The following is a 56,331-nucleotide window of genomic DNA, read 5'->3' as shown; positions in this document are numbered from 1 at the left end:
CACCGTCGCCGATCTCGCCCAGTCAGGGGCGTTCGACCGTTACACGGCTCGGGCCAAGCAGACGCTCGAACGCGCCGAGGCTCACGCCCGTCGCCTGCGACAGTCCGCCGTCGGCGCGGATCACCTGCTGCTCGCCATCCTGGACGATCCCGACACTCTAGCCGTACGGGTCATCGCCGCTCAGGACGTGGATCCGTCCGCGATGCATGCCGACCTCGCCCGCAGCCTGACCACCGGTTCGGAAGTGACGGCGACGAGCCCCGCCGCGCCTGGGACCACGACGGCGAGCCTGGCCGGGCGCGGGACTTCGGCGGCGAGCTCCGCAGAGCCGACGGCGGCGCTTCCGATCGGGCCCGAGGCCCGGCGCGTGCTGACGGCCACGCTGGCCGAGACGGCCGAGTTGCGGCACAACTACGTCGGCACCGAGCACATGCTGCTGGGCCTGCTGCGCGACCGGTCCAGCACGTTCCTGCGCGATCACGGGATCGACCTGGAGCCGACGCGGGCGGCCGTACGCGCGGCCCTGGAGGCGTTCCTGCGCTCACGGGAGTCGTGACCAGCTAGGGTCATCGATAGGTCCGGCCTATGGGAGCGGAGCAGCACGTGGACGTCCGGCAGCTCGAATACTTCCTCGCCGTCGTCGATCACGGAGGGTTCAGCAAGGGCGCGCGGGCGCTGTTCATGGCTCAGCCCTCGCTCTCGCAGGCGATCAAGGCGCTGGAGAAGGATCTGGGCAGCCAGCTCTTCCACCGCGTCGGCCGGCGCGTGGTGCTCACCGACGCGGGGCGGGCGCTGATCGAGCCGGCCCACCAGGTCGTCCGCAGCATGGAGGTGGCCAGGGCCAGCGTGGCCGCCGTCCAGGGGATGGTGCGTGGCAGCGTCGCCATCGCCGCGATGCCGTCGCCGGCGGTGGAGCCGCTGAGCAGCATGATCGGCGACTTCCGCCGCCTGCACCCGGACGTGCGGGTCGTCGTCAGGGACGCGCCGGTGCCGCAGGCGGTGATCGAGTCGGTACGTACGGGCGTGACGGAATTGGGCCTGCTGTCGGCCTGGGAACTGCCCACGGTCTCCGACGTGCGCCTGCATCCGGTGGAGGAGCAGCGCTTCGTGCTCGTCGCCGCGCCCGGCGGCCCCTTCGAGCCCGCCCGTACGCTGCCCCGGGAAAGCCTGGCCGGCCAGCGCCTGATCGTCGGCGAGCACGGCACCGGCCTGCGCCGCCTGGTGGAGGAGATCCGCGCGTCCGGTGTGGAGGTGTCGATCGCGGTCGAGTCGGAGCACCGGGAGTCGTTCCTGCCGCTGGTGCTCAAGGGGGTGGGCGTCGGCGTGCTGGCCGAGGCGTGGCGGACGCTGGCGGAGCAGGCGGGCGCGCTGGTCTTCGACCTCGACCCGCCGGCCTCGCTGCACCTGGCCATGGTCAGCAGGCAGAGCTGGCTCACCCCGGCCGCCACCGCGTTCCTGGAGACGGCACGCGCTTATAGGCGCGGCCTATAGATCGGATCAGCGGCTCATCTTGGACGTTTCCATCGCCTGCCGCTTGAATCGAACCCATGACGACGCATGACATCGCCGTGATCCCCGGAGACGGCATCGGGCTCGAAGTCACCCCGGCGGCCCTGGAGGTGGCGCGGGCCGCGGGCCGGCGGCACGGATTCGAGCTCCGGCTCACCGAGTTCGACTGGTCGTGCGAGCGCTACCTGCGCGAGGGCACGATGATGCCCGCCGACGGCCTGGAGCGGCTGCGCGGCTTCGACGCCGTCTTCCTCGGCGCGGTCGGCTTCCCCGGCGTGCCCGATCACGTCTCTCTGTGGGGGCTGCTCATCCCGATCCGCCGTGCTTTCCAGCAGTACGTGAACCTCCGCCCGGTACGCCTGTTCGACGGCATCGAGGCCCCCGTACGCGCCACTGACATCGACTTCGTGGTCGTCAGGGAGAACACCGAGGGCGAGTACAGCGAGATCGGCGGCCGGATGAACCGCGGCTTCCCCGACGAGATGGCCGTTCAGGAGGCGGTGTTCACCAGGAAGGGGGTGACGCGGGTGCTCGACTACGCCTTCGGGCTCGCCGGTCGTCGTGGCGGCTACCTGACCTCCGCCACCAAGTCCAACGGCATCGTGCACACGCTCCCGTTCTGGGACGAGCTGGTCAAGGAGCGCGCGGCCGAGCACCCCGGCGTGCGCTGGGACCAGGAGCACATCGACGCGCTCTGCGCCAAGCTGGTGCTGGACCCGTCCCGGTTCGACGTGATCGTGGGCTCCAACCTGTTCGGCGACATCCTCAGCGACCTGGCGGCGGCGGTGACGGGCAGCATCGGCATCGCGCCGTCGGCCAACCTCAACCCGGAACGCGAGTTCCCGTCCATGTTCGAGCCCGTGCACGGCTCGGCTCCCGACATCGCCGGGCGGGGGGTGGCCAACCCGATCGGGGCCATCTGGTCGGCCGCCATGATGCTGGACCACCTGGGGCATGCCGAGGCGGCCGAGCAGATCGTGGCCGCCATCGCGACCGTGCTGGCCAAGGGTGACGTGCGGACGCGTGACCTGGGCGGGACGGCCGGCACGGACGAGTTCACCCAGGCCGTTCTGGCGCTGCTGGTATAGCTGGCACTACCACGGATCTCCCGGCTGCGGGATCGATGATCTTCCGGGAGTTTCCGTAAGTTTGACCGCATGATCCCCGTACGTACTCGCCGGTGGACCGGCGCCTCCGCCCTTGCCCTCGCCGTCCTCTACGGCCCGTCCATCGCCCCGGCGCAGGCCGACGCCGCTCCGGCCCCGCTCCAGGACGTGCTGGACGACCTGGTCGGCAAGGACAAGTTCCCCGCCGTGCAGGCCTCGGTCCAGGACCGTCACGGCAAGATGACCGATTACACGGCGGGCGACGACGTGCCGGCCGACGGGTACGTGCGCATCGGCAGCAACACCAAGACCTTCACCGCCGTGACCGTGCTGCAGTTGGTGGGCGAGGGCAAGATCAAGCTGGACGGGCCGGTCGAGACGTACCTGCCGGGCCTGCTGCGCGGCAAGGGCGTCGACGGGCGCCGCATCACCGTACGCCAGCTCCTCCAGCACACCAGCGGCCTGCCCGAGTACACCGACTTCCTGGCCAAGGGCGCCCTGCCCTACCAGCACACCTACTTCCAGCCGCGCGACCTGCTCGATCTGGCGCTGAAGAAGAAGGCCCAGTTCGAGCCGGGCGACAAATGGGTCTACACCAACACCAACTACATCGTGGCCGGCCTGCTCATCGAGAAGGTCACCGGCCGGCCCGCCATCGAGGAGATCACCAAGCGGACCATCGACCGGATCGGCCTGGCTCACACCTACTTCCCGAACGTCGGCGACCAGACCCTGCGCAGCCCGCACGCCAAGGGCTACCACCGCGACGACCCGGCCAAGCCGCGTACCGACGTCACCACGTTCGAGCCGTCCCAGGCGTGGACCGCCGGGCAGATGATCTCCACGCCCGGCGACCTCAACCGCTTCTTCTCCGCCCTGCTCGACGGCAAGCTCCTCAAGCCCGCGCAGCTCAAGCAGATGCGCACCACGGTCAAGGCCCCTGAGCTGGGCCCCGGCGGCCGATACGGCCTCGGCCTCAGCGCCGTCAAGCTGTCCTGCGGGGGCACGGCTTGGGGGCACGGGGGCGCCATCCCGGGCTACTACACGACGAACGCCGCCACCGACGACGGCCGCGCCGCCGCCATCGCCGTCACCCACCTCCCGGAGACCCAGGAGGCCCGCGACCACGTCGAATCCGCCCTCGACGCGGCCCTCTGCGCCAAGTCCTGAGCCGTCACCGGGCAGCCGACCGCTGCCCGGTGACCTGAGCCCTGCGCTGGTGACCGCGAAATCTCAGCGGCTCAAGGTGCGCCCTGATCGAGGTTCTGCGCGATGAGCTGGTTACGCGCCTCCTCGACCTGCCGCATGATGCGGTGGGCCCCGCACGTCTCGGCGGTGGCGTACGCCTCCTGGGCCAGCGCCACCGCGTCGTCCCGCCGGCCCTGCGAGGCGGCGATGTAGATCAGCCCTACCTGGTCGGCGGCGACACCGGCCAGCAACCCGATCTTCCGGCGCAGCCGTGCCGCCGCCTCCAGGCGTTCCCGGGCGGAGTCCAGCCGGCCTGCGGTATGGTCGGCGATCCCCAGGTGCCGCAGGGCCTCCGACTGGGTGTACGGGTCGCCCGCGGCCGTGGCCAGCTCGTACGCCTGCTCAAGGAGAGGGACGGCGCGGTCCAGGTCGCTGCGTACGACCTGGTGGAAGCACCCCTCCCAGAACACCGACTCCGCCTCGCCCGCCGCGTCGCCCAGCGTCCGGTACAGGCGGGTGGCCCGCTCGAACAGCTCCAGCTCACGCGGATCCTCGCGCCGGTCGTCGAAGAACCGCGCGTGCAGGATCCGTCCCCGGGCCACGGCGAGATCGGCTTCGACCTTGTCCAGATCCCGCTCCGCCGCTGCCAGCTCACCGACCTCGCCGGCGAAGACAGCGCGCTCGTAGGACAGCTTGGCCCTCTCGATCGGTCCTTCCACAGCTGCTCCGCTCACCTCGGCGACACCCCTCGTACGCGGTCCATGAGACCGTGCTCCGACGATCTCGACAAGCCTTCGGCCCCCGCAAGTCCAGGAAGCGCTCATGGCTCGCGGTGAACGATCGACTCATCGCCGCGACCCGGATAGGTCATGATGAGCAGTCGCTGGCCGGCCCGTTGCCGGCCCTTCTCGGACAGCCAGGCGTAGTGGACGCGCACCCGGTAGTGGCCCTCGCCGCGTGAGGCCAGGTCGGGGAGCGTGACGCCGGACAGGCCGTCGCCGAATACGAGGGTGCCGTCGCGGCTCTCGTACCCGGCCTCCACGACGTGATCCCAGCCCTTCGTCTCGACGGGCGGGCGGCGGTCGTAGGTCTCGGTGGTGACGCACATGCGTAATTCGGTGTTGACGAGGATGATGAGGCGGCCAGGTGCGGTGACCACCAGATCGCCCTCCTCGGCCCGCCACACGGGGTCGTCGTCCAGGTCGGCCTCCTCGTCGTACGCCTCCAGCGACAACTCCGTCCACACCGGCTTCTTCTCCCTGACGGCCCGCACCGGCTTGATCCTCGGCCGGTGGCGGGGAGCCTGGTCGCACATGGCCTGCTCCTCGGCCTCCCAGGCCGCTATCTCGGCCTCCTCCTCGGCCACCTCCGCATCGAACTCCGCCGCGACCTTCGGGCAGATGTCCTCCAGGAGGTACCTCTGCTCGCGCAGGTTGATGCCGTACGCCTGCTTGAAGGCCGCCTCCTCGCGGGCGTCGCCGCGGGTGTAGACAGCGCACATGCGGTGCCCGTACGCGATCAGCCGCTGGTCGGGCATGCTCGGGTGGAACGGCGGGGCGTCCAGCTTCCGTACGGCGCAGACGAAGGCCCGCTCGCCGGTCGCCTCCGGGTTGTTCTCGCATTCGTCTTTCGTGGTGGTCGGGCCGGGCGTGTGGTCCGACACGGGTACGAGGGCCAGCAGCGCGACCGTGGCCAGGCCCGCCAGGGCCAGCTGGTACGGCTTTCGGGGGCGGGGTCGTTCGCCGTACAGGAAGAGCAGGATGAGGGCGGAGCCGGTGAAGGCGGCGCTGTGCCAGAGCGGGGAGATGCCTGGCCCGGAGTCGAGTAGCGTATCCAGAAAAATACGGACAGTGATGTCCGGCGGCGCGGGCTGGCTCTCCCCGGTGACCGCAGTCACCACCCCGGCCACCGCCGCCAGCGATAACCCCCCGATGACCCCCTGCCGTAACCTCCCCCGACCTCCGCCCGCGCTTCTGCGCCGGAGTACGACAGCCAGCACCAGGGCCGCCCCTCCGCCACAGCCCGCGAGGAGGTCGATCAGCAGCCAGAGTTCTCGCGGGTACCAGCCCGTCCCCGAGAACCACGACGCGACCGCCCCTCGTGGTCCGATCCACAGGAACGCACCGTTCGTCCAGTTGGCCACGGCCGGGAGCAGCGGCAGGCCGACCGCCACCACTTCCCACGGCCGCAACCGGAAGGCACCCCTGGAACGCGGACGCGGAGCTCTGGGCCGGCACCCGACCTCGCTCGCGGACCGGCCGAGCCACACCACGGTGAAGACGTCCAGGAGCAGTCGGCTCGCCGCGTAGATGACGTAGGTCCGGCTGTCCGGGTAGGCGATCAGCGGCATGAGGAACGGCCCGGCAGCCATCACCGCTCCCGCCCGCAACGTCGTCCTTCCCCACCGGCCGTCCTTGGCCTGCGCCACCACGGTCAGGATCGTCGACACCACCCACGCCAGGCTGGCGCCCGGCGGAAGGACATCGAGCGTGACCCCGAACAGGTCCAGCGCCATCTCGACGAGCCCCAGGGTCGGCCAGCACAGCCCTGCCAACAGCGCGACCAGACGCAGCGTCCGGGAGACGGTGCCCATGACCCGGTAGAAGAGCACGACGACCGCGATGTGCGCGACGGCCTCAGGTGTGTCCTCGGGCCAGGGCAGTTGGTCGGTGAGCTCGATCGCCATCAGGACGTACAGCGCTGTCCGCAGCAGTAGCTGATCGCGGGTCTGGCGGGTTTCGCCGCTCCGGCCGCTGTCGCCGCTCCGGCCGCCCTGGTCACCGCCGGGGGCTGGGGCAGTGGTGACGGGCAGCGCGAGCTTGCTGGTCGTCCCGCCGCCGCGCCGCCCGGGCAGGATCTGCGCCAACCCCCAGGCCTGCGCCAACCCCACCCCGACCAGCATCACCAGCATCACGAGCAGATCCGCGTCGAATTCCTCGAGTTCGCCGGCACCTTCGGCGAACTGCCGGTAGACGAGCAGCCCAAGGAGCCGGGCGTCGCCGTACGCCACCGCCATCACACCCGCCGTGATGACCAGAACGGCGAAGACGGCGACGGCGATCCGAGAGAGGGCATGGCGAGGCACGGGAGGTTCCTGAGGCAGGGGAGGAGCAGAGGGGGAAGATCGAAACGCTCAAGATTAACGGAGCCGCCACCTCCAAGTCGATCATGAATCGGCCTGGCAGACAGCATCGAGTTGGTTATGTCTTCGGGTGGTGCTGCTTGAGCTGGTGATGGTTTATGACGTCAAGGGCGTCCGCTGGTGGGTGATCGGACGAGTGTCAGTGGGACCGCCTATTCTCTGGACTGACTGGTGATCAAGTGCGACCATCACTCCCGATTGAAGGGGCGCCCCATCATGACCAGTATCTTCACCGTGTCCGTGGACTCGGTCGAAGGCGCGACCCTCCGCGGGAGGGTGCACGTCATCAACCCCGACGTCCCATCAGTGCCGCAGAAGACCGTCTTTCCCCTGTCTCTCCTGGTGGACGCCTGGTGGAACCTGGACAACGGGTTCATGCACAACGAAGACGATGAGGAGGGCGGCGGAGAGCGATACCCCTTCACCGAGCAGCGGGGCCAAGCCATCACGGCAGGCATGCGGCTGAAAGACGAGTTCCGGAAGCTCTACGAACTCATCCTCGGTAAGGAGATAAGGGTCACCCCCGATGGGTACCTGCTCGCGGACGACGGCGAGACCATCCTCGAACCCAGGCGCAAAGCGGCAGAGGTTTACAAGCTGAGCGGGGGCAGCCGCTCCGGCTATTCCGTGTTCACTTCCGGCGACGCCGAGGAGTTCTCGCAACGCGCTGCCGACATCGTGACTTCCTATGACATCAGCCCCTATCGGAACGCCCCGCACCTGAGCGAGGCCGCAGCGCTGGAAGATCCGGAGAAGCTGGACGTATGGGATGGGTTGGAGCTGGAGGAGGACTACTCCTTCGCTGAGATCCCTTACGCAGAGATCGTGGTGACCGTCAGCGACGCGGGCTACCTGGAACACATGGTCGCCGGCATGCGTTGGGACACGACCATGACGGGGCATGTGTGCTGAGAACTCGTCACACGATTTCGCCCATGCGAAGGCGTCCCTTGGGGCTGATCTCACCATCCTCCAGGCGGGAACCGGCTTGGCCCGATAGGAGGGTGCGAGGTTGTGCGGTGGCTCGGCATGTTCTCGGGCCAGGTTGCGCCGCCCGGCGGGACGCCACCGGTGGTGTGGGGTCAGCCGGCTGGTTCCTCGCCTTCGACCAGAGGCAGGGGGCGGCGGGGGAGGAGGGTGAGGGTGCCGAGGAGCCAGTCGGCCAAGCGGTCGCGTTCGACGAGCAACAGGGGCTGGCGGGCGTTGAGTGCTTCCTCGCGGGCCTGCCGGGTGAGGTGGCCTGAGGTGACGAGGACCCCCGTATGGCCGGCGAAGGTGTTGGCGAGGGCGCCCAGGAAGTTGCGGACCTCGGGGGCTCCGACGGTCCCGCTGTAGCGCTTGCACTGGATGGCGTAGGGCTTGCCGCCGGGGGCGGTGGCGGTGATGTCGACGCCTCCGTCTCCCTTGCCTCCTCGTTGCTGGACGCGGCGGAAGCCGTCGGCGGTCATGCGTTCGGCTATCAGGTGCTCGAATTGAGGGCCGGTCATGAGGTCGACCTTGGCCAATTCGGTGTTGGCTGCCAGGAATTTCATGCGACGGGATTGGATGACCCTATACCGGAGGAAAAGGGCGCCGCAGAGGGCCACGATCGTCAGGAGGGCGATGGTGGTGGCCCAGCCCGGGTTTTCCGCGACGTATTTGACCACGGCGGTGATCGCGATGGCCGCGACGCCGATGCCGAGCAGCCACAACCCTTCGTTTCCGCCGGTCTTTCGCCGGCGTCTGCGGTGCCCTGATCTCCCCGATCGGCCTGAGCGTCCCGGTCGCCTCGCCATCAATCCCTCCCTGGGGGTCGGTCTCGCTGGCGATTATGAACGACGGCACCGACAGAAGCGGTGCCGAAGAGTACACGGGCGGTGGTATTTCAGTCCGGCTTTTTGTGAGTAAATTTCGGGTATTTCGGCGAAGGGGGAAATGGTGTAAATGGGGTTACGCAGTGACGTTGTCGGGCGACAGGAAGGCGTTCACCTGCTGCGCGAACTCCTCCGGGGTGACGATGCGCACCCCCAGGCTCTCCGCCTTCGTACGCTTGGAGCCGGCCTTCTCGCCGGCCACCAGCAACGACGTCTTGGCCGAGACGCTGGAGCTGGCCTTGCCGCCGGCTCGTTCGATCAGCTCGTTGACCTCGTTGCGGGAGAGCTGGGCCAAAGGGCCGGTCATGGTGCCGGTGACGACCACTGACATCGAGACCAGGGGGAGGTCGGCAGACGGCTCCTTGGGCTCGGCCGAGGGCGGGGTGGCGCCGGGCTCGGTCATGTTGACGCCGGCGCGGACCAGCTTGTCGATGAGGGGCGCGAGTTCGATCAGCTCGTCCACCACGACCGGGGCCTTCTCCGGGCCCATGCCCTCCACCTGCTGGATCGCCTCGGTGTCGGCGGCCCGGATGGCGTCCATGGTGGCGAAGTGGCGGGCGACGCGGCGGCTCATCGAGCGGCCGGTGCCGCGCACCCCGAGTGCTGCGAACACCCTGCTGAGCGGGCGCGACTTCGCCTGATCGATGGCCGCGATCAAATTGTCGCTGCTGGTCTCGCCCATACGTTCCAGCCCGAGCAACTGCTCCTTGGTGAGGAAGAACAGGTCGGCGAAGTCGGCGATCAGGCCGGTGTCGAGCATTTGCTGGATGCGGTTTTCCGCCAGGCCCTCGATGTCGAGGGTGTCGCGGCCGACCGCGTACGTGATGGACGCGATCGCCCGGCAGCCGCGCCCGCGCACGCACCGCCACCGCTCCTGGGAGGTGTCGATGGCGTCGCCGCAGGACGGGCAGACCTGCGGGATCGCGATCGGCTGCTCGTCGCCCGTGCGCAGGTGCACGACCGGCGCCTCGACGCGCGGGATCACGTCGCCCGCCTTGTAGACGGTCACGCTGTCGCCGAGCATCAGGCCGCGCCGGGCGATGTCGGCGACGTTGTGGAGGGTGGCGTAGGTGACGGTGCTGCCGTCGAGCTCGACCGGCTCCAGCACCGCGCGTGGCGCGATGATGCCGGTGCGGCCGGTGTTCCACTCCACGCGGAGCAGCTTGGTGATCTTCTCGGTGGCGGGCAGCTTGTAGGCGATGGCCCAGCGGGGCGCGCGGGAGCTGAAGCCGGCCTCGGCCTGGTCGGCGGCCAGGTCACACTTGATCACGATGCCGTCGATGCCGAACGGCAGCTGGGCCCGCAGGCCGGCGATCTCCCCGACGCGCTCCTGCACCCGTTCCAGCGTCTCGGCCGTGATGCCCGCGACCGGCGTGGCGGCGGTCGTCTGCACGCCCTGCGTGGCCACCCACTCCATGATCTGGCTGTGCGGCAGCTCGCGCAGGCGCGTGGCCAGCTCGGAGTCGTCGCCGGGCGACGGCACCACGCCGTAGCCGAAGAACGTCAGCTCGCACACGTAAGGCCGGTCCTGCGCGCGCAGCGTGCCGGCGGCGGCGCTGCGTGGATTGGCGAACGTCGTGCCGTCGTGTGCCGTCCGTTTGGCGCACGCCTCCTCGAACTGCGACGCGGTCATCATCACCTCGCCGCGCAGCTCCACCGTGACCGCGTCGGCCAGCCGGTCGGGGAGGCCGACGATGGTGCCGATGGCGTGGGAGACGTCCTCGCCGGCGGTGCCGTCGCCGCGCGTGACCAGTTGGGCCAGGCGGCCGTGCCGGTAGCGGGCCGAGATCGCCAGGCCGTCGAGCTTGGGCTCCACGCTCCACGCCGTGACGGGTCTGCCGAGCCGGCGCTCCAGCCCCGCCGCCCAGTCGGCGAGCTGCTCGGCGCCGAACACGTTGTCCAGGCTCAGCATGGGCACGGTGTGCGGCACGTCGCCCACCACCGCTCCGCCGGCCACCTTGCCGGTCGGCGACGACGGCAGCACCGACTCGGGGTGCTCGTCCTCGTACGCCTGGATGCCGCGGACCAGCCGGTCGTAGGCGTCGTCGTCGAGGGTCGAGGTGCCGTCCGCGTAGTAGGCGGCGGCCGAGTCGACGGCCAGCTGGACGGCCTCGGCGTAGGCCGTGTCGTCGGCCAGGGTGGTGATGGGGGGTGTCTCGGTCATGGGTCCATGATGTCGCCCGGCACCGACAAATCTGGCCCCCAGATTGCCCGTGGTTCATCTCCGGTGGTTCACGAAGGGAACTCCCCGGGTCGCCTCCCCGCCGCTCGCGGCCCATCCGGCTCGCTGGTCCTCGGGGGTACGTCTGAGCTGGGCGGACGCGGGTAGGGCGCGGGCATGGACAGGGATCGGGGAGAACGCGCGCCCGTCATCGTCGTCGGCGCGGGCATGGCAGGGCTGGCCTGCGCCGTACGGCTGCACGAGGCCGGCGTGCCGGTACGGGTGCTGGAGGCGTCCGACGGCGTCGGCGGCCGGGTGCGTACGGACGTCGTCGACGGATTCCGGCTCGACCGGGGATACCAGGTGTTCAACACCGCCTACCCCGAGGCCCGCCACGTGCTCGACATCGGCGCGCTCGACGTGCGGGCGTTCGCCTCGGGGATGATCGTGCAGGGAACCACGGCCAGGGCCAGGGTGATGCTGCCGTGGCGGCACCCCCGGCACGCGCTGAGCGGGCCGCTGTCCGGGGTCGGCACGTTGCGTGACACCGCCGTGCTCGGCGCGGTCACGGCACGCGACCTCGCCGCGCCGGCCTCCCGGCTGCGTGGCGGGCGCGAACGGCGTACCGACGAGGAGCTGCGCGCCTGGGGTATGTCGGAGAAGATGATCGACTGCCTGATGCGGCCCTTCCTCGCCGGCGTGCTGCTCGAACGCGATCTGGAGACCTCCAGCCGGGTCTTCCACCTGTTCTGGCGGTCGTTCGCGCGCGGCACCATCGGGCTGCCCGCGCTCGGCATGGGACAGATCCCGCGCCAGCTCGCCGACCGGCTGCCGCCGGGCACCATCACCTTGGGCGCCCGCGTGAGCGAGGTCACGGCCGACGGTGTCCGGCTCGCGGGCGACGCCGCGCATGACGGCGTACGGCACCCGGACGGTTCCGTGATCCACGGCCGGGCCGTGGTCGTGGCGACCGACCCCGAGGTGGCGGGGGAGCTGCTGAGTGAGATCGAGGTGCCGCCGATGCGGGCGGTGACCACCTTCTACCACGCCGCCCCGCGCTCACCCCTCGGCGAGCCGATCCAGATCATCGACGCGACCGGCGCCATCACCGACACCCTGGTCCTCACCGACGCGGCCCCCGAGTACTCCTCCGACGGGCGGGCGCTCGTGTCCACGTCGGTGCTGGGGCTGATCACCGACGAGGAGCCGGTCCGGCGGCGGCTGGGCGAGATCTACGGTGACACCTCCGGCTGGGAGCACGTGGCCACGTACCCGATCGCGGCGGCGCTGCCCGCGATGCCGCCGCCGTACCCGCTGCGCAGGCCCGTGCGGCTGCGCAGCGGGAGGTACGTATGCGGCGACCACCGCGACACCGGCTCGCACCAGGGCGCCCTGGTCTCCGGCCGCCGCGCCGCCGACGCCGGGCTCGCCGACCTCGCGCGGCGCCGTGCGGCCGATCGTCCCGCCCCCGAGCGGGCCGTTCGCTGAGCAGGCGGCGGTTCCCTCAGGGCGTTTCGCCGGGAGGCGAGGTCGTCTCGCGCAGGTAGGCGGCCACGCGTTCCTTGCCGCCGTACTCCGCCCAGCCGAGCGGGGTGGCGTCGTACCGGCTGTCCTTGATCGTGACGTCGGCGCCCAGTTCGACCAGGGTTCTGGCCGTTTCCACGTCGTCGTTCCAGGCGGCCGCGTGCAGCGGGGTGGCCCCGTGCGGGTGGTCGACGTCGAAGCCGAGGCCGGCCAGCAGGCGTACGGCGGCGGGTTTGCGCTGCTCGGCGGCGCGGTTGATCAGCTCGGGATGCCGGGCCAGCGCCCGCGCCCGCACGTCCGGGCCGAGCGCGGCCACCGCGCCGGCGTCGGCGCGCATGCAGGCGGCGGCGAACGCGTCCATCTCCTCCAGGACGGCGGAGGCGCCCGCCGCGGCGAGAAGTTCCGCCACCTCGGTGTGGCCGTTCAACAGCGCCAGCTCGTACGGAGTCCGCCCCCCGAACACCGGATGCCCGCCGATCCCGTCCACCTCGGCCCCGTGCGCGAGCAGCAGCCGGACCCGCCGCGCCCCGCCGCGCAGTGCCGCCGTGGCCAGTCCCTCCCGGAGCAACTGGCGTGGTGACTGCAGGACAGGCCCCAGCCGGGCGTACCACGGCCCGTCCCCGCCCCGCCCGAGCCCGAACTCCAGCAGCAGCCGCAGGTGCGTGGGGTCGTCGGTGAAGGAGCCGCCGAGGCCCAGGTTGTAGAGGGTCTGGCTGTCGTTGGGGTCGGCGCCGGCTTCCAGCAACAGCCTGGCCAGGGCGAGCGCTTCGGGATGCGGCGGCTGGTCCTGCTCTCCGCCGCCGAACGCGCCGGTCAGTGCGGTGAAGGGGGAGACCAGGCCGTCCCAGAGGAAGCCGGCGTTCGGGTCCGCGCCGTGGCCGAGCAGGACCTGGGCAGTCTCCACATAACGTCCCGAAGCGCCGGGCAGACGGGCGTAGGTCAGGTACAGCAGCGGCTCCCAGCCGAACGGCCCGCCCTGCGCCCGCGCCAGTCCCGGATCCGCGTCCAGCGTCGCGGCCAGGGCGTCGGCCGAGCCGGTGGCGGCCATGGTGAAGACGTTCGCGGTGGCGAGCTCCGGCTGCCGGGACAGCAGCTGCGCCGCCTCCCCGGTACGCCCCGGATGGTCGGCCCCGTACGTGAGGCAGGCCAGCCGCAGGAACTCCTCCGGCGGCTCCGCTCGCACAGGGACGCGGTGCGGTGAGCGGGTGTAGCGCTCGACGGTGCCGAGGTGCTCCTTCAACCGGGGCCAGCTCGCGAAGCCGTACATCCGGGCCGTGACGAGCTGCGCGTCCGCCAGCTTGAACGGCTGCGGCGGCCGGGGATGGAACTCGGCGACCAGCCCGCGCGCCTCGGGAGCGCCGGTCGACACCTGGCGCAGGAGTGTCTTGGCCTGCTTGCGGAGCCGTTCGAGGCTGGGGTTGTCGGGCAGTCGGTGGACGGGCACGATGGCCTCCTTTCCGTCTGGCCTGCCGTCCGCATGCTCAGGCCGGAAAAGAGGTCGGGCCGGGTCGTACCGAACCACATCAGGTGGGCTTGGCCCTTCCCGCGGACCGGGGGCGCCCTGAGAGCGCCTCCCTCACCATACGCCCCGTCAAAGAGTCCGCCGGCGCCTCCGGGAGAGTCTGCCCTTGATGAGTCGTACGTCCGTCGAGTCGCCCGCCAGATCGGCCACCCACCCGGCGACCGTCCGCAACGACGGCTCGACGACCTGGTCGCCCGACCACCACCAGCCCTTCTCCCGTGGCGGCTCGGCGGCCAGCCCCGCCGCCGCCAGCCCCGGCGGGTGCCCGGACCGCTCCCACAGCTCCTCCCACTGGCCGCGCCGCAGGCGCAGGTAGAGCAGATCCTTCAGCTCGGAGAGCACGCTGAGGTCGCGGATCGAGGTGGCCTCGGACAGGTCGAGCGCGTACAGGCGCGGGCACGACAGCAGCGGCGACAGGTCCACGGGACGGACGGTGCGCAGCGTCAGGAAGCGCAGCGTGGCGTGCTCGGCCAGCGGCGCCAGGTCGATCCGGTCCATGGCCAGGTCGAGCAGCTCCACGGGGGTGTCCTGGAGCGGCGCGAGGTCGGCGCCCGGGCAGTTCTCGACGTTCACCTGCCACAACATCGGCGCTCCGCGCACGGGGGCGAAGTCGGCCCAGGGGGCGTTGCGGATGGAGAGTTTCTGCACATGTTGGTGCAGGCCCCGCATGGAGGCGGCGTCGGTGCCGGCGATCGTGAGTTCGTCTGGTTTGTCGGACTCGTGCTCGTCCTGGCCGTCGATGTCGATCCGGATCCGCCGGCCCTGTCCCACCTCGTACGAGCCCGCCCGCAACGCCTTGACGTGCCGGCGCAGCAGGCCGGTCACCGAGTCGGCGACGTAGACGGGGCCGTCGTCGTGGTGCCTGCCCATGCGGATGACCTGGCCGGGACGCCCACCGGGGCCCGGCGCCAGGTCCACGGCCAGGTAGTCGCCGTGGGGGTCGGTGGCGAACGGGATCCAGTGCGGATGGTCCGAGGCGCGGCGGACCGCCAGCGGGGGGCCGCCGGTGCTGGTGACCAGCGGCCGGCGCAGATGGTGCCGCCAGGCGCGTCTCGCCGCCCACGTGCGGTTCTCCGGGCGGCTGATCTTCTCCAGGTGTTCCAGGCCGAACCAGTGGTGGCCGGCCAGCAGCCCCTCGCCGCCGTCGCCGTCCACGTGGGCGTAGAGGGCCTGGAGGTCCTCGGGGAGCGGGACCTGCAGCCTGGCCTCCAGCCACCGGCGATGGTGCTCGGGCAACGCCGGTGGGGGCGCGTAGGTGTCCTTGCCGCGCAGCGCGCGGTCGCGTCCGCGCAGGTACGCGCCGAGCAGGGCGACGGCCTCCTGCGGGTTGCCCGCCGGGGTGGCCATCGACGGGCCCGGCTGGTACGTGCCGGGGTCGGGCGGCAGGGCGCCGGGGCGCAGCACGTACAGGAAACCGCGGTCGTCCTCGCGCACCAGCGACTCGCTGACCACCGCCTCGAACCGGCCCCTGGCTTCGACGGTCAGCTCGATCGAGAGATGGTCGCCGCCCGCTCCGTAGTGGGTGTGGACGGCGCACAACTGCGGATGCAGGTCGATGCCGTCGCCGTCTCCCGCCGGGTCGAACCGGAACCCGTGGTGCCCCGACCCGCCGTCGCCGGTGGCGTATCCCCGCACCTCGGCACGCCGCCAACCCGCAGGTGCCGCATCGGTGATCTTCTCAGCCATGGCACGGAGAACATCGTCAATCACTCGGCACACCTCATCATCGGACAATGAGCCTTTCTAACACGCTCCGGGGAGGTCCCGAGCCGGTTGCCGGAGGCCCGTCTCCGCCGCAGGAGAAACGGCAGCTGACAGTGCCCGGCAGTGGCTGACAGCGATCCGGCAGAGCGGCCTGACACCGTTTCTTTCCATGAACGAACCCACCACGGGCGTCATCGTCGCCGGCGCCGGTCCCACCGGCCTCACCCTCGCCGTGGACCTGGCCCGCCGCGGCGTCTCCTGCCGCGTCGTCGAGCGGGCCGAGCGGCCCGCCGGCGGCTCCAAGGGCAAGGGCCTGCAGCCGCGGACGCAGGAGGTCTTCGACGACCTCGGCGTGATCGGCCGCGTTCTGGGCGTCGCGACGCCGTACCCGCCGGTGCGGGTCAGGCTGGGGCGGGTGCCCGTGTGGCAGACCCGCATGCACAGGCCCGCCAGGGCGACGGACGCGGTCCCGTACCCGACCGTGCTGATGCATCCGCAGTGGCGTACGGAGGCGGTGCTGCGCGAACGCCTGGCGGAGCTGGGCGGGAAGGTGGAGTACGGCACCGCGCTGACCGGCCTGGACCAGGACGCCCACGGGGTGCGCGCCACGCTGGGCACGGGGGAGACGGTCAGGGCGCGCTACGTGGTCGCGGCGGACGGCGGCAAGAGCCCGGTACGCAAGTCGCTCGGCATCGGCTTCACCGGCGAGACCCGCGAGGAGGAACGCGCCGCCCTGGCCGACGTGCGCGTGGAAGGGCTCGGCCGCGACCACATCCACGCCTGGGCGCGGCCGGGCAAGGGCTTCGTGGCCCTCTATCCGATGGCCGGCACCGATGCCTTCCAGCTCCTCGCCCCGCTCAAACCAGGGGTGGAGCCCGAGGACACGCTGGCCTGGTACCAGCGGCTGTTCGCCGAGCGGTCGATGCTGCGCGGGGTCCGGCTGACCGAGCTGCTGTGGTCGTCCCTCTACCGGGTGAACATCCGCCTCGCCGACCACTACCGCTCCGGCCGCGTCTTCCTGGCGGGCGACGCGGCCCACGTGCACTCGCCGGCGGGCGGGCAGGGGCTCAACACCGGGGTGCAGGACGCGTACAACCTGGGGTGGAAGCTGGCCAGGGTGCTGGCGGGGGCGCCGGAGGGGCTGCTGGACACGTACGAGGAGGAGCGGCGGCCCGTCGCCGCCGGGATGCTCGGCCTCAGCACCGACCTGCACGACAGGAAGTCGGTCAAGCGGGACGAGGAGACCTACCAGTTGTCCCTCTCCTACCGGGGCGGCTCCCTGGCCCGGCATGGCGGCGACCGCGTCCCCGACGGCGGGGTGCGGCTGGCGGACGGGACGCAGGCGCGGATGTTCGACCTGCTCAGGGGCCCGCACTTCACGCTGCTGGCGGCCGAGCCGTGGAGCGGGGGCGGGCCTGAGGTGCGGGCGTACCGGGTGGCGGAGCCGTACGGAGGAGAGCGGTACACGCTGATCCGGCCCGACGGATATATCGGGATCTCGACTTCTTCAGCCGATGATCTCGCTGGTTACCTGGCCATGGTCGTATGACGCCGACCCCGGTTGAGCTGCGGGGAAGCGGTTCTCATGAAGTTCTCAGGCGAAGTTTGTAGCACTTTCAACATAAATTTATGACTATGGGGCGATGGGGCACGCGCCGCAGGAAACCGGTGCGGCCGAGGCTCTGGCGGATCGGGGAGCCGTGGCCGGGAGAGCCCGGCGCTTCGCCGTCGGGGGCGCCGCACTCGCCGCGCTCGTCGTCGTGGCGGTGCTGGCGTACTGGCTGGGCGGCCGTGGCGGGCAGGTCGAAGGGGCCGGGCCCAGGCCGAGCCCCACACCGACGCCCACCACCACCCTCACGGTGCCGGACGTCTTCAAGCTGGTCGGGCCGTCGGTGGTGGTCATCCAGGCCGGCCAGTCGCTCGGGACCGGGGTGATCGCGGCCGACGACGGCACGATCCTGACCGCGCACCACGTCATCGACGGCGCCAAGGACGTGAACCTGACGTTCGCCGACGGCACCAAGGCCAAGGCCGCGGTCTCGTCCTCGAACCCCAAGCTCGACGTCGCCACCCTCAAGCCCGCCAAGCTCCCGGAGATCGTCGTCCCCGCGACGCTCGGCGGCGGCGTGAGCGTGGGCGCGCCCGTCGTCGCGATCGGCAACCCGCTCGGCCTCACCTACAGCGTCTCCACCGGCGTCGTCTCCGGACTCAACCGCACCGCCGACCGGAGCAAGGAGGACGGCGACCTGAAGGGGCTCATCCAGTTCGACGCCTCCGTCAACCCGGGCAGCTCAGGCGGGCCGCTCCTGGACGCCCGCGGCCTGGTCGTCGGCATCGTCGTCTCGATCGCCGACCCAGGAGGCGACGAGGCGTTCGCCGGCATCGCGTTCGCCGTGCCGATCGGCCTGGCCCTGGGCGGGGGCACCGACGGCGACGGCCCGCCGGGCGACGGGCCGCTGATTTGACCGACGAGAGGGAACACCGCATGGCCTCGACCAACCCGTCAGACCACCCGCTCGAACAAGTGCTGTTCGAGGTCAAGCGCACCATCGTCGGACAGGACGTGCTGCTTGAGCGCATGGCCGTCGCCCTGATCGCGGACGGCCACCTGCTGGTCGAGGGCGTGCCGGGCCTGGCCAAGACGCTCGCGGTCAGGTCGCTGGCCGCCGCGATGGCCGGCAGCTTCCAGCGGGTCCAGTTCACCCCCGACCTGGTGCCCGCAGACCTCGTCGGCACCCGGGTCTACCACCAGCACTCCGGGGAGTTCAGGACCGAGTTGGGCCCGGTGTTCGCGAACCTGCTGCTGGCCGACGAGATCAACCGCGCCCCCGCCAAGGTGCAGAGCGCCCTGCTGGAGGTGATGCAGGAGCACCAGGTGACGATCGGCCGCGAGACGTTCAAGGTGCCCGAGCCGTTCCTGGTCATGGCGACGGAGAACCCGATCGAGTCGGAGGGCACCTATCCGCTGCCCGAGGCGCAGGTCGACCGGTTCATGATGAAGGTGATCGTCGACTATCCGGCGCCGGCCGAGGAGCAGGCGATCGTGGCCAGGGCGCTGCGCCCGCCCGAGCCGCCGCAGCCGATGGTGACGCCCGAGGGCCTGATCGCGATGCGGGCGCGCGCCCAGCAGGTCTATGTTGACCCGGCCATCGTCGACTACGCGGTACGGCTGGTCGGCGTGACCCGGTCCCCCGCGACGGCCGGGCTCGGCGACCTGGAGCGGTACGTCACCTATGGGGCGAGTCCCCGGGCCTCCATCGCGCTCGTCACGGGGGCCCGCGCGCTGGCGTTCCTGCGCGGGCGTGACTACGTGCTGCCGCACGACCTGGCCGAGCTCGCTCTCGACGTGCTGCGGCACCGCCTGGTGCTCTCGTACGAGGCCCTGGCCGACGACGTCGATCCCGACACGATCATCACCAGGGTGCTCGGGGCCGTCAGGGCGCCCGACGTCGTCCTGCAGAACCGCTGAGCCGCCATGGCAACCGCCCCAGAGAAACTGCTGCTCCGCCTGGAGTGGAAGGTCGTCCGCAGGCTCGACGGCCGGCTCCAGGGGGCCCACAGGACGACGTACCGGGGCTCGGGGATCGACTTCACCGGGCTGCGGCCTTACACGGAAGGCGACGACGCCCGCCACATCGACTGGAACGTGACCGCCCGGCTGGACGAGCCGCACCTGCGCGTGTTCACCGAGGACCGCGAGCTGACGGTGTGGCTGGTGCTCGACCGCTCGGCCTCCATGGGGGCGGGCCGGCCGGGGCGCGGCAAGCACGACGTGCTCGCCGAGCTCGCGCTCGTCCTGACCCGGCTGTTCGGGCGGGGCGGCAACCGCGTCGGAGCCGTGCTGTTCGACACGGGGATGTTGCGCGTCGTCCCGCCCGGCACCTCCCGGCGGCACGCGCTGCGGATCGCCGCCGAGCTCCAGAGGACGTCGGGGACGCGCGGCGGCAGCACCACCGACCTGGCGGAGATGATCGACGCGGCCGGACGGCTCGCGCGCCGCCGCGCGCTCGTCGTCGTGCTGTCGGACTTCATCGGCGAGGGCGACTGGGAGCGCTCCCTGCGGCGGCTGGCCCGCCGGCACGAGGTGGTCGCGCTGCGCATCGTGGACACCGCCGACGACGTGCTGCCCGAGGCCGGGCTGATCGTGGTCGAGGACGCGGAGACGGGCGAGCAGCTTGTCGTCGACTCCGCCGCCCCGCTGCTCACCGGCCGCTTCCGCGCCGCCGTGGACGAGCGCGACGCCCGGCTCACGGCGGGCATGCGCCGGGCCGGGGTGCCGGTCCACCGCATCGACACCGACCGCGACCTCGGCGAAGCCCTGGTCGAGGTCGTCGCCAAGACCGGGAAGCGGGCGACATGACGGGGCCGATCACTGGGCCGATCATTACCGACCCGAACGGGCTCTCGGGGGAGGCTCCATGACCTGGTCCGCTCCGCTGCTGCTGGCCGTCGGGCTGCTGGTCACGGCGGCGCTCGCCTACGCGGCCGCAGTCTCCGCCCGCCGCAGGAAGGCCGCGCTCGCCGCGGCCGGCCTCGCCGTGCCGGGCGGACGCCGGGCGTACCTGGGAGTCGGCCTGACCATCGCCGGCGTCGCCGTGCTCGCCATCGCCACCGCCGGGCCGGCGGCCATGGTGCCGGTCCCGCGGGCCGCGGGCACCGTCATCCTGGCCATCGACGTCTCCAACAGCATGAGCGCCGACGACGTCGCGCCCACCCGGCTGGCGGGCGCGCAGCGGGCGGCCCGCGCGTTCGTGGCGGCACAGCCGGACAGCGTGGACATCGGGGTCGTCGCGTTCGAACGGGGGGCGCTCACCACCGCCAGGCCCGACGCCGACCACTCCGTGGCGCTGAAGGCCATCGACCGGCTGAAGGTCACCGGCGGAACCTCGCTGGGAGCGGCCATCACCGCCTCGCTGACGGCGATCACCGGCAAGCAGGCGGCCCTCGGCCGTGACGGCGCACCGCCGCCCGACCTCGGCTACTGGCCGTCGGCCACCATCGTGATCTTCTCCGACGGCCAGAACCAGGGCAACGACGTCGAGCAGGTCGCGGCCCTGGCCCAGCAGGCGGGCGTGCACATCCACACCGTCGGCGTCGGCACCACGGCCGGTGCGGCGGTCAAGGTGGACGGCTACAACCTGCAGACCTCACTGGACGAGGACACCCTCACGCTGATCGCGCAGACCACCGGCGGCGAATACCACCCCGCCACCGACACCGCGCGGCTCGACGGGGTCGCCGGCACCATCGACCTGCGGCTCACCGTCTCCGACGAGCCGCTGCCCCTCGCCGGCGGGCTGATCGGGCTCGCCCTCGTACTGCTCACCGCAGGAGCGGCGCTCACCGTGCTCCGATCAGGACGGGTGATCTGAAATGACGTTCTCATGGCCGTGGGCGCTGCTGTCCATCCTGATCCTCCCGCTGATCCTGGGCATCCGCTGGTGGGCGCTGCGCCGCCGGCGGCGGGCCGCCGTCCGCGTCACCTCGATCGCCCTCGTCCGCAGCGCGCTGCCCGGCCGGACGCGGTGGATCCGCAAGATCCCGCCCGCCCTGTTCGTCACCGGGCTCGCCCTGCTCGCGGTCGGGGCCGCGCGGCCGCAGGCGTCGGTCCCGGTGCCGCAGACGGCGGCGACGATCCTGCTCGCGCTCGACACCTCGGGCTCCATGTGCTCGACGGACGTGGACCCCAACCGCCTGACCGCAGCCAAGAAGGCCGCCGCCGACTTCATCGAGTCGCTGGAGGGCGGGCCGCGCATCGGCCTGGTCACGTTCGCGGGCAGCGCCGGCCTGCTCGTCCCGCCGACCGATGACACCGACGCGCTGACCGAGGCGCTGGAGAACCTCACCGTCGCCCGTGGCACCGCGATCGGCCAGGCCATGCTGACCTCGCTCGACGCCATCGCGGAGGTGGACCCGTCGGTCGCCCCCACCGGCGCGGACCCCGGCACCGGAGCCGGTGAGGGCCACGCCGCCGCCGCGATCATCGTCCTCACCGACGGCGCCAACACCCAGGGCGTGGACCCGCAGACCGCCGCCCAGGAGGCGGCCCTGCGCCGGGTCCGCGTCTATCCCATCGGCTTCGGCACCACGACTCCGGCCCCCATGGTCTGCGAGAACTCCCAGTTCGACGGCCGCGGCTTCGGCGGGTGGGGCGGCGGCTGGGGCGGTGGCGGCGGCTTCGACCGGGGCGGACGCAACATCCGCATGATCGACGAGCCCGCGCTCAAGCAGATCGCCCAGACCACCGGCGGCGCCTACCACCGCGCCGAGAACGCCGACCAGCTCAAGACCGCGCTCGAAGCCCTGCCGGGCAGCTTCAGCGTCATCAGGCAGCGGGTCGACACCGCTGCCGCCTTCGCGGCCGGCGGCGCGATCTTCATCGTCACCGCCCTGTCGCTCTCCCTCTGGTGGAACCGCCCCCGTACGGCGTCCCGATAAGCGGCGCTCAGTCGCCGGAGACCAGGCGGGCCGGGAAGCCGCCGGTCGCGATCGGGCCCCAGCGGTCGATGTGCAGCCGGATCAGGGACTTGTCCTGGCGGCGCATGGCCTCGCGGTACTCGTCCCAGTCGGGGTGCTCGCCGGCGATGCAGCGGTAGTAGTCCACCAGCGGTTCGAGCGCCTCGGGCATGTCCAGAACCTCCGCGCGACCGTCCACCTGCACGTACGGCCCGTTCCAGTCGTCTGACAGGACGCAGATCGACGCGCGGTCGTCACGGCGGGCGTTCACGGCCTTGGCGCGGTCGGGATAGGTCGAGACGACGATCCTGCCCTCCTGGTCGACGCCGCAGGAGACCGGCGAGAGCTGCGGCCGGCCGTCCGCGCGCGTGGTGGACAGCAGGCCGTGGTGGCGCGGGCGGAGGAAGTCGAGCAGTTCGGGCAGTTCGACGCGGCGGGCGGTCGCGATGCTGGGAGCCATGACACTTGCCTTTCCTTAAGGACGTGGCTCAGATCCTTCCACTCCTGACGCGAGGAACACCCGATCCGAAACGGGGACGTAACAGGCGTCCTACATGCTCGGTATCACCCTCCGCCCCCGTTAGGAGAATCATGAGCGTGTCGCGGACGTACGGACGACGGAACTTCCTGCGGGCGGCGGCGGCCCTGACCAGCGCGGGCGGCGCGATCCTGGCCGGCGCTCATCGTGCCGCCGCCAGTCCGACGCTGCCGAAGGAGATCCTGCAGCCCCGCAAGGGGCCGATCCACGGCAGGCACTACCTCCCGTCCACGACCGAGCAGGTCACGTGGGGGTACGTGCCCGCGCTGGGCAGCGAGCCGGTGCTGCGGATCAGGTCCGGCGACACGGTCACCGTCGACACGGTCTCGCACGAGGGCATCCTGGAGGACCAGGGCCGCGACCCCGTCGCCTACTTCGCCCGGCACGGCGTGCCCCGGTCGGACGTGCTCCAGGACGCCATCGCCATCGCCCGCGACTACGACCGCACGCCCAGGGACTTCGACCTCGACGGCCCCCACGTCGTGACGGGCCCGATCCACGTGGCCGGTGCGCGGCCCGGTGACGTGCTCAAGGTCGAGATGCTCTCGATGCTGCCCCGCGTCCCGTACGGAGTGGTGTCCAGCCGCCACGGCAAGGGCGCGCTGGCCCGGCAGGCGAACGGCGGCGCCCCCGACGGCATCACGCTGGAGGAGGTCATGCCGCCCGTGGCCACCGACGGCCGCCCCACAGGAGATCCGCTCAGGTACGGCAACGTCTCGGTGTTCACCCCGGTCCGGCGCGGACGCAAGGGCGTGGCCAGCGGCGTGCTCAAGCGCGGCAGGAAGGCGGAGGTGACGTTCCCGCTGAACCCGTTCATGGGGGTGATGGGCGTCGCGTTCGCCGAGGCGGGCCGGCCGACCGACCCGCTGCTCAACAGCATCCCGCCCACTTTGGGCGGCGGCAACATCGACATCGCCCACCTCGGCGCGGGCGCCACCTTCTACCTGCCGGTCTTCGCCGAGGGCGCGCTCTTCTACACCGGCGACCCCCACCACGCGATGGGCGGCGGTGAGGTGGCGCTGACGGCGATGGAGGGCTCGCTGCGGGCCACGTTCCGCCTGACGGTGTGCAAGAAGGGCTCGGGGGACGCCCCCTCCGTCGCCTTCCGCTACCCCTTCGGCGAGACGGAGGACGCCTGGCTGCCGATCGGCCTGTCCGATCCGGACGGCTCCAGGAACGGCCAGGTGAACGACCTGGACGTGGCCATGCGCCGCGCCGTCGTCAACGCCCTCGACTTCCTGGAGCACGACCAGGGGATGGACCGCGCCGTCGCCTACGCCTACCTGTCGGCCGCGACCGACTTCGAGATCTCCCAGGTGGTTGATCGGACCACCGGCGTGCACGGGCTCATCCGCAAGGAGCACTTCTGAGCAGGGTCTACGCGATGTGGCGGCGATCACATTCGGTGTGTGGATTCGTCCACAGATGATCCGTTGCCGTCTCCGTAATGTCTTTCTTGCCGGAGCACCCCGGCGGAACGAAAGACAGGGGAGGAACCCGAAATGCGTAAGGCTCTTGCGATCGCGGCACTGGTCGGTTCGGCTCTGACGGGTCTGGCGGTGAGCCCGGCCGCGGCTCGGGCCAGCACCACGAGCGCCGCTACGGTGGCCACGGTGAGCTGGGGGAAGTTCTTCTCCAGTGATCACAAGGCGTACACGTTCGGCAAGACGTGGAAGTCGCACGGCAAGGTGTTCACGAAGTGGTACGGGGTGGACAAGGTCGGGGGTAAGAAGGGCTGGGTCTGGTTCGAGGTGTACCAGGGTGGTCACTGGAAGAAGTTCAACAAGTCCTGGGACGGTGAGGTCGTCGGCGCGTGGAGCGGCAAGGGCATCAAGAAGGTCTACACCTTCACCTGCTGGGCCGGGAAGTTCGACAACTGCGGCAAGAAGTACCGCATCTACTGAAGAGCGGTCAGGCCGATGCCGACCAGCACGAGTCCGGCCGCGCAGGCCACCGTCCGCAGCGTGTTGAACGCGGTCCAGCGCGGCGAGTACTCCTTCCACGACATGGTCCCGGCGTCGATGGCGTTGTTCATCGGCACGTTGATCACCATCGTGACCAGGAACGAGCCGACGAAGTTGACCGCCGCCGCGGCGAAGAACCAGACGGACGACGCGACGAACCCGGCCACCAGCGCTGCCACCGGCGAGCCGAGGAACACGAGATACAGCCACGGGTTGAGGATCTTCCGGTTGATGCCGCGCATCGCCTCCTCGGCCCTGGCGGGGGCGAGGGTGTTCAGGCCGGGCATGACGGACATGGAGAAGGTGTAGAAGAGGCCGGTCAGGGCGCCGTGCAGCACGAGGGTGATGAGCGCGAGTGCGAGCATGGTCATATCGTGACCGCGCCGGCCGGGACGGTCCATGGTCGTCCCGCTCAACCCCATACGTGAGCGTCCACACGGCACCCCGAGAGTCCTGGGGGGACCGCTACCTACGTCAGCGGGTGCCGTCGATGAAGGCGCTCCGGTGCTCCTCCGCCCATGAGGCGAAGGTGCGCGCGGGCCGTCCGGTCAGCTCCTCCACCACCGGCGTCAGCCCGGCCGGCCGCCCGTCGCGGCTCTCCCAGTAGTCGAGCAGCGCGTCGCCGACCGGACCGTCCACGTACGGGCCCGCCTGCGCCTTCCACTCCTGCCTGCTGACCCGCTTGATCACGATCTCGCGCCCGATCGCGCGGGACAGCGCCGCGATCTGGTCGGCGAACGTGAGCGACTGCGCCCGGTCGACCGGCGTTCCCGCCTTGATCGGCCGGGCCCAGGCGAGGGCGTTGCCGCAGAAGGCGCCGGGCCGCGGCAGCGTGGCGCGCACCGGTGCGGCGGTCAGGGCCCGCTCCGCCTCGACGTGGGATCTGGCCGGCGGGCCGGCGCCGCGGGCGCCGAGCTGGTAGGTGTGCAGGCCGCCCGCGGCCCCGATGCCGTCGCTGCCGCCAGGGGTCCAGGGATCTCGCACATGGTCACGTTCTCCCGGCCTACCGCCGTTGGCAAGGCGCGCGTACGTCACATCCCCGGAGTAGTCTCGCGTCGTGGCGCGTTTCCTGTGCTCCGCCTGCCGGCGCCCGATCACCGCGCCCGTCAGGAAGATCCCGCTGCCGCCGTGGAAGGAGCCCCCTGAGGGGGCGACCGAGTGGTACGAGCGGATCAAGGAGCCGCGGATGCCGCGCGGCACGTACGCGGCCAACCACCGTCCGGGCGAGTTCTCCGGCGAACCGCCCGGCCTGGTCATCCATCCCGGCGACGCCATGGGCACGCGGCTGCACCCCGACGCCTCCCGGATCACCGGCTGCTGCGGGATCAACACGCAGGGCGGGCTGCCCAACCTCGTCTGTGAAGGTTGCGGCGCCGAGCTGGCCGTGCACCAGGCCGACTGTTACACGGAGAACCAGGTGACGCTGGTGGCGGAGGCCGTGATCCTGTCCTACGCCGACGACTGAGCCGCGTGGAAAGCGATTGCCAGACTGGGGCCGACTTGTTGGAAAGCGGTTGCTGACTGGGACGAAAGGGATCATGTAAGGTGAGCCGGGCAGCCCCCCACCGGCCTGGAGTCACGCCGTGCCGCACATGTCCCGCCGCCAGGTTCTCTCCCTTCTCCCCGCCGCCGGCCTGCTCGCCGCGGCCACCCCCACCCCCGCCTCCGCGCGCGCCGCCGCGGCCGTCGACCATCCACGCGTGCTCGCCAACACCGTGGCGATGCTCGCGGGCACCACCGAGGTCAACGCCCGTCCCGAGCTCGCCGGCAAACTCGCCTCGATCCTCGCCACCGCCAGGCAGCGCCTGGCCGCCATGGACCAGGCGGGCGACGGCGAGCTGTTCGCGGGCCTGCGGCTCGGCACCGACGACGTGCAACTGCGTCAGGCCTTCCAGTACCTGTACGAGATCGCGCTCGCCACCCGCACCCCCGGCAGCGCACTCGAGGGCGACGAGGCGGCGCGGCGACGGGCCGCCGACGGCCTGGTGTGGCTGCACGAGCGCTACTTCGGCGACCAGTCCGCCGGCTACTACGGCAACTGGCACAACTGGGAGATCGCCATCCCCACCCACGTGAGCAGGACCCTCGCCCTGCTCGGCGACCAGGTGCCAGAAGGTCTGACGGCCACCTACCTCGCCACGATGGACGCCTACCTGCGCAACGGCAAGAACGGCGACGTCGACCTCGACTCCCGCTTCCACACCGGCGCCAACCTGGCCGACATCACCGCCAACCGGATCCTCCAGGGCGCGCTCACCGGCGACGACGCCAGGGTCGGCAAGGCCATCTCCGACCAGGCCACCGTCTTCGCCACGATCGACCCGTACGACCTCCAGCACGGCGTCACCGACGGCTACTACCGCGACGGCTCCTTCATCCAGCACCACCGCGTCGCCTACACAGGCTCGTACGGCCGCGCCCTGCTCAGCCGCGTGGTGCAGACGCTCAAGATGCTCGAAGGCGTGGGCGGCGGCGCCTCGGCCGACCTGCCCGCGGTGGTCTACCGCTGGGTCGCCGACGGCTTCGCCCCGCTGATCTTCGAGGGCTGGATGATGGAGATCGTCAAGGGCCGGGCGGTCGTGCGCCCCGCCACCGGCTACACCGACGTCGGCGTGATCGCCGAGGCCGTCGCCGACCTGACCGAGCACGTGGACGCCGCCGGCGCGCTGGCGCTGAAGAAGTACCTGAAGTTCCTGCCGGCCGCCGACCAGGCCGCCTTCGTCTCTCCCGGCAGCATCGCCCGTTACGCGGCGATCCGCGCCGACTCCTCCGTCCCGGCCGCCGACCTCAACCCGGCCGAGCGCAGCGTGGCGTTCAACGCCATGGACAGGACCGTGCACCGCCGCCCCGGCTACGCCTTCGCGCTGGCGCGCAGCTCCGACCGGATCAGCAAGTACGAGTACATGAGCGGCGAGAACCTCATGCCCTGGTTCCAGGGCGACGGGGCCTACTACCTCTACCTCTCGGGCGAGGACCAGCGCGAGGTCTTCGGCGTCGACTACTACACGACCGTCTCGCCGTACCGGCTGGCCGGGGTGACCGCGCCGGTCGAGGAGCGGCGGACGGTCCCCGAGTCGTACGGCGGCCGCCTCTGGTACGAGAACCCGGGACATCCGCTCAACTTCACCTCCTCGTCGGAGTCCCAGAACACCTACGTCTACTTCCCCGTCTCGGGCAACTCCTTCTCCGGCGGCGCCACGCTCGGCGCGTACGGCGTGAGCGGCATGATCCAGACCGACGACGCCGCCTACACCGCCAAGCAGGCGGGCATCCTGCCGGAAGACTTCGTCGTCTACCGCAACGCCCGCGCCACCAAGTCGTGGTTCCTGCTCGACGACGAGATCGTGGTGCTGGCGGCCGACGTCTCAGGACAGGGCGGGCGCGACGCTGTCACCACCGTGGACAGCCGCATCGCCGCCCCCGGCGACGCGGTCACGGTCACCGGCGAGTCGTGGACCGGCCGGGACTGGCGGCCGGGCGACAGCGCGCCGCCCCGCTGGCTCCGTTACGCCAACGGCACCCGCGGCACCGCCATCGGCTACGCCTTCCTCAGCCGGCAGCCGGTCAGCGCCGGGCTGGAGACGGTGACCCGCAGCCGCAGGGTCGTCCGCACGGCCAACCCCGACACCAGCGTGACCAAGAACGTCTTCACCGCCTCGATCACGCATCCCGCCAAGGGCGGCCTCACCTCGCTCGCGTACGCCCTGGTGCCGAACGCCGACGGGGCCCGCCTGCGTGCCTACACCCGGGGGCCGCTGACCGTCCTTGCCAACGACCGGCACGTGCAGGCGATCCGGCACGAAGGGCTCGGCATCGTCGCCGCCAACGTCTTCACCGGCGGCCCCCGCCACGTCGAACGCCTGCTCGTCGACGGCCCCGCCTCGGTGATCGTCCGGTCCGATTCGCGCAGGTCAGGCGGGCGTACGACCGTCGCCGTGTCCGACCCGACGATGAAGCGCGACCGCGTCACGGTGATGCTGCTGGGCGAGTCGCTCAGGCTCGACGGCGCGGACGAGGGGGTGACGGCGAAGCGGGTGCCCGGCGGCACCTTGGTTCAGGTGACGACCCACCACGCCTACGGCCGCACCTTCACCGCGAACCTGCGCTGACGTATCTGGAAAAGTGGTCATTTGGTGAGCACTTATCCGCGTGAAGATGGAGCCATGCACATCCTCCCCGACGCCGCCGCCTGGCGATCCTGGCTGGCCGACCACCACGACTCGGAGACGGAGGCGTGGGTGGTGCTGGCGAAGAAGGGCACGACGGAGCCGACCAGCCTCGGCTACGAGCAGGCGCTGGAAGAGGCGCTCTGCTTCGGCTGGATCGACGGCCTGACCCGCGGGCGCGACGCCGCCACGTACCTCCAGCGCTACACCCCGCGCCGCCGGCGCAGCGCCTGGTCGAGGTCGAACGTCGAACGGGTGGCCCGGCTGCGGCAGGAGGGCCGCATGGCTCCGGCCGGCCTGGCCGAGGTCGAGCGCGCCCTGGCGGACGGCCGCTGGAACACCGCCTGACCTCGGCCGCCGGAGCGTCGCCGGGGTGCCGTCAGAGCCCGGCCGCCGGAGTGCCACCCGGTGCGCGCCCGGGGAGCCTGGTTGCCGATCATTGGTGATCGGCAGGGCGAACCCTGATCAAATCCTGCGGCGACCTTGCCCCGTAGGACGGCTCGTGGCCGGGTGTCGCGGGCCAAGCTTGCCGTGACAGGTTCCGGCCTCGGGCAAGACAGGCAGGTTCTCATGGTTGGACGATCCGCCGCCGCCCTCGCGCTGATCGGCTTCCTGGCGTGGCCCGCTCCGGCGCACGCGGTGACATTGGAGCAGCGGCTCGCCGCGCTGTCCGCGTTCACCCAGCCCACCGCGTCCAGCGCCGCGGCCTGGTACGGCGCCTGGGCGGACCCGGGCTCGTGGACCGACTACGGCTTCGACTGGTCCACCGACCTGTGCTCACGCAGCCCCGACCGGCCGCTCGGGTACGACTTCCGGATGCCGTGCGCGCGCCACGACTTCGGCTACCGCAACTACAAGGCCGTCAAGCACTTCCCGGCCAACAAGGCCCACGTGGACGAGGCGTTCCTGTACGACATGAACCAGGTGTGCGCCGGCTACGGGGGCGCGCGCAAGCTCGCCTGCGACCGGCTCGCCTGGTCCTACTACCAGGCGGTCCACCGCCTGGGCGGCTACGACCTCAACGTCAACCCCGCCGACGAGGACCCCGCCGAGGAGCTGGCCGCCGAGCCCGCCGGCTGAGCCCGCCGCCTGAGCCCGCGCTGTCAGCCCCGCCACCTGCGGTGGGGAAGTTTGGTGCTCCAGTTGCCCCCACTGGAGCGATGCCAGGTTAATGGCCGATCGTCCGGTTTGTATAGGTTTCGCATCGCGTTCCTTTCGCCCGCACGTCCTCACGCCCACCGTTGACTTTATGTAGTCAATCGATTACTACTCGTGGAGTCAATGTTCGCGGCAGGAAGGATCCACCCCGTGCGACGTGCTCTCACCGGCCTCGCCCTCGCTTGTTGCGCCCTCGCCCCGGCGCTCCCGGCCCACGCCGCCGTCCCGGCCGGTAACGCGCCCTCCTGCGTGGTCGTCTGGCAGACCACCGGCACCATCACCAAGACCGGATACGCGCGCAACAACTGCGGCCGGACCCTCCGCCTGAAGATCATCTGGGCCCACGGCACCGACGGCGAGTGCCGTACCGTCGGCTCGGGCGGCACCATCTGGTCCAAGGTCGCCCGCGGCGTCAGGACGTTCGACGGCGCCAGCAGCTGCTGACCTGCTTCTTCCGGCTCCCCGCCTCCCGGCGGGGGCCGGCTCAGGAGCGGCTTCTCCTGGTACGGAGCCGCGCGGCGCCGACCTCGGGCAGGGGGTGCGGGAAACGGCCGGCGGAGAGCCAGGCGGCCCCCGAGGTGTCGGCGCGCACGCCGACGTTCTTCAGCCGGTCCACGAACTGCCTGCGCGACTTCGCCGAGCCGTCGAAGAGCACGTGATCGACGCCCGCGAGGTCGCTCGGCCACCTGAGCGTCCCGAAGTCGACGAACAGCGTACGGTCGCGGTTGAGCGCCCACGCGTACCCGGCCTCGAACAGCACGTTGGGCCGCGGCTGGCCGGACAGCCGCTCCGGCACCTCCGCGAGCGCCGGATGCAGCGCGGCGACGTCGTCGGGCGAGAAGAACACGACGGTCGCGTACGACATGCGAAACCCGGCCTCCAGGATGTCCGTGGCGTGCTGCCCCTCCCGGCGCGCCCGCAGCCGGGCCGCGTCCCAGTCGACCACCTCGACGCCCAGGGAGCCGAGGAAGGCTTTCATCGCCTCGACGGCTTCGTGCCAGCGTCCGTGCGCGAGGAACACCTTACGGCGATTTCGCCACCTCACGGATCAGTGACCTTTCCGCGGAGACTGCGCGGGAAAGGTGAATTCGCTCAGACTCGGGGCGCCGCGATCGCCCGTTCGCGGCTCGCTGGCCGACAGCACCTCTATCCAGTCCGGCGCCGTCTGGGAAAGCGCGTTGTTGCGTTCCTCCAGAATTTCCACCGTCTTTCCGATCGCCTCTTCGAGATCCCTCTCATCGAGAATGGGCATGGCGTTGTGCGACTTGGACTCGATGACGTTGAGCAGGATCTCCATCTCCAGGGAATCGGTGCCGGAGATGCGCTGCAGGACGTCTCGCAACTGTTTGGCTCTCATCTTCTTCATGCGCGGTGCCTTCCTCCACCGGCCGGCCGCAGCGGCTGCAGCAGCTCACGCAGACCTCCCCTGGCCTTCTGCAGGTGACTGCGCACGGTCGACGGGCTGATCCGCAGCTCCGTGGCGATGCTCTTGACGTCGTGGTCCAGGATGTAGTGGCGGATCGCCACCTCCGCCTGGCGCGGCGGCAGCCGGTCCAGCGCCCAGCGGACCATCGCGGCGCCGATCACCTGTTCGTCCGGGGGTTCGTGGGCGAGTCGCGCTCCGGGGGCCTCGTCCTCCCTGGTCAGGTCGGTGGCACGTTCCCTGGTCAGCTTGCTCGTCTGCAGCCGCCGCCAGACGTTGATCGCGATCCTGATCACGTACGCCGTGGGCTGTTCGGCGCCGCAGACCTTCTGCCAGTGGCGGAGGACGAGCACCATCGTCTCCTGGGAGATGTCGGCGGCCAGGTTGTCGTCCTGCGTGCGCAGCCGCATGATCGCCAGCAAGGCCGGATAGGTCTCCTTGAAGAATTCGGAGAAGTCGTCCAGCAGGCAACTCATATGGGCGCCGGGTGAATCCGACGCGCCCCAGGTCTGCGGCAGGTCGAGCTCGTCGGACCGGCGCGGGCCGCCGGTGTTCCCGGGAGGGATGGCCAGCAGGACGGGCGCCACGTCGTCGCTCGTCGCATCGTCGCTTGTTTCCGCCAAATCACTCGCTCCTAGCGTGATTGCGTGCGGGGCGCTACCCCTCCGCGGTCAGGTGGCCTCAGGACGACCTCGTCCCGATACCCCATTGAGTCGGCGGCGACCCCGGAATGTCTACGTGGAGTAACGCATCGACGATGGTTCGCTCATCGATGTGGTGCATTCACGTATCAGCTGCAATACACGCAACAAAAGCGCTTTTCGCCCTTTAAAAGGGGCGTTGCTGCGTTACTGGCGAATTTTGGCGGGGTGGGCTCAGTGCGCGCGGTACCAGTCGAGCGTGGCGGCCACGCCCGCCGCGTGCGGGGTGACCTCGACCGGGCCGAACGCCGCGCGGAAGGCCGAGTCGTCGGCGACGAACGGGCGGTCGCGCTGGTACCACGTCTCGCCGAGCGCGCGCACGGTCGGGTTGACCAGGCCGAGCAGGCGCTGCGTGCCACGCCCGAGCCCGGCGATCTTGGGGGTGCCGCCGGCCACGGCCCAGACCAGGTCGAGGAAGGCGCGGCCGGTGACGGGCTCGGCGGCGGGCAGGTGCCAGGCGCGGCCGTCGGCGCCGTCGTTCTCGCCGAGGGTGACCAGGGCGGCGGCGATGTCGGGCAGGTAGGCGACGGTGTGGGGCTGGTCGAGGTCGCCGACCCAGCGGGCGGTCTTGCCGGCCAGCGCGGCGGCGAAGATCGTCGGGCCGATGGTGGTGTTGGTGCCCCCGGGGCCGTAGTAGTCGGAGGCGCGGCCCAGGGTGGCGCGGACGCGGCTGGCGCGGTGGGCGTCGAGGATCAGCGCGTCCACCTCGGCGCGGGCCCGGCCCTGGGGGTTGGTGGCGGCGTGGGGCAGGTCCTCCGTCATGGGTCCTGTGACGGGTCCGTAGACGTAGAGGTTGTCGGCCATGACCAGCTTGGCGCCCGCGGCCTCGACCCCGGCGAGCACCGTACGGGTGAAGGCGGGGAACTCCTCGGCCCAGCGCTCGTACTTCGGCTGCGCGCACTGGTAGACGACGGCGGCGTCCTGGCAGGCGGCGACCGCGCCCTCGGCGGTGGCGATATCGGCGGCGAAGGCGGTCATCAGGGGCTCACTGGAGGTGGCACCGGACTCGCCGGCGGCGGTTTCACCAGCGGTGCCACTCGCGCGCGGCTGGCCGGCCCCCGAGGTGGCGTGGCGGCTGACGGCGCGGACGCGGTGGCCGCGGGCGGTGAGCGCGGCGACGACGGCCGAGCCGATCGCGCCGGTCGCGCCCAGAACCACGTGCAGATCTGACATGTCGGATGCCTCCTTGTCGACCACCCTAGTGATCCGCAAGACTCCGTGATCGACAGCCCCGCACCGACAGATCCCCATTTTTCAAAAGATGGGCCACTCTCGTCCTATATATGGGCATATGTCGCTTTCGTTGCTTCCCACCCGGGCACACGAGGTAAAGGACGACGCCTCCACGAGGCGGAACCGGATAAGGGGGACTCTCCGATGACCTACCATCACGCACCCCGGATGACCGGCTGGGTCGGCTGGGTCTGGTTCGGCGGCGCCATGATGATCATGGCCGGACTGTTCAACGTCATCACCGGCCTGGCCGCCGTCTTCGCCGAACGCGTCTACGTGCAGACGGCCGCCCGCCTGCTCATCTTCGACGTCACCACCTGGGGCTGGGTACATTTCGTCCTGGGCGTGCTCGTCCTGGCCACCGGCGTCGCCGTCATGGTCGGCCAGAACTGGGCCAGGGTCGTCGGCGTCGTGCTGGTGATGCTGAACGCCCTCACCCAACTGACCTGGATCGCGGTGAACCCCTGGTGGTCACTCGCCGTCATCGCGATCGACGTGCTCGTCCTGTACGCGCTCATCGTCCACGGACGTGAGGCCAGGCTCGACTGAGCTCAGCGCAGGTCCTTGGCGTAGCAGTAGACCAGCGGTTCGCCCACGTACTTGCCGTAGGGCGCGGTCGCCCGGTAGCCCGCGCTCTCGTAGAGGGCGATGGCCTCCGGCTGAAGGTGGCCGGTGGCCAGCCGCAGCCGGTCGTAGCCCATCTCGGCCGCCAGGCCCTCCAGCGCCTTCAGCAGCGACCGGGCGATGCCGCGCCCCCTGTGGCCGGGGGTGACGTACATGCGCTTGAGCTCGCCGGTCGTGCCCTCGGCCGGCTGGACGGCGCCGCACCCGGCGGCGAGGTCGTCGACCTCCGCCACCAGGAACCTCGCGTCGGCGTGCACGGCCGAGCGGCCTTCTGGCCCGTACTTGGCGACCAGCTCGCCGAAGGCCGCGTCGATCAGGGCGGCGAGACCGGCGTCCGTGAGGGGGCGTTCCACGATCCGCATGCGGGCGAGCCTAACGCCCCCTCGGATGACGCTCGTGACAGGGGCGCCTGGTCAGGCGGGGTCAGGGCCGTACGCGGCCGCGATCTCCTTCGAGCCGGTCCACTTGCTGTAGGTGGGTGCCTTCGGCCAGCCGTCGGGGTAGTCCTGCCACTCCTCCTGCCGCCCGTACGGCAGCAGGTCGATCAGCCCGAACGTGTAGCTGAGCTGCTCGGTGCCGCGGCCGTTGGTGTGCCAGGTGCGGTAGACGGCGTCGCCGTCGCGCAGGAACACGTTGACCGCGAAGCCCCCTCCGGGCGGCGCACCGACGTCGGAGCCGAACGGGCTGTTCGCGGTGGAGTACCAGGTCATCTTGTTGCCGACCCGCCGCTTGTAGGCGAGCGCCTCGTCGATCGGGCCCTGGGTGACGATGACGAAGCGGGCGTCGTAGTCGTCGAGGAACTCCAGCCGGGTGAACTGCGAGGTGAACCCGGTGCAGCCCGGGCACTGCCACTCCTTGCCCTCGAACCACATGTGGTTGTAGACGATCAGCTGCGGCTTGCCCGCGAAGACGTCCGCGAGCCGGACCGGCCCCTCCTCGCCGTCGAGGACGTAGTCGGGCATCCGCACCATGGGCAGGCGGCGGCGCTGGGCGGCGATGGCGTCGAGCTCGCGGGTCGCCGCCTTCTCCCTGACCCGCAGCTCGTCGAGCTGCTTCTGCCAGGTCTCGGCGTCGACGATGGGCGGTAGCGCGTTGGTGCTCATGAGTTGTCACTCCTCGTACGTGTTGTCGTCCGGACGAAGAGGTAGACCGGACGGGGCCGCGAAACTCATCGGTGCACCCGGCGGGATCACTCCCGGTGGCCTCGCCCTTCCCCGCCGGGCCGCCCGAACAGCCTGTCGAGGCTGCGCCGCTCCCGTTTCGTGGGACGGCCCGCGCCCCTGGCGCGTACGGCCACCGTCACGACCTCCTCGCGCGGTGGAGGCGGCGGGCTCTTGTCCACGTAACACTCGGCGGCCACGGCGGCGCCGACCCGCTTGGTGATGATCCGGGAGACGACCACGACGCGTTCGCGCCCGTCGTGCCGCAGCCTGATCTCGTCACCCACCCGGACGGCGTGCGCGGGCTTGACCCGCACCCCGTTGACCCGGACGTGACCGCCCCGGCAGGCGTCGGACGCGACGGAACGGGTCTTCGTCAGCCGGACCGACCAGATCCAGCTGTCCACCCGCGCGCTCACCTGCTCCTCTGCCACCCCGCCACTGTACTGACCGGCGTCGCGCGCCGTCGATCGCCGGCAGGCCCGGCCGGATCCGCGCACGGCGTAACCCGGCCGGAATAGCGCCGCCCCGCGCGGGGGATGGGTCCCGTCATGGTCCCCCTGAGGCGGGCGTTCCGCGCCCCCATGCTCACCGTGGTCTTCGTCCTGCTCGTCACCGCCTTCATCGCGCCGCCGGCGGGCGCGGAGCCCCGTAAACGCCCCAAAACGGTGTCGGAGGCCCACGCCAAACGCATGCTCGGCCAGCTCAAGGTGGCCAGGGCCCTGTCCATCCGGGGTTACCACCGCAAGAAGTTCCGTCCGCACTGGCCGCGCCGCAAGGGCGCGTGCAGCACCCGCGAGCTGGTCCTGGCCCGCGACGGCCGCCGCGTCCGCAAGAACGCGGCCTGCCACCCGGTCAAGGGGATCTGGTACAGCCCGTACGACGGCCGGCGGCTGAAGAGCGAGCGGCTGGTGGACGTCGATCACGTGGTGCCGCTCGCGTACGCCTGGCGTTCCGGGGCGAAACGCTGGAGCCAGGCCAAACGGCGCGCCTTCGCGAACGACCTCACCCGCGCCGAGCTGCTGACCGTCAGCCACTCGGCCAACATCGCCAAGGGCGGCCAGGGCCCGCAGAGCTGGCGCCCGGCCCGCCGCGCCTACTGGTGCCGATACGCGACCTCCTGGATCAGCGTGAAACACCACTACCGGCTCTTCGTGACCAGGAACGAGCGCCGCGCGCTGCTCAACATGCTCCGCACCTGTTGAGGGAGCTAAAGTCCCGGGCTCGGGGCGGGCTCGACGACGTGGATCTCGCCGGGGCGCAGGTCCTGGTTCACCCGCGCCACGTAGCCGGCGAATTCGAGGATGGAGATGATCGCGGTGTTCATCGTCCGCTGGGCGTTCTTCAGCTCGGCCACGACGGGGTCGCTGGTGAGGCGGGCGATGTCCACCTGGACGAAATGATGGGTCAGGACGGGGTTGACCCGCCATTTCAGGTACAGCTCCGGCGGAAGACGCTGGTCGTCCGCGATCTCCACGTAGACGCCGGAGGTGAGCGAGGAGTCGAAGGTGCCCGCGATCGGCAGACCGGCCCTGGTCAGGGTGGACTTGACCTTCTCAGCGAAGATCTGGTGCTCGATCAAGGTCGTCCTCCGGATGGCCGCCGCGAGACCGGGTCACTCTAGCAAGCGGGGGGCCGGCGTCTCGTGGACGTCGGCCCCGCAGCTGACGGGCGTTTCTAGGGAAGATCGAAGTGTTTGCGGAGCAGTCAAGGTACCTGTGAAAAATGGCCGGATCCGGACACACCCCCCGGACGATCACGCTCGCGCCCGCTCACGCCTGCGCAGAACCAGGGCCAGCACCAGCATCGCGAGGAAGACCGGGACCATCACGGCGCCGTAGATCTTGTAGATGAGCAGCGGATCGTCCCCGGCGAGCCCCGCCCAGTCCCACACGCCGTGCAGCACGATCGCGACGGCCAGGCCCCCGGCGACGAGCCCCGTACGCGCGCCCCTGCCGGGCCGGTGGGCGGCAGCGGCGACGCCGAGGCCGAACAGGGCGACCATGAGCGGGTGGAAGAACGGCACCAGCACCGCGCGCAGGATGAGGCTGGCGCCGAGCAGGGCGACGGCGTTCACGTCGGACGTGTCGGACCCGGTGAAGGTGGTGACGGCGCGGCCGAAGTAGAGCACGTTCTCCGTGAAGGAGAAGCCCGCGCCGACGAGACCGGCGTACACGATGCCGTCGAGCAGGCCGGTGGGCAGGGCGGCGAACTGGTCGCGGCGGCGCGCCAGCAGCCACACCAGGAACAGCCCCTTGAAGACCTCCTCGGTGACCGGGGTGATCACCAGCGGCCGGAACCAGGCGCCGAACTCGGTGCCCACGGTGGTGTCGACCAGGGCCTGCAGCCCCTGTTGCGACCAGAGCGAGCAGAAGGCGGCGATCGAGGCGCCCCACACGAACGCCGAGACGGTCAGGTGGCGCGGGCGTCCATGCTGTCGGCGGCCGAGCCAGAGGAACGCGCCCGCCACCGCGCACGTGACGAGTGCCGACAACGGCAGGCCGACTGCCACCCCGTCCAGGCCGATCTGCGTGCCCACCCAGAAGATGGAGCTGAGCCAGGTGGCACCCGCCACGACCGGCCAGAGCACCCATGCCCGGCCGCGCGCCGGGCTCGTCGATGTTCGCATCGCGATTCCTCGTCTCCTTCCGGTGCCCGCGGGGGTGCGGGCCGCCGGTTGAAGGAGACACCGTGCCGTTACGGCATACTCAAATCGACCGGCCACGGACAGGGCCCGGCCTGCGGTGGAGCGCGTGGTGGTGCAGGTCCGGCACGAGGTCGGGCGCGCGGTGAGGGGGCCGGGATGGGGTGGAGCACGCGGGAGGTCGCGCGGCTCGCCGGGACGACCCTGCGCACCGTCCGGCACTACCACGAGATCGGCCTGCTCGACGAGCCGGAACGGTTGCCGAACGGCTACAAGGTCTACCGCACCGAGCATCTGGTCCGGCTGCTGCAGATCCGCCGCCTGACCGGGCTCGGCTTCTCGCTCGCCGCGATCGGGGCGATGCAGGACGGTTCCGACGACCTCGACGAGACCCTGAGCGCCGTGGACGCCGAACTGGCCGCCACGATCGCCCGGCTGGAGGAGGCCAGGCGGGAGATCGCGAAACTGCGGCACCGGCCGGTGCCCACCGACCTGCCCTTCGCCATCTCGGCCGCGGCCACCGACGCGCGGCTCTCGCCCGCCGACCGGTCGCTGTTCGCGGTGATCTCCCACGTCGTCGGGGAGGACAACACGGAGCACTGGCAGGCGCTGCTGCGCGACTACGAGCGGGACGAGGTGGCCGACGAGTTCGACGCGCTCCCGCCGGACGCCGACGAGGAGACGCGCGAACGGCTCGCCCGGCACCTCACCCCGCGGATGATCGCGCTGAGCGAGCAGCATCCGGGGCCGCCGCGCACCATCGACCAGGCGGATCAGGGGCGGCAGGCGGCGGCCGAGGCGCTGTTCGACGCGATCCGCGACCTGTACAACCCGGCTCAGATCGACGTGCTCATCCGCATCTGGAAGGAGCACGGCTGACCCAGGTCCGGCCACGCCCGGCCACGCGGTCGATGTCGGCGGTCGGGCGGTTCGGGTGGTTCGGGCGGCTCGGGTGGATCAGGCGGTTTCGGGGGTGAAGGGGCCTTTGCCGGTGAAGGCGAGGCGGGCGAAGTTCGCGCCGATGCGGCGGTGGCCGGCGGGGTCGGGGTGGACCTCGTCGGGCAGCGGGAACTCGGCGTAGTCGCTCTCGCCGTAGAGGTCGCGGCCGTCGAGGTAGTGCAGGTTCGGGTCGTCGGCCGCCCGCTGCTCGACGATGCGCGCGAGCTCGTCGCGGATGACGTTCAGGGTCAGCCGCCCGGCGGCGCGCTCGGCCGGATCGCCCGTGGCCTTGAACCGCAGGGTCGTGCCGTCGTAGTCGGGCGCCAGCGGACCGGGGGTGTCCTCCTGCACCGGGCACAGGATGGGTGACACGACCAGAAGCGGAGTGTCCGGATGCCCCTCGCGGACGGTGTCGAGGAAGCCGTGCACCGCCGGGGTGAAGGCACGCAGGCGCATCACGTCGCCGTTGACGATGTTGATGCCGAGCTTGAGGCTGATCAGGTCGGCGGAGGAGTCCCTGATCGCGCGGGCGGTGAAGGGGTCGAGCAGCGCGCTGCCGCCGAACCCCAGGTTGACCAGCTCCACCCCGCCCAGTGCGGCGGCCAGCGCCGGCCAGATCGCGGTGGGATGGGTGGCGTTCGAGCCGTGGCTGATGGAGCTGCCGTGATGCAGCCACACCCGGCGCCCGTTGTCGCGGGCCGGCTCGATCGGGGCGTCGGTGCGCAGGGCGATCAGCTCGGTGATCTCGGTGTGCGGGAGCCAGATCTCGACGTCCTTGTCACCGGCCGGCAGCCCGGTGAACCGCGCGGTTCCAGGCGGGCCCTCGGTCAGCTCGACGGCCTGGGTGAACATGTCGGTGATCGTTTGGAGCCTGCCGCCGCTCACCGTGGCCTGGGCCGCGAGCTCGCCGTCGACCAGCAGGTCGTAGACGCCGTCCGCCGGGGCGGGGAAGCCGCGGTAGGCCCGCTTGGTGGGCAGGGTGTCCAGCTCGACGGTGGTGGCCGCGGTGCGGAAGACCAGCCGCACGCCGGAGGGCTGGGCCTGCGCCATGGCCGTCTGCTCGTCGGGGATCTGCCTGCGCGCCCGTGCGGGCAGCCGGTGCGGCAGCAGGCCGTGCGCGGTCGGCTCCACGTCGAGCTGGCCGCGCAGGAGGTCGGTGGTGACGGGGGTGGTGGTCCAGCCGGGTTCGGTGCTCATCGCCTCAACCTGTCGTTCGGTGCGTCTTTCCTAACAAGTTTAGGCAATTAGGTCTAGTACTTAGGAAGCCCGGTCGTCGTAGCCTTCCTTCCTGAGCGCGCGGCGGTAGGAGGCGTCCATGATCCGCCGGATCAGCCCGGAGAACACGGCCAGCACGCGGACCGGCCGGCGCAGTGCCGGCTTCGCCGCGCCGAGTTGCCTGGTCGTCAGCGCCATCAGCTCCGACCGGGTGGCGGAGTCGGCGCGTACGGTGTCGTCCCAGAGGTCCGCGGCGGCGACCGCGTGGCTGGGCGTCACCTCGGCCCGCTCGACCGTGACGACGAGCGCGGCCTGCGGAACGGCGCTGCCCAGCGCCATCCCGGCCAGCAGTTCGGGGTCGTCGGTGACCAGCGCGGTGCCGCTCACGTGCAGGACATCGGTCCGGCCGGGAACGAGCATCGCCGCGGCGAACCCGTCATCGGCCAGCAGGTTGTGGAAGGTGTCCGCGCGCTTGTTGCCGCGCCGGTCCGGGATGGCCAGCGTGTGCCCGTCGATCACCCGGACGAAGCCGGGCAGATCGCCGCGCGGGCTCGTGTCGCCGCCGCCGTCGCCGTCCCACGAGGACACGACGGCGAACGGTGAGGCCGCCAGGAACCCGGCGATACCCGTACCGGACAGCGGTCCTTCGGCGACGTCGGCGTGAGCCGGGGGTTCTGCGGCGACGGACGGGTTCCACAGCCGGGAGCGGAGTATCGCTCGTGCGCAATGGACGTAGACCTGGCTGACGGCGACGACGATGCGGCCGTCGGAGCGTTCCGCGACCGAGCCGTTGACCCGGAGTGTCTCGCTGACACCGGGCAGCAGGAAGACGAAGGAGACCGGTCCGGACGCGTCGGCGTCGCAGGCGAAGGCGAACCGCGTCGGCGACTCGACCACGGCGAAGCCGGGCGCACCGCCGACCACCGTCGAACGGGGCCGCCCGTCGGCGTCGCGGTAGCCGAAGCCCGCCAGCGACGCGAGGTCGAGCATGCGCCGGGCGGCGTCGTCCAGCTCCGCCAGCTCCTTCATCAGCACGAGCGGCGCCGGGCGTCCGATGATCGTTTCGAGCTGGGACGCGGTCCTGATCCTGTGGCGCGGGGCGGCGCTCGCCCGCGGGCCGGATCCGCTCGGCGAGGGCGACGGGGACGACGGCGCGGGCGACGTCGGGGATGAGGGCGAGGGCGAGGGTCGGGCTGCTGTGCGCATGGTCTTGATGCCTCTCGAAGCGCGGAATCGGGACAGGGGAGAGCCCGGATCCGCGCCGGCTCACGTTCGCGCGGACCCGTACGGGTGCGTTCTCACTCGTGCGGCGCGCCCGCGGGCAGGCCGGGAGTGTCGAGCAGGGTCTTGAGCGCCTGGACGTGCCCGGCGTAGGAGCGCCGCCCCTCGGCGGTCAGGCTCACCCAGGTCTTCACCCGGCCCCGCCCGGTCGGTTTGGAGACCGTGACATAACCGGCGTCCTGCAGCACCTTCACGTGTTTGCTCAGTACGGAGTCGGCCACGCCGAGCACCTCCCGCAGCGCGGCGAACTCGGCGACGGAGGAGGCGGCGAGCAGCGCGCAGATGCGCAACCGGTTCGGCGCGTGGATCACCTCGTCGAACCCGGCGTTCATGCGCCCGCCCGTGCCGCCGCGTCGAACCGCCCGCTCATGCGCCCGCCCGCAACTGGGCCCGCAGGGCGACGTCGAACCGCCGCCCCAGGGAGGTGACGGCCGCGAACGCCACCACGGCCAGGCACCACACAGGCCACCGCAGGCCGGTGAAGGAGCCGACGCCGAAGGCGGCGACGAGCCCCAGGATCGTCACCAGGCCGGCCGCGCCGATCCACCGCCCGGCGGGGCCCGCGTCGAAGCCGGACACCCAGAAACCGGTCCGGCGGCGATAGGCGGCGACGATCGCGGCGCAACCGGCGAGGAGCAGCACTACGCCGCCGAGCCTGACCGCGGTGCCGCCGAGCCCGACGGCGAGAACGCAGCAGGCCAGCAGCAGCCCGAAGCTCGGGTAATACCACCAGGGAGGGGTCAGCCGGTCGGCCAGGGCCGCGCGCACTTCGGCGATGGCGGTGAGGCCGTCATGACTTTCCATATTGGAAAGTCAATCACTTTCCGTCTTGGAAAGTCAATGGCTGGGAAGGTCGCCGGCTCCTTCGTCGCGCGACGAGCCCAGCCCGCGACGGGCGCAGACCGGCTGCCGCTGGGCATACCGGCGATATACCGCCCCTGCCTAGGCTCCCGTGCTGATGACAACGGAGATCGGGTACCTCGGGCCCTGGCAGGTCACGCTGGGCGGGCAACGGGTGGGGCTGGTGGGCCGCCGCCGCGTCGCCGTACTGACGCGGCTGGCGATCGACGCCGGCCGTCCCGTCACCATGCAGCAGCTCGTCACCGACGTCTGGGGACAGACCTCGACCGCCACGGCCGGCAAGCAGCTGCACATCGTGGTGTCGAAGCTGCGCGACACGCTCACCCCCGCGACCATCGCGACCGTGCCCGGCGGTTACCTGCTGAACCTGCCCCGAGACCAGGTCGACGCGCACCACTTCACCCGGCTGGCCGCCCAGGCGCGGTCGGCCCGTGACCGGCGCGAGCCGGCTGCGGCGGACGAGCTGTTCCGGCGGGCGCTGGCCCTGTGGCGGGGGACCGCCCTGGCCGAACTGGCCGACCCGTGGGCGCGGATCGAGGCCAAGCGCCTGGAGGAGGAGCGCATGGCCGCCTTCGAGGACCACATCGACCTGCGGCTGGCCAGGGGAGACCAGCACGGGGTGGTGACCGATCTGACCCCGTACGTCCTGGCTCATCCGCTGCGGGAGGGGCCGCGCGCCCAGCTGATGCTCGCGCTCTACCGGGCGGACCGGCCGTCCGAGGCGCTCGCGGTGTACCAGGAGGGGCACGCCGCCATGGTGGAGGAGCTCGGCCTCGAACCGGGCGCGCGGCTGCGCCGGCTGCGGCAGGCCGTACTCGACGAGGATCCCGTGCTCGAACTCGGCACACCTGAGCAGGCCGCCACGCTCGTCCCCGCCGAGCTGCCCGCCGGCATCCACGCGTTCACCGCCCGGCACGAGGAAGCGGAGTGGTTGCGGAAGACGCTGCTGAGCACGGGCGTGGCGGTCGTGGACGGGCCCGGCGGCGTGGGCAAGTCGGCGCTCGCCGTGCACGTCGCGCACGCGCTGGCCGGGCGGTTCTGCGACGGCGTCGTCTACGTCGACCTCAACGGCGCCACCCCAGGGGTTCAGCCGCTCTCCGTGCTCGACGCCCTGGGGCACCTGCTGCGGTCACTGGGGCTGGACGGCTCCGCCGTACCGGCCGATCTGGAGGGGGCGATCGCCCGCTACCGATCGCTCGCCGCGACGAGCAACCTGCTCGTCATCCTCGACAACGCGCTCGACGCCGGCCAGGTGCGGCCGCTCATCCCGGCGGGCGCCGACTGCCGGGCCCTGGTCACCTCCCGAGACGCCCTGAGCACCCTCGACCGGGCCGGTCACCTGCACCTGGCCGGGCTCGGCGACCGCGACGCCGTCGCGCTGCTGGCCAGGATCGCGGGACGGGAGCCCGTCGAACGCGAGCCGGAGGCCGCCGCCGAGATCGCCGAGCTGTGCGGCGGCTTCCCCCTGGCCATCAGGATCGCCGGCGCCCGGCTGGCGGCGTGGCCGGGCCGGCGGCTGGCCGACCTCGCCGGCCGCCTCGCCGACGCCACCCACCGCCTGGACACCCTGCAGTACGCCGACCTGGCCGTACGCGCCAGCATCGCGGTGAGCCACCAGCACCTGCGCGAGGAGAACGGCGGCCACGACGCCGCGCGCGTACTCCCGCTCCTGGGCCTGCTCGACACGCCCACCCACACCCCCGCCGCCACGGCCGCCCTGGCCGGCTGGCCGGAGGCACGCGCGGAGGCGGCGCTCGAACGGCTGCGCGGCGTCCGGCTCCTGGAGCCCGCGGGGCCCGGCCGGTACCGGTTCCACGACCTCATCCGTCTGTACGCCCGGGAACAGGCCGCCGCCGAACTGCCCGGCCAGGACGGCGCCGCCGCACTCCGCCGCGCGCTGCACCACTACCTGGCCTCGGCCAACACCGCCACGCGGCGGGTGCACTCCCAGGTCCAGGACCCCTACTACGCGGCGGAGCAGCCAGGCGTCGCCCTGACCGGCGTGCGCGAGGTCGAGGAGTGGACCGAAGCCGAGCGCGACAACCTGCTCGCCGTGGCGCACCAGGCGGCCGACTCCGCCGACCCGCACACCGCGATCGGGATGGCGCTGGCGCTGCACTGGCCGTTCAACTACCGCGGCTGGGTCACCCACCTGGCCGACGTGCACCTGAACGCGATCACGGTGGCGGCGCGGTGCGGCGACTGGGCCGGCCAGGCGCAGGCGGCGAGCTTCCTCGGCTGGGTCTATCGCGACCGGGGACATCACGAGCAGGCCGTCGAGCAGTTGAAGGAGGCCGTCGTGTACTGGGGGAAGGCCGGTCTGCCGCACCGGAGGATCGGCGCCTTCAACAACCTCGGCATCATCCACACCCTGCTGGGGCAGCTCGACCTCGCCCGGATCAACTTCGCCCGCGCCATGGAGATCGCCGAGGAGACGGACGACGCCTACGCGCGCGGCTCCATCCACAACAACGGCGTGCACCTGCTCTACCGGCAGGGTCGCTTCGACGAGGCCATCGCCCAGGCGAAGATCGCCGTCGTGGAGTGGAGCGGCAGTCTGTACGTGGAGGGCGCCTCCCACGAGACGCTGGCCCGCGCCTACCTGCACGCGGGCCGCCTCGTCGAGGCGGCCGACACCTTCCAGGTCGCGCTGACCCTCCTCCGCGAAGCCGGATACCGCATCGGCCATGCCGTGGCCGCCTGGTGGTGCGGCCTGACCCTGCACGAACTGGGCCGGGCCGCCGAGGCGCGCCGGGTCTGGCACGACTGCTTCACGACCCTGCTGGAGGCCCGCCTCCTGACCCGCGCGGAGGTGGACGACCTGCTCGATCAGCCCGTCCCCGAGATGCCCGGACCGATCGGGAACATGCTCTGATCTGCCCGCGCGTCAGCGGCCCGGGTGTACGTACTGGTTGTAGCGAGTCGTGGTGTTGACGCAGTGAAAGTCAGAGTTCTTGTTGTAGACACACAGCTCCAGGGTGACCGCCGAGATGGCCCGGGAGCGGGAGAGGGTCACGTTTCCGAAGTTGGTGCCTTTGTCGGCGCAGCCGTTGGTGTCCTTCCTCCAGGCGCCCGTGTGCCAGCTTCCGGTGGTGTATTTCCATACGATTCGGGCCTTCACCGGAAGATTGTCGCCGGGGCAGAGGTCGCGCACCGTGAAGTTCCGGAAGACGACCTTCGTGCGGCTGACGAAGTCGACGGTCGCCCGGGCGTACCCGTTGCCGCCGCTCGGGCGTTGCGTGCGGCCGGAGGTCACTCCGTCCCTCGCCTGCGCCGGGCTTGCCACCAGCAGCCCACTCAACATCGCGATCGCCAGCGCGGCGCCCAGAGTGCGGGTCTTCAACGGTCCTCCAGTGAGAGACGGCCTGGTTGGCCATGAACCCTAGGGACGACCCGACCGGTGATCAACCTGCGTTCGAACGGTGAGACGTTCAGTGAGGCGACGCCGGCCAGGAAGTCCGCCCGGCCCGTCTCCTGGTCCGTGCACCGCCCTTTGTCCTTGGGGCCCCGGCCTGGGCGTGCGGCGTTCTGGACGGCGACGCCGAGGACGCAGTTCACCAGGGCGCCGGCCGCGTCGAAGCGGGCCCGCTCGGGGACGGCGAGCGCGTGCGGCAGCCTGCCGACGCTCTCGTAGAAGTCGAGCAGCGCGGGCCGCCACGGTTGCCGGAACGGCTCGGCGCCGACCCACGGATGCCGCGGCTCGGTGCCGACGGCCACATGGCCGCAGGTGAACAGACCTCGGCCTGAGCCGCCGCAGCATGCGTCGCGACCCCAGCCTGAGTCGCGGGCCTCACCCGGCCGGCGGCTGCGGCCCGGTCAGTGCGGATCCGTAGTTCTCCACCGCCAGGTACGGGTTCAGGTGCGGGTGGCGGCTGCCCACGGAGACGTCCCGCCAGTACCGCTGCAGCGGGTTCGCCGTGTTGAAGCCGCTCGCACCGTGCAGGTCGAGCATCAGGTCGAGCGCGGCGCGGCAGTCCCGCCCGGCGCCGGCGAGCTCCATGCGCAGGCGGGGGAAGTCGGCGTCGGACATTCCCGCGTCCGCCGTGCGGGCCCCCGCGAGCATGGTGCTCTCCGCACGGTTGACCAGGTGGGTCGCCTCCGCCAGCCAGTGCCGGGCGCCGGGAGATTCGCTCATCCTGGTGTACGCGGTCATGAACGGCTTGCGGTCCGAGGCGAACATCGCGTCGACCGTGTCGAGCGCGCCCCGCGCGGCCCCCACGACCGGGCCGAGCACCGTCATGGTGTAGAAGATCAGCTCGCCGCTCCCGAACGGGCCCGTCGAGGCCACCCGCTCGGCCGGCACCAGCACGTTCTCGGCGACCAGGGTGTGGCTGCCGGTGCCGCGCATGCCGGCCACGTGCCAGTCCCGCTCGATGACCAGGTCGGCCACCGGCAGGACGGCGAAGGAGAAGCGGCCGTCCACCATGAGGGCGAGCACGGTCCACGTCGCGTCCTCGCATCCGGAGACGTTCGGCCAGCGGCCGTTGACGCGTACCCCCTCGGGCGCCCGCTCGCCCCTGGCGGCGGGGACGCCGCTGCCGCAGAACAGCGCGTCCGGATCGGCGAAGATGCCGCGCCGCACCGCGTCGGGGAAGCACCCGGCGATGATGTTCTTCGACGTCGCACACGTGCCGGCGACCCAGGCCGTGGACGGGCAGGCCCGGCCCAGCTCGCTCAGGCGGCGGGCCACGGCCTCCGAGCCGGCCCAGGCGCCCCCGTGCTCCTGTGGCGTCCGCAGCCGGAGAACGCCGAGAGCGCGTACCGCGTCCAGGCTCTCCGCGGCGGGACGGTCGTCCTGCTCCGTCTTCCCGGCATGGGCGCGCAGGATGTCGCTGGTCTCACTCTGCGAGAAGTCATCGATCACGGCATCGATCCCACCACCGGCCCCGTGAGCGGAGCCATGCGTGAACCGTGCCGGGTCATACTCGTTTGTGCGGCTAGCATCGACAGGGTGGACCTGCTCAGCGAGGTGATTCGCACCGTACGCGTCGGCTGCGCGACCGGCCGCGTGATCAGGCAGTCGGGCCCCACGGGGGTCCGCTTCCCCGCCTTCGACGGCAGCGGGATCCACATCCTGCTGCGCGGCTCCTGCTGGCTGATCACCGAGGACGAGGAGCCGGTCGCGCTGCGGCCCGGCGATGTCGTGCTCACCTCCTCCGGCGCCGCCCACGGGCTGAGCCGTGTCCCGCATCCGCTCGCCGACCTGCCGCTCGTCGACATGAGGCCGATCCCGCCCGCGCCCGGGCCGTTCGACTTCGAGTTCCTGTGCGGCTGCTACCAGCTCCAGCACGGCCACGCGCCGCAATACCTCCGCGTGCTGCCCGACCTCATCGCGGTGTCACCCGACTACACCGCCCACCCCGAACTGCGGGTGCTGGTCGACCTCCTCAAAGCGGACAGATCGGGCGGTGCCCAGATGGGTGCGGGGGCGACCCTGCCCGCGCTGCTGGACCTCATCCTGGTCCACGTCCTGCGCCAGTGGCACGAGCAGCACGGCACCGACGGCTGGCCCGGCAGCCGCGACCCGGCCATCGCCGCCGCCCTGCGGGAGATCCACGAGCGCCCGGAGCAGCCGTGGACGGTCGATCGCCTCAGCGGGGTCGCCGGCCTGCCCAGAACGGCCTTCACCAGGCGTTTCACCGCGGTGGTCGGCCGGCCGCCGATGAGCTATCTGATCGGCTGGCGGCTGAGCCGCGGCGCCCGGCTCCTGCGCGAGACCGACGCGCCGCTGTCGGCGATCGCGCGGCAGGTCGGCTACGCGAACGAGTTCGCCTTCTCGGGCGCCTTCAGCCGCGAGTACGGCATCTCACCAGGCCGTTTCCGCGCCGGCCCCGGAGCCGACCCGGCGCCCGCCCACGGCCGCGACGCCGTGTCCGGCAGCCGCTGACGCCCAGGTCGCGGGTGTGTGGCGGCGATCACATTCGGTGTGTGGATTCGTCCACAGATGATCCGTTGCCGTCTCCGTACTGTCTTTCTTGCCGGAGCACCCCGGCGGAACGAAAGACAGGGGAGGAACCCGAAATGCGTAAGGCTCTTGCGATCGCGGCACTGGTCGGTTCGGCTCTGACGGGTCTGGCGGTGAGCCCGGCCGCGGCTCGGGCCAGCACCACGAGCGCCGCTACGGTGGCCACGGTGAGCTGGGGGAAGTTCTTCTCCAGTGATCACAAGGCGTACACGTTCGGCAAGACGTGGAAGTCGCACGGCAAGGTGTTCACGAAGTGGTACGGGGTGGACAAGGTCGGGGGTAAGAAGGGCTGGGTCTGGTTCGAGGTGTACCAGGGTGGTCACTGGAAGAAGTTCAACAAGTCCTGGGACGGTGAGGTCGTCGGCGCGTGGAGCGGCAAGGGGATCAAGAAGGTCTACACCTTCACCTGCTGGGCCGGGAAGTTCGACAACTGCGGCAAGAAGTACCGCATCTACTGATCAGCCCGTACGAGGCCGCCTGGCCAGTGCCAGCACACTCAACCCGAACATCAGCACGCCCAGGGGAAGATGCACCGCCGGCACGTGCGCGATGCCGAGCGCGACCTGGGCGGAGGCGAGGACGAGGAATCCGGCCGCGTACCAGACCGGCCGGAGCGGGCCGCCGCCCGGCTTCCACGCCAGCACCGCGGCGAGCACGTACAGCAGCGACGACCCCCACATCACGCGAGCTCCGGCGCTGTGCAGCGTCTCCCCGTAGGGCGTGGTCAGCAGCAGCCCGGCGGAGACCGCCTGCAGGAAGATGGTCAGAGTCTGCAGCGCGATCGCGATCCGCAGGAAAGAGAAGCGACGTTGTGCCGTCGTGCGGGTGGCCATGTCAGGGTCCCCCTGTTCCGCCCCGTGGGGTCGTCGGTGGATAGGGTCTCACCAGGTTGACGACGTGGGCCCGCGAAAGGTAAGGCGACGGCATGGGGACGGCTGGGACCGGCGCCGACGAGACGGTCGATGAGCGGCGTCACCTGATCAACGTCGCCTACCGGCTGCTCGGTTCGGCCGCCGAGGCCGAGGACGCCGTACAGGAGGCGTACACCCGCTGGTACGCGCTGCCGCCGGCCCGGCGGCAGGAGATCGTGTCCCCCGGCGCCTGGCTGACGACGGTGACCAGCCGCATCTGCCTGGACGTGCTCGGCTCGGCGCGGGCCCGGCGGGAACGCTATGTCGGCGCGTGGCTGCCCGAGCCGCTGCCCGACCCGGCCGAGCGGGATCACGGGGGCGATCCCGCCGAACAACTGGTCGTGAACGAATCGGTGTCGATGGCCTTCCTCGTCGTCCTGGAGTCGATGACGCCCGCGGAACGGGTGGCGTTCGTCCTGCACGACGTGTTCCGCTACCCCTTCGCCGAGATCGCCGGCATCCTCGGCCGCACTCCCGCCTCCTGCAAGCAACTGGCGTCCTCCGCCCGCAGGCGGGTGGGCGTCGCCCGGACCCCGGTGCCGCCGGCCACGCGGGCCGAGACGGTGCGGCGGGTGAAGCGGGCGTGGGAGGCGAAAGACATCGCGGCCCTGATCGACCTCCTCGACCCGGCCGCCGTGCTGACCGCCGACGGCGGCGGCCTGGCCGGCACGGTTTTGCACCCGGTCGAAGGGGGCGCGCGCGTCGCTCGGTACCTGCTCGCCATCGCCGAGCGGAGTCCAGGGATCGAGCTGCTGGAGCGGTCGGTCAACGGCGTTCCGGGCCTGGTGGCCGAGGTCGCGGGCGTTGTCACGACCGTGGCCTCGTTCGAGGTCGCAGGCGGCCGTGTCACCCGCATCTGGGCGGTCCGCAACCCTGAGAAGCTGGGGGCGTGGACGGGGTGAGGTTGAGCGGAGTGGTGACGTGCAGGTTCCAGTCGAGGCCGGTCCGCGCGGAGTTGTGATCGATCCAGGCGATCGCGGGGTGCCCGTCGGAGTTGAGGGTCATGGCCAGCCGTTCGCCGAAGCCGTTCTCGTTCTTCGACACGGCGATCCGCTCGCAGCGGGCGCCGGTGCAGACCGCGAGCATGAGCCGGCGGTGCTCGCTGCTCTCGTACGCCACCAGCGGCCACCCCGAGTAGTCCAGGACCAGCGCCGGGGCCGCGTCGTACTCGTCGCCGGCGCCCAGCACGCGCGCGTCGGCCCGGGCGCAGTCGGGGGTGCGGCAGTCGAGCAGCTTGTTCACCTGGTCACGCGGGTCCCGATAGGCGATGACGGGACGGCCGTCGGGGCGTACCGCCAGGGCCAGACCGGACGTCCAGGGCAGAGTGTCGAGGCCCGGCGGCCCGGGCGGCACGGGGCTGGTGGTGATCGGACGGTGGCAGGCGGCGTCCTGGCAGGAGATCACCTGGATGTGGCCGGTGGCGGGGGCGAACCGGGCGGCCACCGGCCGGTCGTCCGGGCCGACGGCGACGGCCAGGTTGGCGAACGTCGGCCGGTACAAGGTCCGCTCCAGCCGCGCGACCTGCCTGCGCTCAGGGCGCGCGCAGCTCGGGTCCGCGCAGAGGACGAACGCGAGCACGTCGTGTTCCGGCCGGTCACCCTCCGCCGGATCCGCCTCGGCGTGTGCCACGACCGGGCCGCCGCCGCGCCGCACGGCCAGCGCCAGCCCGACCGTGTCCGGCCGTGAGGAGCGGGTCGTCGCGACGGCTCCGCTGCTCCGTACGCATCCGGTCGCCTCGCACGTGAGCAGTTCCAGCCGGGAGGAGGCCCAGGTGGTCAGCAGGAGACGCCCGTCGGGCAGGCGGGCGCTGGCCGCGCCGGGCTCCCAACGGGTGCCGGAGCCGCGTGGCTCGGCCCACTCGAAACTCGCCGTCGCGCACGAGGGGTCGGCGCAGGCCAGCAGGCCGGCGTCGTCGTCGGCGCCGTCCATCACGGCGATCAGGCGCGGGCCGCGTCCGGTGTGCAGGGCGCGCAGATCGAACGGACGCACCACCGGGCGCCGCTCCTGGGCGGGGACGGGGAACTTCTGCGGCGCCCACGACTCCGTCACGTTCGTCTCGGTGATCTCGGGCCAGCCGAACGGGTTGACCAGGACGACCCCGCAGAACAGCAGCCCCGGCAGCAGCGCCACCGGCACGAGGCCGCCCCTGACCGGGCCCGGCGGAGACCCCTCGGGCAGGCCGTGCGCCAGGTCCGAGTCGTCCACCTCGGTACGCCAGGCCATGCAGTGCAGGAACTGGCGCGCGACCACGGCGGCCTGGAAAGGCGTGACGGCCAGCGCCAGTACGGTTCCGGCCAGACCCCAGCCAAGGGTCGCGAACAGGCCGGGCAGCAGGCCGAGCCCGGCAGCCACCGGCCACGCCGCCGCGCCGGGAACGAGCACCACGCCGAGGGCCAGCGTCGCCGCGGTCGGCAGGAACCGCAGCCTGGTCAGCCGGTACGCGCGCCGGATCGAACCCAGCCCGCCGCAGCCGTGCAGCAACACGGCGGGCACGGCCAGCAGCCCAGGCAGCGCCGCGAAAACGGCCGCCACCAGCAGCACGTCACCCAGCCACCGTTGATCGGCCAGCACCGGCAGCACGCCGCCCATCCGGCGCCGATCGGTCACCACCCGCACACCCGCCCGCGCGGCCCAGATCGCCCCGAACGCCATCGCGGCCACCAGGAGCAGCACGAGCAGAGACGGCAGCCGCCGCACCACCGCCCGCAGCGCCTCCACCGGCGGCACCGGCCGGTCCACCAGGTGACCCGCGGCGATGAGCACGGTGGCGGGGAACACCACGAGCTGACCCGCCACCGCGACCACCGCCACGACGACGATCCAGATCGTCAGCGCGGTATCGGAGTCTCCGATCAGCTGGAGCCGCTGATCGACCACCGCCGCCGCGTCGCCGGCCGTCGCCGTCAGCGCCGTCAGAGTCAGCGTGGCGAGCGGCACGTGTACGAGCACGCCGGGCACAGCGAGCCGCATCAGGCACCGCGCGGCGTCCAGGTAACTCAGAAACGGCACGGGGGAGGCGCGGAGCCGTTCGACGTGCTGCATCGAGGTCACAGGTGAAACGGTGACAGGACGCGTCGTCGGCTTTCTCGCGACTTGCCGGAAATGGTCTAGCCGACGTGATCGCCGCGAGCACGACCGTGGTCGGCGCTCGGCCGCGACCGGCGTTCGTGGCCTACCTCAACGTGAGGGGCGCGGTCACGACCAGGGACCACTCGTCGCCGGCCGGCAGATCGTCCTCGCCGGCGAAGTCGACCCAGCTCAGCACCGGACGGCCGCGGCCGTCCAAGGCCATGGCCAGGCCATGGTCACCGCCCTGCCGGATCCGCGCGACCGGGGTCCGCGCGCAGCGCGTTCCCGCGCAGGTGGCGATGACGACCTGGGCCCGGCCGACGTCCTGGTAGGCCACGTACGCGCGCCCGTCCCGGCTCAGCGCCAGCGCCGGCATCGAGTGGCGTTCGCCCGGCTCGGTCAGGGTCGCCGTGCCGGCCCGCGCGCACGCGTGGTCGAGGCAGTCGAGCAGCTTGATCGCGCTGTCCGTCACGTCCCGGTAGACGATCAGCGGGCGGCCGTCGGCCCGGATCGCCATGGCGGCGCGAGCCCGGCGATCCCGATCGAAGTAAGGCGACTCGTCCTTGACGGGCCGTTCGGTCCGGGTCTTGGCGCAGGCGGGGTCGTCGCAGGAGATCACGACCATCGAGCCGGTGTGGCGATCGACGCCGAGGACGACGGGCCGGTCGTCAGGTCCCACCCCAGCGACGAGCTCGCGCATGATCTCCGTCTCCTCGTTGCCGGGCAGCCGGGCCACCTCCTCGGTACGCCGCCGCGCGCAGGACGGATCATCGCATGTCGTGATCGAGAGCACTTCGGTGAAGCCGTCGTCCTCTTTCCAGAGGGGGATGGCACGGAGCTGGGCGAGCGCCAGGCCGCCGCCGGGCCGTGCCGCCAGGGCGAGCACCCTGCTCTTGGTGGCCTCCGTCGCCTCCGCGAGCGGCTCGCTCCCGGCCGCCGTGACGCACGCCTTGGCATCGCAGAGCCGCAGCCCGAGCCGGGCGGTCCAGTTCTCGTCCCACACCGATACGTACATCTCGTCGATCGCCCAGCTCGTCACGGCGATGCGGCCGTCCGCCAGCCGGGCGCCGGTCGCCGGGTACTCGCCGGCCGCGGCCTCCGGCTCCGCCCAGGTGAGCCGGCCCCGGGTGCAGGCGCTGTCCGCGCAGGTCAGCAGCTTCGCCTGAGCGGAGTCGTCCATGAGCATGACCATGCGCCCGTCCTGGCCCGCGTAGAGGGCACGCAGGTCCGGCCAGTCGATCGAAGGTTTCGAGCGCGTGCCCTCCGTGACCGTCTCGACGCCGGGATCGCCCGCTCTGCTGACGTTCATGATGGTCTCGGAGACCTCCAGCAGGCCCCGCGGATTGACCAGTACGGCGCCGCCGTACAGCAGGCCGGGCAGGAGCAGCCCCGCGAGGAGCGGCACCGGCCTGATCGGGCGCGGCGCACTCGCCGGCAGGCCGTCGATGACCGCGTCGAACCCGGCGATCGAGTCTTTGGCGGCCAGGCGGTGCAGGAACAGGCGCGCGATCACCATCGCCTGGAACGGCACGAGGACGAGCGCCACGACGGTGACCGCTCCGGCCCGCAGTAGCGGCGTCCCGGACGTCACCCCGTTCACCACCTGCGTGATCAGCGCGGGGAAGAGCACGACGCCGAACGCCAGAGTGAACGCGCTCCCCCAGGTGGCGCCCCTCGCCAGCCGGTACGCCCGGCTCAGCGGCCCCACCGGCCGGTCCGTCCCGACGAACGGGTCCACCGGTCCCATCGGCCAGTTCGTCCGGCCGAGCGAACCCACCGGGTCCGCCGGCCGGTCCGTCCGAAGGCGCGCACCCGCCGGATCCTCCAGCACCACGGCCGCCACCCCCAGCAGGCACGGCATCGCCAGCAGGAGCAGCACCGCCATCACGAGGTAGCCCGCGACCTGCTCGTCCAGCCCGACGACGAGCACGTAGACCCCCACCAGGACCGCCGCGACCACGAGTCCGCCGCGCAGGACGAGCAGCGCCGTCGCGGGCAGGCGCCGGGCCGCGGCCCGCATCGCGTCCGAGGCGGAGACGTGCCGGCCGGCCAGCCGGGCGGCGGCGAGCAGGACCGTGGCGGGCAGCGCCACCGCCTGCCCGGCCACCGAGACGACGAGCACCGCCGCCGACCACACCAGCAGCGGCGTGCCGGGCGGGCCGATCAGGCCGTAACTCTCGTTGACGATCGCCGTCGAGGACGGGTCCAGGACGAAGAAGAACGCGACCACGGCGAGCAGGCCGATCGGCGGGAACACCAGCAGCACCGGCGGCAGCAGTCGCACCAGGTGCCGCCCCGCGGAGCCGTAGGCGCGCCAGAGCACGAAGTCCCGCCGCAGCTCGTCCCAGGTGTCCAGGTGCTGGTCCGCCGTGATGGCGAGGCTCTCCCTCATCGTCCCTCCCGGGCTGTTCGCCGGGATCACCGCGCGGCGCGCGGCGATCGGGTCTGGTGTGGCCAGGGCAGGTTGAGCGGGACGGTGATGACCACTTCCGCGCCGGCGTCGCCCACGTCCGTCCACACGATGTACGGCCGTCCCGCGCCGTCCAGGGTCATGGCCAAGGAAGGGCCGGGGCCGTGGCGCATGTGCCGTACGGGGACGACGGCACAGTCGAGCCCTGAGCACGTGGCGAGCATGATCCGGCGGCCTTCGAGGTCCTGGTAGGCGACCAGTGCCCGCCCGGACCGGTCCAGGACCAGCGCGGGGGCGGCGTGCTTCACCCCCGGTGGGGCCAGCGTGAGCGAAGCGCCCGCCGCGCAGTCCGGGGTGCGGCAGTCCAGCAGGTGCACCGCGCCGCCGACCGCGCTGCGGTAGGCGATCAGCGGGCGGCCGTCCGCCCGCACGGCCAGCGACACCCCGGCCCGGTGACCGTGGTCGCCGGACTCGTCGAAGCGCCGGTTGACCTCGGCCGTGGGTCCCGCTTCGCGAAGGTCCTCCCAGATCGGGGCGACCGGCCGGCGCACCCGTACCCGCTCGCAGGCCGGGTCCGCGCAGGAGATCACGTGCAGGGCGCCGGTCAGGCTGTCCAGCCGCGCCGCGACCGCGCGTCCGCCCGGTCCCATGGCGACCGCGAGGCTGTGCGGAGCCCGGACGAACGCCCGGGAATTCACCCGTGCGACCGGTTTCGTCCGCGGCCGGGAGCAGGCGGCATCGTCGCAGACGATCAGCGAGAACGTCTCCGCCACCGACGGCTCGCCGTCGCCCGACGGCACCTCGGTGGCCTGGACGAGCACCACGCCGCCGCCGGGCCGTGCCGCGAGCGCCAGGTCCAGGCGCGGATAGAGGTCCCGAACCTGGGTGACGTACGTGCCGCCGGGCGCGTCCAGGCAGCCGCGCCCGTCGCAGGTCAGCAGCCGAGCCCGCCACCCGTGCTCCGTCCGCTCCCACCGCACCACCAGGAGCCGCCCGTCGGGCAGCCGGGTGGCCGCGGACGGAGGACGGATGCCCTCGCGCTGCTCCTCGTTCCTGCCGGTCCAGCGGTTGGCAAGGCGCGTGCACCGGACGTCGGAGCAGGTCAGCAGCTGGGAGGCGGAGTCGAAGCCGGAGTCGGTCAACACCGTCACGCCCTCGCCGGGCCCCGCGAACACGGCCCGCGACTCTCCCGGGGACAAGCGCGCCGAGCCTTCGTCGAAGTAGGCGGGATCGCGGGCGAGCGTCCGCTGCGCGTACGTCTCGGCGATCTCCGGCAGGCCCAGCGGGTTGACCAGCACGATGGCGCCGAACGCCGGCCCTGGCAGGAGCAGCGACAACAGGACGGGCACGGGCCTGGCCGGTCCGGAGGGCCCGGCGGGCAGCCGTTCGGCGATGTCGCCGAACGCGCCGGCGTCAGGGAACCTGGCCACGTGGTAGAGGAACTGACGGGTGACCACCATCGCCTGGAACGGCGTGACCAGCAACGACAGGGCGACTCCCGCCGTGCCGGACACGACCGTCAGCGCCGGGCCGGACAGCCCGTCCACACCCCGGTCGAGCGCCCACGAGGCCGCCAGCGGCAGCGCGACCGTGCCGATCAGCAGCGTGAACGCGGTGACGTGCGGCCACCGGGCGCTCAGCCGGTACGCGCGCACGACGGCGGCCGGCGCCGAGCGGCGCTCCAGCACGACGCCCGGCACGGCCAGCAGCGCCGGCAGGGAGGCCAGGAGCAGAACCGTCCCGGCGATCCACATCCACCCCTGCCCGAGGACCAGCAGCACCAAGAACGCGACGGCCGCGACGGCGGCGAGCCAGGCCAGAGCGAGCAGAGCTAGGGCGAGCAGCGACCCCGCCCGCCGCGCCGCCGCCCGCACCGCGGCGATCGGCGGCACCCGCCGGCCGAG

At 71.7% G+C, this 56,331-nt stretch carries 55 protein-coding genes (1 of these 55 only partly in view); 26 read left to right on the top strand and 29 right to left on the bottom strand.

All coding sequences use genetic code 11. The annotated features are described in order from the left end of the window. The 4 genes from ABFX54_RS19090 to ABFX54_RS19075 form a co-directional block, all read left to right on the top strand. Positions 1–556, top strand: partial view of a Clp protease N-terminal domain-containing protein gene (locus ABFX54_RS19090; RefSeq protein ID WP_346106543.1) — the 3' portion only. The gene continues 251 nt to the left of window position 1, outside the view; the window shows 556 of its 807 coding nt (coding positions 252–807); its start codon lies beyond the left edge, outside the window; it ends in the stop codon at positions 554–556. A 29-nt stretch (positions 557–585) separates the two neighbouring features. Then, on the top strand, positions 586–1,491 hold the full coding sequence (locus ABFX54_RS19085; protein WP_346106541.1) for a LysR family transcriptional regulator: 906 nt from the start codon (positions 586–588) through the stop codon (positions 1,489–1,491). A gap of 56 nt (positions 1,492–1,547) precedes the next feature. Then, positions 1,548–2,597 carry a tartrate dehydrogenase gene (locus tag ABFX54_RS19080; RefSeq protein ID WP_346106539.1) on the top strand — a complete coding sequence of 350 codons (1,050 nt, stop codon included), beginning with the start codon at positions 1,548–1,550 and terminating at the stop codon, positions 2,595–2,597. A 69-nt stretch (positions 2,598–2,666) separates the two neighbouring features. Beyond that, positions 2,667–3,785, top strand: coding sequence for a serine hydrolase domain-containing protein (locus ABFX54_RS19075; protein ID WP_346106538.1), 1,119 nt, complete (start codon positions 2,667–2,669; stop codon positions 3,783–3,785). Between the two features lie 71 nt (positions 3,786–3,856). Here the strand turns inward: ABFX54_RS19075 and ABFX54_RS19070 are convergent, their stop codons facing one another. Further along, positions 3,857–4,522, bottom strand: coding sequence for a tetratricopeptide repeat protein (locus tag ABFX54_RS19070; protein ID WP_346106537.1), 666 nt, complete (start codon positions 4,520–4,522; stop codon positions 3,857–3,859). 101 nt (positions 4,523–4,623) lie between these two features. Next, positions 4,624–6,888 (bottom strand): hypothetical protein, encoded by a 2,265-nt coding sequence (locus ABFX54_RS19065; protein WP_346106535.1) that lies wholly within the window; start codon positions 6,886–6,888, stop codon positions 4,624–4,626. Positions 6,889–7,161: 273 nt separating this feature from the next. On the opposite strand from ABFX54_RS19065, the gene ABFX54_RS19060 reads away from it, so the two are divergent. Further along, the gene (locus ABFX54_RS19060) at positions 7,162–7,857 is read left to right on the top strand and encodes a hypothetical protein (RefSeq protein WP_346106534.1); all 696 of its coding nucleotides are present in this window, start codon (positions 7,162–7,164) and stop codon (positions 7,855–7,857) included. Positions 7,858–8,027: 170 nt separating this feature from the next. Here the strand turns inward: ABFX54_RS19060 and ABFX54_RS19055 are convergent, their stop codons facing one another. Continuing rightward, positions 8,028–8,636 (bottom strand): restriction endonuclease, encoded by a 609-nt coding sequence (locus ABFX54_RS19055; protein WP_346106532.1) that lies wholly within the window; start codon positions 8,634–8,636, stop codon positions 8,028–8,030. A 238-nt stretch (positions 8,637–8,874) separates the two neighbouring features. Beyond that, complete coding sequence (gene ligA, locus ABFX54_RS19050; RefSeq protein ID WP_346106530.1) at positions 8,875–10,962, bottom strand: NAD-dependent DNA ligase LigA; 2,088 nt, start codon at positions 10,960–10,962, stop codon at positions 8,875–8,877. A 174-nt stretch (positions 10,963–11,136) separates the two neighbouring features. On the opposite strand from ligA, the gene ABFX54_RS19045 reads away from it, so the two are divergent. Next, entirely contained in the window at positions 11,137–12,447 is a 1,311-nt protein-coding gene (locus tag ABFX54_RS19045; protein ID WP_346106528.1) for an NAD(P)/FAD-dependent oxidoreductase, read from the top strand. A 16-nt stretch (positions 12,448–12,463) separates the two neighbouring features. Here ABFX54_RS19045 and ABFX54_RS19040 read toward each other — a convergent pair whose 3' ends face one another. Both ABFX54_RS19040 and ABFX54_RS19035 read right to left on the bottom strand, forming a co-directional pair. Next, positions 12,464–13,927 (bottom strand): ankyrin repeat domain-containing protein, encoded by a 1,464-nt coding sequence (locus tag ABFX54_RS19040; protein WP_346106526.1) that lies wholly within the window; start codon positions 13,925–13,927, stop codon positions 12,464–12,466. A gap of 147 nt (positions 13,928–14,074) precedes the next feature. Continuing rightward, positions 14,075–15,691: an SMI1/KNR4 family protein gene (locus ABFX54_RS19035; RefSeq protein WP_346106525.1), complete on the bottom strand. Its 1,617-nt coding sequence runs from the start codon at positions 15,689–15,691 to the stop codon at positions 14,075–14,077. Positions 15,692–15,878: 187 nt separating this feature from the next. Between ABFX54_RS19035 and ABFX54_RS19030 the strand changes: the two genes are divergently transcribed. The 6 genes from ABFX54_RS19030 (at position 15,879) to ABFX54_RS19005 (ending at position 22,147) form a co-directional block, all read left to right on the top strand. Then, positions 15,879–17,258, top strand: coding sequence for an FAD-dependent monooxygenase (locus tag ABFX54_RS19030; protein ID WP_346106524.1), 1,380 nt, complete (start codon positions 15,879–15,881; stop codon positions 17,256–17,258). Between the two features lie 151 nt (positions 17,259–17,409). Continuing rightward, on the top strand, positions 17,410–18,174 hold the full coding sequence (locus ABFX54_RS19025; protein WP_346106522.1) for a S1C family serine protease: 765 nt from the start codon (positions 17,410–17,412) through the stop codon (positions 18,172–18,174). A gap of 20 nt (positions 18,175–18,194) precedes the next feature. After that, on the top strand, positions 18,195–19,178 hold the full coding sequence (locus tag ABFX54_RS19020) for an AAA family ATPase (RefSeq protein WP_346106520.1): 984 nt from the start codon (positions 18,195–18,197) through the stop codon (positions 19,176–19,178). Positions 19,179–19,184: 6 nt separating this feature from the next. After that, positions 19,185–20,069 carry a DUF58 domain-containing protein gene (locus tag ABFX54_RS19015; RefSeq protein WP_346106519.1) on the top strand — a complete coding sequence of 295 codons (885 nt, stop codon included), beginning with the start codon at positions 19,185–19,187 and terminating at the stop codon, positions 20,067–20,069. A 58-nt stretch (positions 20,070–20,127) separates the two neighbouring features. Further along, positions 20,128–21,081 carry a VWA domain-containing protein gene (locus ABFX54_RS19010; protein ID WP_346106517.1) on the top strand — a complete coding sequence of 318 codons (954 nt, stop codon included), beginning with the start codon at positions 20,128–20,130 and terminating at the stop codon, positions 21,079–21,081. A 1-nt stretch (position 21,082) separates the two neighbouring features. Next, entirely contained in the window at positions 21,083–22,147 is a 1,065-nt protein-coding gene (locus ABFX54_RS19005; RefSeq protein ID WP_346106515.1) for a VWA domain-containing protein, read from the top strand. A gap of 7 nt (positions 22,148–22,154) precedes the next feature. On the opposite strand, the gene ABFX54_RS19000 is transcribed toward ABFX54_RS19005, so the two are convergent. After that, on the bottom strand, positions 22,155–22,625 hold the full coding sequence (locus ABFX54_RS19000) for a PPOX class F420-dependent oxidoreductase (protein WP_346106514.1): 471 nt from the start codon (positions 22,623–22,625) through the stop codon (positions 22,155–22,157). A gap of 131 nt (positions 22,626–22,756) precedes the next feature. Between ABFX54_RS19000 and ABFX54_RS18995 the strand changes: the two genes are divergently transcribed. Together ABFX54_RS18995 and ABFX54_RS18990 are read left to right on the top strand one after the other, a co-directional pair. Continuing rightward, a complete protein-coding gene (locus tag ABFX54_RS18995) occupies positions 22,757–24,073 on the top strand; it encodes an acetamidase/formamidase family protein (protein WP_346106513.1) in 1,317 nt (438 codons plus the stop codon). 132 nt (positions 24,074–24,205) lie between these two features. Further along, a complete protein-coding gene (locus ABFX54_RS18990) occupies positions 24,206–24,607 on the top strand; it encodes a hypothetical protein (RefSeq protein WP_346106462.1) in 402 nt (133 codons plus the stop codon). On the opposite strand, the gene ABFX54_RS18985 is transcribed toward ABFX54_RS18990, so the two are convergent. Then, complete coding sequence (locus ABFX54_RS18985) at positions 24,601–25,032, bottom strand: anthrone oxygenase family protein (protein WP_346106511.1); 432 nt, start codon at positions 25,030–25,032, stop codon at positions 24,601–24,603. The two genes, ABFX54_RS18990 and ABFX54_RS18985, sit on opposite strands and share 7 nt — an antisense overlap. 109 nt (positions 25,033–25,141) lie before the next feature. After that, a complete protein-coding gene (locus ABFX54_RS18980) occupies positions 25,142–25,651 on the bottom strand; it encodes a Rossmann-fold NAD(P)-binding domain-containing protein (RefSeq protein ID WP_346106509.1) in 510 nt (169 codons plus the stop codon). 73 nt (positions 25,652–25,724) lie between these two features. On the opposite strand from ABFX54_RS18980, the gene ABFX54_RS18975 reads away from it, so the two are divergent. The 5 genes from ABFX54_RS18975 (at position 25,725) to ABFX54_RS18955 (ending at position 30,435) form a co-directional block, all read left to right on the top strand. After that, positions 25,725–26,132, top strand: coding sequence for a hypothetical protein (locus ABFX54_RS18975; protein ID WP_346106507.1), 408 nt, complete (start codon positions 25,725–25,727; stop codon positions 26,130–26,132). Positions 26,133–26,259: 127 nt separating this feature from the next. Next, positions 26,260–28,776 (top strand): polysaccharide lyase family 8 super-sandwich domain-containing protein, encoded by a 2,517-nt coding sequence (locus ABFX54_RS18970; RefSeq protein WP_346106648.1) that lies wholly within the window; start codon positions 26,260–26,262, stop codon positions 28,774–28,776. Positions 28,777–28,830: 54 nt separating this feature from the next. Beyond that, a complete protein-coding gene (locus tag ABFX54_RS18965) occupies positions 28,831–29,181 on the top strand; it encodes a YdeI/OmpD-associated family protein (RefSeq protein ID WP_346106505.1) in 351 nt (116 codons plus the stop codon). 222 nt (positions 29,182–29,403) lie between these two features. Then, positions 29,404–29,913 carry a phospholipase gene (locus ABFX54_RS18960; RefSeq protein WP_346106503.1) on the top strand — a complete coding sequence of 170 codons (510 nt, stop codon included), beginning with the start codon at positions 29,404–29,406 and terminating at the stop codon, positions 29,911–29,913. A gap of 228 nt (positions 29,914–30,141) precedes the next feature. Continuing rightward, a complete protein-coding gene (locus ABFX54_RS18955; protein ID WP_346106501.1) occupies positions 30,142–30,435 on the top strand; it encodes a hypothetical protein in 294 nt (97 codons plus the stop codon). 40 nt (positions 30,436–30,475) lie between these two features. Here the strand turns inward: ABFX54_RS18955 and ABFX54_RS18950 are convergent, their stop codons facing one another. From ABFX54_RS18950 to ABFX54_RS18935, 4 genes are all read right to left on the bottom strand, one after another. Beyond that, the gene (locus ABFX54_RS18950) at positions 30,476–31,036 is read right to left on the bottom strand and encodes a TIR domain-containing protein (RefSeq protein ID WP_346106499.1); all 561 of its coding nucleotides are present in this window, start codon (positions 31,034–31,036) and stop codon (positions 30,476–30,478) included. A 3-nt stretch (positions 31,037–31,039) separates the two neighbouring features. After that, positions 31,040–31,357: a hypothetical protein gene (locus tag ABFX54_RS18945; RefSeq protein ID WP_346106497.1), complete on the bottom strand. Its 318-nt coding sequence runs from the start codon at positions 31,355–31,357 to the stop codon at positions 31,040–31,042. Then, entirely contained in the window at positions 31,354–32,037 is a 684-nt protein-coding gene (locus ABFX54_RS18940) for an RNA polymerase sigma factor (protein WP_346106495.1), read from the bottom strand. The genes ABFX54_RS18945 and ABFX54_RS18940 overlap by 4 nt, the downstream gene beginning before the upstream one ends. Positions 32,038–32,289: 252 nt before the next feature. After that, a complete protein-coding gene (locus ABFX54_RS18935; RefSeq protein WP_346106493.1) occupies positions 32,290–33,288 on the bottom strand; it encodes an NAD-dependent epimerase/dehydratase family protein in 999 nt (332 codons plus the stop codon). Positions 33,289–33,492: 204 nt separating this feature from the next. Here ABFX54_RS18935 and ABFX54_RS18930 point away from each other — a divergent pair, with 204 nt between their 5' ends. Beyond that, a complete protein-coding gene (locus tag ABFX54_RS18930; RefSeq protein WP_346106491.1) occupies positions 33,493–33,897 on the top strand; it encodes a DUF7144 family membrane protein in 405 nt (134 codons plus the stop codon). Between the two features lie 2 nt (positions 33,898–33,899). Here ABFX54_RS18930 and ABFX54_RS18925 read toward each other — a convergent pair whose 3' ends face one another. The 3 genes from ABFX54_RS18925 to ABFX54_RS18915 all read right to left on the bottom strand — a co-directional run bounded on the left by ABFX54_RS18925 (position 33,900) and on the right by ABFX54_RS18915 (position 35,566). Further along, entirely contained in the window at positions 33,900–34,334 is a 435-nt protein-coding gene (locus tag ABFX54_RS18925) for a GNAT family N-acetyltransferase (RefSeq protein WP_346106489.1), read from the bottom strand. Between the two features lie 51 nt (positions 34,335–34,385). Then, positions 34,386–35,075 carry a DUF899 domain-containing protein gene (locus ABFX54_RS18920; protein WP_346106488.1) on the bottom strand — a complete coding sequence of 230 codons (690 nt, stop codon included), beginning with the start codon at positions 35,073–35,075 and terminating at the stop codon, positions 34,386–34,388. A gap of 86 nt (positions 35,076–35,161) precedes the next feature. After that, positions 35,162–35,566 carry an RNA-binding S4 domain-containing protein gene (locus ABFX54_RS18915; RefSeq protein ID WP_346106486.1) on the bottom strand — a complete coding sequence of 135 codons (405 nt, stop codon included), beginning with the start codon at positions 35,564–35,566 and terminating at the stop codon, positions 35,162–35,164. Between the two features lie 117 nt (positions 35,567–35,683). Here ABFX54_RS18915 and ABFX54_RS18910 point away from each other — a divergent pair, with 117 nt between their 5' ends. Continuing rightward, on the top strand, positions 35,684–36,337 hold the full coding sequence (locus ABFX54_RS18910) for an HNH endonuclease family protein (protein ID WP_346106484.1): 654 nt from the start codon (positions 35,684–35,686) through the stop codon (positions 36,335–36,337). Positions 36,338–36,342: 5 nt separating this feature from the next. Here the strand turns inward: ABFX54_RS18910 and ABFX54_RS18905 are convergent, their stop codons facing one another. Together ABFX54_RS18905 and ABFX54_RS18900 are read right to left on the bottom strand one after the other, a co-directional pair. Beyond that, positions 36,343–36,714, bottom strand: a complete 372-nt coding sequence (locus ABFX54_RS18905) for a hypothetical protein (protein ID WP_346106483.1) — start codon at positions 36,712–36,714, stop codon at positions 36,343–36,345. Between the two features lie 174 nt (positions 36,715–36,888). Further along, complete coding sequence (locus tag ABFX54_RS18900) at positions 36,889–37,761, bottom strand: PrsW family intramembrane metalloprotease (RefSeq protein WP_346106481.1); 873 nt, start codon at positions 37,759–37,761, stop codon at positions 36,889–36,891. A gap of 174 nt (positions 37,762–37,935) precedes the next feature. On the opposite strand from ABFX54_RS18900, the gene ABFX54_RS18895 reads away from it, so the two are divergent. Beyond that, positions 37,936–38,655: a MerR family transcriptional regulator gene (locus ABFX54_RS18895; protein ID WP_346106479.1), complete on the top strand. Its 720-nt coding sequence runs from the start codon at positions 37,936–37,938 to the stop codon at positions 38,653–38,655. A 78-nt stretch (positions 38,656–38,733) separates the two neighbouring features. Here the strand turns inward: ABFX54_RS18895 and ABFX54_RS18890 are convergent, their stop codons facing one another. From ABFX54_RS18890 to ABFX54_RS18875, 4 genes are all read right to left on the bottom strand, one after another. After that, positions 38,734–39,912, bottom strand: a complete 1,179-nt coding sequence (locus ABFX54_RS18890; protein ID WP_346106478.1) for a GDSL-type esterase/lipase family protein — start codon at positions 39,910–39,912, stop codon at positions 38,734–38,736. Positions 39,913–39,972: 60 nt separating this feature from the next. Beyond that, complete coding sequence (locus tag ABFX54_RS18885) at positions 39,973–40,959, bottom strand: pyridoxamine 5'-phosphate oxidase family protein (RefSeq protein ID WP_346106476.1); 987 nt, start codon at positions 40,957–40,959, stop codon at positions 39,973–39,975. Between the two features lie 269 nt (positions 40,960–41,228). Then, positions 41,229–41,543: a transcriptional regulator gene (locus ABFX54_RS18880; protein ID WP_346106474.1), complete on the bottom strand. Its 315-nt coding sequence runs from the start codon at positions 41,541–41,543 to the stop codon at positions 41,229–41,231. A gap of 34 nt (positions 41,544–41,577) precedes the next feature. Further along, the gene (locus tag ABFX54_RS18875; RefSeq protein ID WP_346106473.1) at positions 41,578–42,015 is read right to left on the bottom strand and encodes a hypothetical protein; all 438 of its coding nucleotides are present in this window, start codon (positions 42,013–42,015) and stop codon (positions 41,578–41,580) included. A 154-nt stretch (positions 42,016–42,169) separates the two neighbouring features. On the opposite strand from ABFX54_RS18875, the gene ABFX54_RS18870 reads away from it, so the two are divergent. Continuing rightward, positions 42,170–44,947 carry an AfsR/SARP family transcriptional regulator gene (locus tag ABFX54_RS18870; protein WP_346106471.1) on the top strand — a complete coding sequence of 926 codons (2,778 nt, stop codon included), beginning with the start codon at positions 42,170–42,172 and terminating at the stop codon, positions 44,945–44,947. A gap of 12 nt (positions 44,948–44,959) precedes the next feature. Here the strand turns inward: ABFX54_RS18870 and ABFX54_RS18865 are convergent, their stop codons facing one another. The 3 genes from ABFX54_RS18865 to ABFX54_RS18855 form a co-directional block, all read right to left on the bottom strand. Next, positions 44,960–45,415, bottom strand: coding sequence for a hypothetical protein (locus ABFX54_RS18865; protein WP_346106469.1), 456 nt, complete (start codon positions 45,413–45,415; stop codon positions 44,960–44,962). Further along, positions 45,412–45,789 carry a hypothetical protein gene (locus ABFX54_RS18860; RefSeq protein WP_346106467.1) on the bottom strand — a complete coding sequence of 126 codons (378 nt, stop codon included), beginning with the start codon at positions 45,787–45,789 and terminating at the stop codon, positions 45,412–45,414. The genes ABFX54_RS18865 and ABFX54_RS18860 overlap by 4 nt, the downstream gene beginning before the upstream one ends. Positions 45,790–45,862: 73 nt before the next feature. Then, complete coding sequence (locus ABFX54_RS18855) at positions 45,863–46,936, bottom strand: acyl-CoA dehydrogenase family protein (RefSeq protein ID WP_346106466.1); 1,074 nt, start codon at positions 46,934–46,936, stop codon at positions 45,863–45,865. A gap of 87 nt (positions 46,937–47,023) precedes the next feature. Between ABFX54_RS18855 and ABFX54_RS18850 the strand changes: the two genes are divergently transcribed. Both ABFX54_RS18850 and ABFX54_RS18845 read left to right on the top strand, forming a co-directional pair. Continuing rightward, positions 47,024–47,959 (top strand): AraC family transcriptional regulator, encoded by a 936-nt coding sequence (locus tag ABFX54_RS18850; protein ID WP_346106464.1) that lies wholly within the window; start codon positions 47,024–47,026, stop codon positions 47,957–47,959. Between the two features lie 134 nt (positions 47,960–48,093). Next, on the top strand, positions 48,094–48,495 hold the full coding sequence (locus tag ABFX54_RS18845) for a hypothetical protein (protein WP_346106462.1): 402 nt from the start codon (positions 48,094–48,096) through the stop codon (positions 48,493–48,495). Here the strand turns inward: ABFX54_RS18845 and ABFX54_RS18840 are convergent, their stop codons facing one another. Further along, complete coding sequence (locus ABFX54_RS18840; protein ID WP_346106460.1) at positions 48,496–48,870, bottom strand: hypothetical protein; 375 nt, start codon at positions 48,868–48,870, stop codon at positions 48,496–48,498. A 92-nt stretch (positions 48,871–48,962) separates the two neighbouring features. Between ABFX54_RS18840 and sigJ the strand changes: the two genes are divergently transcribed. Next, the gene (sigJ, locus tag ABFX54_RS18835; RefSeq protein ID WP_346106458.1) at positions 48,963–49,850 is read left to right on the top strand and encodes an RNA polymerase sigma factor SigJ; all 888 of its coding nucleotides are present in this window, start codon (positions 48,963–48,965) and stop codon (positions 49,848–49,850) included. Here sigJ and ABFX54_RS18830 read toward each other — a convergent pair. From ABFX54_RS18830 to ABFX54_RS18820, 3 genes are all read right to left on the bottom strand, one after another. Beyond that, positions 49,795–51,999, bottom strand: coding sequence for a hypothetical protein (locus tag ABFX54_RS18830; protein ID WP_346106456.1), 2,205 nt, complete (start codon positions 51,997–51,999; stop codon positions 49,795–49,797). The genes sigJ and ABFX54_RS18830 overlap by 56 nt on opposite strands. A gap of 121 nt (positions 52,000–52,120) precedes the next feature. Continuing rightward, positions 52,121–54,409, bottom strand: a complete 2,289-nt coding sequence (locus ABFX54_RS18825) for a hypothetical protein (RefSeq protein WP_346106454.1) — start codon at positions 54,407–54,409, stop codon at positions 52,121–52,123. 26 nt (positions 54,410–54,435) lie between these two features. Further along, a partial coding sequence (locus ABFX54_RS18820) for a hypothetical protein (protein WP_346106453.1) occupies positions 54,436–56,331 on the bottom strand: 1,896 nt, incomplete at its 5' end.

The sequence above is a fragment of the Nonomuraea maheshkhaliensis genome (genome assembly GCF_039529435.1).
GTDB lineage: Bacteria > Actinomycetota > Actinomycetes > Streptosporangiales > Streptosporangiaceae > Nonomuraea > Nonomuraea maheshkhaliensis.
The sequence above is the reverse complement of the archived record's forward strand: the minus strand, read 5'-3'. Positions and strand labels throughout refer to the sequence as shown.

Coding starts and splice junctions, on each gene's coding strand:
- ABFX54_RS19035 (WP_346106525.1), bottom strand. CDS start 15,691: ATGGCTGAGAAGATCACCGATGCGGCACCTGCGGGTTGGCGGCGTGCC.
- ABFX54_RS18930 (WP_346106491.1), top strand. CDS start 33,493: ATGACCTACCATCACGCACCCCGGATGACCGGCTGGGTCGGCTGGGTC.
- ABFX54_RS18995 (WP_346106513.1), top strand. CDS start 22,757: ATGAGCGTGTCGCGGACGTACGGACGACGGAACTTCCTGCGGGCGGCG.
- ABFX54_RS18910 (WP_346106484.1), top strand. CDS start 35,684: ATGGTCCCCCTGAGGCGGGCGTTCCGCGCCCCCATGCTCACCGTGGTC.
- ABFX54_RS19030 (WP_346106524.1), top strand. CDS start 15,879: ATGAACGAACCCACCACGGGCGTCATCGTCGCCGGCGCCGGTCCCACC.
- ABFX54_RS19045 (WP_346106528.1), top strand. CDS start 11,137: ATGGACAGGGATCGGGGAGAACGCGCGCCCGTCATCGTCGTCGGCGCG.
- ABFX54_RS18935 (WP_346106493.1), bottom strand. CDS start 33,288: ATGTCAGATCTGCACGTGGTTCTGGGCGCGACCGGCGCGATCGGCTCG.
- ABFX54_RS18970 (WP_346106648.1), top strand. CDS start 26,260: ATGTCCCGCCGCCAGGTTCTCTCCCTTCTCCCCGCCGCCGGCCTGCTC.
- ABFX54_RS18890 (WP_346106478.1), bottom strand. CDS start 39,912: ATGAGCACCGAACCCGGCTGGACCACCACCCCCGTCACCACCGACCTC.
- ABFX54_RS18965 (WP_346106505.1), top strand. CDS start 28,831: ATGCACATCCTCCCCGACGCCGCCGCCTGGCGATCCTGGCTGGCCGAC.
- ABFX54_RS19085 (WP_346106541.1), top strand. CDS start 586: ATGGGAGCGGAGCAGCACGTGGACGTCCGGCAGCTCGAATACTTCCTC.
- ABFX54_RS19010 (WP_346106517.1), top strand. CDS start 20,128: ATGACCTGGTCCGCTCCGCTGCTGCTGGCCGTCGGGCTGCTGGTCACG.
- ABFX54_RS18875 (WP_346106473.1), bottom strand. CDS start 42,015: ATGGAAAGTCATGACGGCCTCACCGCCATCGCCGAAGTGCGCGCGGCC.
- ABFX54_RS19015 (WP_346106519.1), top strand. CDS start 19,185: ATGGCAACCGCCCCAGAGAAACTGCTGCTCCGCCTGGAGTGGAAGGTC.
- ABFX54_RS19000 (WP_346106514.1), bottom strand. CDS start 22,625: ATGGCTCCCAGCATCGCGACCGCCCGCCGCGTCGAACTGCCCGAACTG.
- ABFX54_RS19080 (WP_346106539.1), top strand. CDS start 1,548: ATGACGACGCATGACATCGCCGTGATCCCCGGAGACGGCATCGGGCTC.
- ABFX54_RS18990 (WP_346106462.1), top strand. CDS start 24,206: ATGCGTAAGGCTCTTGCGATCGCGGCACTGGTCGGTTCGGCTCTGACG.
- ABFX54_RS18845 (WP_346106462.1), top strand. CDS start 48,094: ATGCGTAAGGCTCTTGCGATCGCGGCACTGGTCGGTTCGGCTCTGACG.
- ABFX54_RS19005 (WP_346106515.1), top strand. CDS start 21,083: ATGACGTTCTCATGGCCGTGGGCGCTGCTGTCCATCCTGATCCTCCCG.
- ABFX54_RS18920 (WP_346106488.1), bottom strand. CDS start 35,075: ATGAGCACCAACGCGCTACCGCCCATCGTCGACGCCGAGACCTGGCAG.
- ABFX54_RS18825 (WP_346106454.1), bottom strand. CDS start 54,409: ATGAGGGAGAGCCTCGCCATCACGGCGGACCAGCACCTGGACACCTGG.
- ABFX54_RS18870 (WP_346106471.1), top strand. CDS start 42,170: ATGACAACGGAGATCGGGTACCTCGGGCCCTGGCAGGTCACGCTGGGC.
- ABFX54_RS18900 (WP_346106481.1), bottom strand. CDS start 37,761: ATGCGAACATCGACGAGCCCGGCGCGCGGCCGGGCATGGGTGCTCTGG.
- ABFX54_RS18960 (WP_346106503.1), top strand. CDS start 29,404: ATGGTTGGACGATCCGCCGCCGCCCTCGCGCTGATCGGCTTCCTGGCG.
- ABFX54_RS18985 (WP_346106511.1), bottom strand. CDS start 25,032: ATGCTCGCACTCGCGCTCATCACCCTCGTGCTGCACGGCGCCCTGACC.
- ABFX54_RS19075 (WP_346106538.1), top strand. CDS start 2,667: ATGATCCCCGTACGTACTCGCCGGTGGACCGGCGCCTCCGCCCTTGCC.
- ABFX54_RS18895 (WP_346106479.1), top strand. CDS start 37,936: ATGGGGTGGAGCACGCGGGAGGTCGCGCGGCTCGCCGGGACGACCCTG.
- ABFX54_RS18945 (WP_346106497.1), bottom strand. CDS start 31,357: ATGAAGAAGATGAGAGCCAAACAGTTGCGAGACGTCCTGCAGCGCATC.
- ABFX54_RS18880 (WP_346106474.1), bottom strand. CDS start 41,543: ATGAACGCCGGGTTCGACGAGGTGATCCACGCGCCGAACCGGTTGCGC.
- ABFX54_RS19060 (WP_346106534.1), top strand. CDS start 7,162: ATGACCAGTATCTTCACCGTGTCCGTGGACTCGGTCGAAGGCGCGACC.
- ligA (WP_346106530.1), bottom strand. CDS start 10,962: ATGACCGAGACACCCCCCATCACCACCCTGGCCGACGACACGGCCTAC.
- ABFX54_RS19020 (WP_346106520.1), top strand. CDS start 18,195: ATGGCCTCGACCAACCCGTCAGACCACCCGCTCGAACAAGTGCTGTTC.
- sigJ (WP_346106458.1), top strand. CDS start 48,963: ATGGGGACGGCTGGGACCGGCGCCGACGAGACGGTCGATGAGCGGCGT.
- ABFX54_RS18885 (WP_346106476.1), bottom strand. CDS start 40,959: ATGAAGGAGCTGGCGGAGCTGGACGACGCCGCCCGGCGCATGCTCGAC.
- ABFX54_RS18925 (WP_346106489.1), bottom strand. CDS start 34,334: ATGCGGATCGTGGAACGCCCCCTCACGGACGCCGGTCTCGCCGCCCTG.
- ABFX54_RS18840 (WP_346106460.1), bottom strand. CDS start 48,870: ATGGCCACCCGCACGACGGCACAACGTCGCTTCTCTTTCCTGCGGATC.